The sequence below is a fragment of the Salinispora goodfellowii genome (genome assembly GCF_059570675.1).
Genome location: NZ_JCANTD010000013.1, coordinates 55,872 through 113,542, shown reverse-complemented (window position 1 = coordinate 113,542; position 57,671 = coordinate 55,872). Strand labels below are relative to the sequence as shown.

The 57,671-nt window shown below is 67.6% G+C and carries 41 protein-coding genes and 5 pseudogenes (1 of these 46 only partly in view); 16 read left to right on the top strand and 30 right to left on the bottom strand.

Annotated features, from left to right (window positions below):
- From T398_RS14780 to T398_RS14755, 6 genes and pseudogenes are all read left to right on the top strand, one after another.
- Positions 1 to 886, top strand: the 3' portion of a protein-coding gene (locus T398_RS14780) for a cysteine desulfurase family protein (RefSeq protein ID WP_496447484.1). Its footprint begins 335 nt before the window's first position; only the last 886 of its 1,221 coding nucleotides appear in the window; its start codon lies off the left edge, out of view; its stop codon occupies positions 884 to 886.
- Positions 879 to 1,988 (top strand): DUF4007 family protein, encoded by a 1,110-nt coding sequence (locus T398_RS14775; RefSeq protein ID WP_496447483.1) that lies wholly within the window; start codon positions 879 to 881, stop codon positions 1,986 to 1,988. The genes T398_RS14780 and T398_RS14775 overlap by 8 nt, the downstream gene beginning before the upstream one ends.
- Positions 1,985 to 5,560, top strand: coding sequence for a hypothetical protein (locus T398_RS14770; RefSeq protein WP_496447481.1), 3,576 nt, complete (start codon positions 1,985 to 1,987; stop codon positions 5,558 to 5,560). Before T398_RS14775 ends, T398_RS14770 begins: the two co-directional genes overlap by 4 nt.
- Complete coding sequence (locus T398_RS14765; RefSeq protein ID WP_028188781.1) at positions 5,557 to 6,396, top strand: phosphoadenosine phosphosulfate reductase domain-containing protein; 840 nt, start codon at positions 5,557 to 5,559, stop codon at positions 6,394 to 6,396. Before T398_RS14770 ends, T398_RS14765 begins: the two co-directional genes overlap by 4 nt.
- A gap of 86 nt (positions 6,397 to 6,482) precedes the next feature.
- On the top strand, positions 6,483 to 6,704 hold the full coding sequence (locus T398_RS14760; protein ID WP_496447479.1) for a hypothetical protein: 222 nt from the start codon (positions 6,483 to 6,485) through the stop codon (positions 6,702 to 6,704).
- A gap of 38 nt (positions 6,705 to 6,742) precedes the next feature.
- Positions 6,743 to 7,918, top strand: a pseudogene (locus tag T398_RS14755) (IS3 family transposase).
- A 30-nt stretch (positions 7,919 to 7,948) separates the two neighbouring features.
- Here T398_RS14755 and T398_RS14750 read toward each other — a convergent pair.
- Positions 7,949 to 8,734 (bottom strand): annotated as a pseudogene (locus tag T398_RS14750) (transposase family protein); the annotation flags it as partial.
- A gap of 640 nt (positions 8,735 to 9,374) precedes the next feature.
- Between T398_RS14750 and T398_RS14745 the strand changes: the two are divergent.
- Entirely contained in the window at positions 9,375 to 10,853 is a 1,479-nt protein-coding gene (locus tag T398_RS14745; protein WP_496447478.1) for a DNA phosphorothioation-associated putative methyltransferase, read from the top strand.
- 240 nt (positions 10,854 to 11,093) lie between these two features.
- On the opposite strand, the gene T398_RS14740 is transcribed toward T398_RS14745, so the two are convergent.
- A complete protein-coding gene (locus tag T398_RS14740; RefSeq protein WP_496447477.1) occupies positions 11,094 to 13,355 on the bottom strand; it encodes a DUF262 domain-containing protein in 2,262 nt (753 codons plus the stop codon).
- A 748-nt stretch (positions 13,356 to 14,103) separates the two neighbouring features.
- Between T398_RS14740 and T398_RS14735 the strand changes: the two genes are divergently transcribed.
- Entirely contained in the window at positions 14,104 to 14,613 is a 510-nt protein-coding gene (locus T398_RS14735) for a DEAD/DEAH box helicase (protein ID WP_496447476.1), read from the top strand.
- 411 nt (positions 14,614 to 15,024) lie between these two features.
- Here T398_RS14735 and T398_RS14730 read toward each other — a convergent pair whose 3' ends face one another.
- The 5 genes and pseudogenes from T398_RS14730 to T398_RS14710 form a co-directional block, all read right to left on the bottom strand.
- Positions 15,025 to 16,029 (bottom strand): isocitrate/isopropylmalate dehydrogenase family protein, encoded by a 1,005-nt coding sequence (locus T398_RS14730; RefSeq protein ID WP_496447474.1) that lies wholly within the window; start codon positions 16,027 to 16,029, stop codon positions 15,025 to 15,027.
- Positions 16,030 to 16,112: 83 nt separating this feature from the next.
- Positions 16,113 to 18,581: pseudogene (acnA, locus tag T398_RS14725) on the bottom strand (aconitate hydratase AcnA); the annotation flags it as partial.
- Positions 18,578 to 20,116 (bottom strand): alpha/beta hydrolase fold domain-containing protein, encoded by a 1,539-nt coding sequence (locus T398_RS14720; RefSeq protein ID WP_496447473.1) that lies wholly within the window; start codon positions 20,114 to 20,116, stop codon positions 18,578 to 18,580. The pseudogene acnA and the gene T398_RS14720, both read right to left, overlap by 4 nt.
- A complete protein-coding gene (locus tag T398_RS14715) occupies positions 20,113 to 20,667 on the bottom strand; it encodes a GNAT family N-acetyltransferase (protein ID WP_496447471.1) in 555 nt (184 codons plus the stop codon). The genes T398_RS14720 and T398_RS14715 overlap by 4 nt, the downstream gene beginning before the upstream one ends.
- Before the next feature lie 167 nt (positions 20,668 to 20,834).
- Entirely contained in the window at positions 20,835 to 22,457 is a 1,623-nt protein-coding gene (locus T398_RS14710) for a hypothetical protein (protein WP_496447469.1), read from the bottom strand.
- Positions 22,458 to 22,856: 399 nt separating this feature from the next.
- Here T398_RS14710 and T398_RS14705 point away from each other — a divergent pair, with 399 nt between their 5' ends.
- On the top strand, positions 22,857 to 23,753 hold the full coding sequence (locus T398_RS14705) for a transposase (RefSeq protein WP_496447468.1): 897 nt from the start codon (positions 22,857 to 22,859) through the stop codon (positions 23,751 to 23,753).
- An 85-nt stretch (positions 23,754 to 23,838) separates the two neighbouring features.
- On the opposite strand, the gene T398_RS14700 is transcribed toward T398_RS14705, so the two are convergent.
- Entirely contained in the window at positions 23,839 to 24,306 is a 468-nt protein-coding gene (locus tag T398_RS14700) for a hypothetical protein (protein WP_496447467.1), read from the bottom strand.
- Positions 24,307 to 24,436: 130 nt separating this feature from the next.
- A complete protein-coding gene (locus T398_RS14695) occupies positions 24,437 to 25,102 on the bottom strand; it encodes a hypothetical protein (protein WP_496447466.1) in 666 nt (221 codons plus the stop codon).
- 161 nt (positions 25,103 to 25,263) lie between these two features.
- Between T398_RS14695 and T398_RS14690 the strand changes: the two genes are divergently transcribed.
- A complete protein-coding gene (locus tag T398_RS14690; RefSeq protein ID WP_496447464.1) occupies positions 25,264 to 25,968 on the top strand; it encodes a hypothetical protein in 705 nt (234 codons plus the stop codon).
- 277 nt (positions 25,969 to 26,245) lie between these two features.
- Here T398_RS14690 and T398_RS14685 read toward each other — a convergent pair whose 3' ends face one another.
- The 7 genes from T398_RS14685 to fxlM form a co-directional block, all read right to left on the bottom strand.
- Entirely contained in the window at positions 26,246 to 26,815 is a 570-nt protein-coding gene (locus T398_RS14685) for a nucleotidyltransferase family protein (RefSeq protein WP_496447462.1), read from the bottom strand.
- 33 nt (positions 26,816 to 26,848) lie between these two features.
- Positions 26,849 to 27,283 carry an NUDIX hydrolase gene (locus T398_RS14680; protein WP_496447460.1) on the bottom strand — a complete coding sequence of 145 codons (435 nt, stop codon included), beginning with the start codon at positions 27,281 to 27,283 and terminating at the stop codon, positions 26,849 to 26,851.
- A gap of 33 nt (positions 27,284 to 27,316) precedes the next feature.
- Complete coding sequence (locus tag T398_RS14675) at positions 27,317 to 28,099, bottom strand: thiopeptide-type bacteriocin biosynthesis protein (protein ID WP_496447458.1); 783 nt, start codon at positions 28,097 to 28,099, stop codon at positions 27,317 to 27,319.
- Between the two features lie 14 nt (positions 28,100 to 28,113).
- On the bottom strand, positions 28,114 to 29,184 hold the full coding sequence (locus T398_RS14670; protein WP_496447457.1) for a lanthionine synthetase C family protein: 1,071 nt from the start codon (positions 29,182 to 29,184) through the stop codon (positions 28,114 to 28,116).
- Positions 29,181 to 31,916, bottom strand: a complete 2,736-nt coding sequence (locus tag T398_RS14665) for a lantibiotic dehydratase (RefSeq protein WP_496447456.1) — start codon at positions 31,914 to 31,916, stop codon at positions 29,181 to 29,183. The genes T398_RS14670 and T398_RS14665 overlap by 4 nt, the downstream gene beginning before the upstream one ends.
- Positions 31,917 to 31,985: 69 nt before the next feature.
- Entirely contained in the window at positions 31,986 to 32,141 is a 156-nt protein-coding gene (gene fxlA / locus T398_RS14660; RefSeq protein WP_496447455.1) for an FxLD family lanthipeptide, read from the bottom strand.
- Positions 32,142 to 32,153: 12 nt separating this feature from the next.
- Positions 32,154 to 33,395, bottom strand: a complete 1,242-nt coding sequence (fxlM, locus tag T398_RS14655; RefSeq protein ID WP_496447453.1) for a methyltransferase, FxLD system — start codon at positions 33,393 to 33,395, stop codon at positions 32,154 to 32,156.
- A gap of 534 nt (positions 33,396 to 33,929) precedes the next feature.
- Between fxlM and T398_RS14650 the strand changes: the two are divergent.
- Positions 33,930 to 35,144 (top strand): annotated as a pseudogene (locus T398_RS14650) (helix-turn-helix domain-containing protein); the annotation flags it as partial.
- A 20-nt stretch (positions 35,145 to 35,164) separates the two neighbouring features.
- Here T398_RS14650 and T398_RS14645 read toward each other — a convergent pair.
- Together T398_RS14645 and T398_RS14640 are read right to left on the bottom strand one after the other, a co-directional pair.
- Positions 35,165 to 37,075: pseudogene (locus T398_RS14645) on the bottom strand (non-ribosomal peptide synthetase); the annotation flags it as partial.
- A 740-nt stretch (positions 37,076 to 37,815) separates the two neighbouring features.
- On the bottom strand, positions 37,816 to 39,039 hold the full coding sequence (locus T398_RS14640) for an MFS transporter (protein WP_496447451.1): 1,224 nt from the start codon (positions 39,037 to 39,039) through the stop codon (positions 37,816 to 37,818).
- A gap of 759 nt (positions 39,040 to 39,798) precedes the next feature.
- Here T398_RS14640 and T398_RS14635 point away from each other — a divergent pair.
- A complete protein-coding gene (locus tag T398_RS14635; RefSeq protein ID WP_496447449.1) occupies positions 39,799 to 40,095 on the top strand; it encodes an Imm1 family immunity protein in 297 nt (98 codons plus the stop codon).
- An 875-nt stretch (positions 40,096 to 40,970) separates the two neighbouring features.
- On the opposite strand, the gene T398_RS14630 is transcribed toward T398_RS14635, so the two are convergent.
- A complete protein-coding gene (locus tag T398_RS14630) occupies positions 40,971 to 41,627 on the bottom strand; it encodes a hypothetical protein (protein WP_496447447.1) in 657 nt (218 codons plus the stop codon).
- Between the two features lie 238 nt (positions 41,628 to 41,865).
- Here T398_RS14630 and cutA point away from each other — a divergent pair, with 238 nt between their 5' ends.
- Positions 41,866 to 42,207, top strand: a complete 342-nt coding sequence (gene cutA, locus T398_RS14625) for a divalent-cation tolerance protein CutA (protein ID WP_496447445.1) — start codon at positions 41,866 to 41,868, stop codon at positions 42,205 to 42,207.
- Between the two features lie 9 nt (positions 42,208 to 42,216).
- Here the strand turns inward: cutA and T398_RS14620 are convergent, their stop codons facing one another.
- The 6 genes from T398_RS14620 to T398_RS14595 form a co-directional block, all read right to left on the bottom strand.
- Positions 42,217 to 43,506: a helix-turn-helix domain-containing protein gene (locus tag T398_RS14620; protein ID WP_496447444.1), complete on the bottom strand. Its 1,290-nt coding sequence runs from the start codon at positions 43,504 to 43,506 to the stop codon at positions 42,217 to 42,219.
- An 81-nt stretch (positions 43,507 to 43,587) separates the two neighbouring features.
- Positions 43,588 to 44,835 carry an MFS transporter gene (locus T398_RS14615; RefSeq protein ID WP_496447442.1) on the bottom strand — a complete coding sequence of 416 codons (1,248 nt, stop codon included), beginning with the start codon at positions 44,833 to 44,835 and terminating at the stop codon, positions 43,588 to 43,590.
- 23 nt (positions 44,836 to 44,858) lie between these two features.
- Entirely contained in the window at positions 44,859 to 45,194 is a 336-nt protein-coding gene (locus T398_RS14610; protein ID WP_496447440.1) for a hypothetical protein, read from the bottom strand.
- Complete coding sequence (locus T398_RS14605) at positions 45,191 to 45,757, bottom strand: kinase (RefSeq protein ID WP_496447438.1); 567 nt, start codon at positions 45,755 to 45,757, stop codon at positions 45,191 to 45,193. The genes T398_RS14610 and T398_RS14605 overlap by 4 nt, the downstream gene beginning before the upstream one ends.
- Positions 45,758 to 45,768: 11 nt before the next feature.
- Positions 45,769 to 47,775 (bottom strand): ABC transporter ATP-binding protein, encoded by a 2,007-nt coding sequence (locus T398_RS14600; protein ID WP_496447436.1) that lies wholly within the window; start codon positions 47,773 to 47,775, stop codon positions 45,769 to 45,771.
- A 115-nt stretch (positions 47,776 to 47,890) separates the two neighbouring features.
- Positions 47,891 to 48,373 (bottom strand): NUDIX domain-containing protein, encoded by a 483-nt coding sequence (locus T398_RS14595; protein WP_496447435.1) that lies wholly within the window; start codon positions 48,371 to 48,373, stop codon positions 47,891 to 47,893.
- Positions 48,374 to 48,629: 256 nt separating this feature from the next.
- Between T398_RS14595 and T398_RS14590 the strand changes: the two genes are divergently transcribed.
- Genes T398_RS14590 through T398_RS14580 form a run of 3 tightly spaced genes read left to right on the top strand, consistent with a single transcriptional unit; the run spans position 48,630 to position 51,185 of the window.
- The gene (locus T398_RS14590; RefSeq protein ID WP_496447501.1) at positions 48,630 to 49,940 is read left to right on the top strand and encodes a helix-turn-helix domain-containing protein; all 1,311 of its coding nucleotides are present in this window, start codon (positions 48,630 to 48,632) and stop codon (positions 49,938 to 49,940) included.
- Positions 49,937 to 50,647, top strand: coding sequence for a 2'-5' RNA ligase family protein (locus tag T398_RS14585; protein WP_496447433.1), 711 nt, complete (start codon positions 49,937 to 49,939; stop codon positions 50,645 to 50,647). Before T398_RS14590 ends, T398_RS14585 begins: the two co-directional genes overlap by 4 nt.
- Positions 50,634 to 51,185: an NUDIX hydrolase gene (locus tag T398_RS14580; protein WP_496447431.1), complete on the top strand. Its 552-nt coding sequence runs from the start codon at positions 50,634 to 50,636 to the stop codon at positions 51,183 to 51,185. Before T398_RS14585 ends, T398_RS14580 begins: the two co-directional genes overlap by 14 nt.
- A 131-nt stretch (positions 51,186 to 51,316) precedes the next feature.
- On the opposite strand, the gene T398_RS14575 is transcribed toward T398_RS14580, so the two are convergent.
- The 5 genes from T398_RS14575 to T398_RS14555 form a co-directional block, all read right to left on the bottom strand.
- Positions 51,317 to 52,708, bottom strand: coding sequence for a UDP-glucose dehydrogenase family protein (locus T398_RS14575; protein ID WP_278125685.1), 1,392 nt, complete (start codon positions 52,706 to 52,708; stop codon positions 51,317 to 51,319).
- A gap of 202 nt (positions 52,709 to 52,910) precedes the next feature.
- Positions 52,911 to 53,525 (bottom strand): GTP cyclohydrolase II, encoded by a 615-nt coding sequence (locus T398_RS14570; RefSeq protein ID WP_496447429.1) that lies wholly within the window; start codon positions 53,523 to 53,525, stop codon positions 52,911 to 52,913.
- Positions 53,522 to 54,400 (bottom strand): class I SAM-dependent methyltransferase, encoded by an 879-nt coding sequence (locus tag T398_RS14565; protein WP_496447427.1) that lies wholly within the window; start codon positions 54,398 to 54,400, stop codon positions 53,522 to 53,524. Before T398_RS14565 ends, T398_RS14570 begins: the two co-directional genes overlap by 4 nt.
- The gene (locus tag T398_RS14560) at positions 54,397 to 55,686 is read right to left on the bottom strand and encodes a hypothetical protein (RefSeq protein WP_496447425.1); all 1,290 of its coding nucleotides are present in this window, start codon (positions 55,684 to 55,686) and stop codon (positions 54,397 to 54,399) included. The genes T398_RS14565 and T398_RS14560 overlap by 4 nt, the downstream gene beginning before the upstream one ends.
- Positions 55,683 to 57,131 carry an FAD-dependent oxidoreductase gene (locus tag T398_RS14555; protein ID WP_496447423.1) on the bottom strand — a complete coding sequence of 483 codons (1,449 nt, stop codon included), beginning with the start codon at positions 57,129 to 57,131 and terminating at the stop codon, positions 55,683 to 55,685. The genes T398_RS14560 and T398_RS14555 overlap by 4 nt, the downstream gene beginning before the upstream one ends.
- Between the last annotated feature and the right edge of the window lie 540 nt (positions 57,132 to 57,671).

Below are 57,671 nucleotides of genomic sequence, written 5' to 3'. Positions count from 1 at the left end.
TGACGCTGTTGGGGGTGCGGTTCACACGGTCGGGGTCCATAGCGACGGCACGTTGCGTCTCGAGGAACTAGAGGAAGCTCTCGCAACCTCACCTGCTCTAGTTTCGATCATGGCTGCAAACAACGAGACCGGCGTCTTAAGTGATCTCGACCTAGTGGTGAAGCTCGCGCACGAAGCTGGGGCGCTAGTGCACTCGGACGCGACGCAGCTCGTTGGTCGGCTACCGGTCGATCTCCATGGGCTGGAGCTTGACCTGCTATCGATGTCCGGGCACAAATTCGGTGCTCCACAAGGGGTGGGCGCGCTGTTCGCGCGTCGCAGCACAGTGCCGGCGATTCGGCCGCTGGTGCACGGGGGAGGTCATGAGCGGGGACGGAGGCCGGGAACTCTGAATGTGCCCGGCATCGTCGGCCTGGGTGCCGCTGCTGAAGCTGTCGCCCGCAGCCTCGATCAAGAGGCGTCGCGCATCCGATTGCTGAGAGACCGCTTCGAAACCGCTGTCATGGCGGCTCTGCCCGGCACCTGCCGCAATGGTGATCCCGACCGACGGCTACCCGGTGTATCGAGTCTGACCTTCGACGGCCTTCCCGCCGACGCGATGCTCGCTGCCATGCCCGCCATCGCGGCTTCCGAGGGCAGTGCCTGCTCGGCCGGTGCCATTGAGCCGAGCCGAGTCCTGCTCGCCATGGGCCTGAGCCGGGATGAGGCCGAATGCACCATCCGCTTTTCTCTGGGCTACGCCACTACCGCCGATGACATTGGTAGAGCAATCCGCCGTGTGATCGATGCTGGGCGGCGGGTTCGCGCTGCCCTCTACCCCAACACCACCACGACTACCTCTAGGCTCACTGGAGGACAGGAAGGACCGCGGAGACACGATGCTTGAAACCAAGCTCAAGGACGTCGCCGAACCATCGTTCTCCCGCCATGAGACCTTCCACCCCCGCTTCGGTTGGCTGCATAAGGCGTACAGCGCCTTGACTGCTCCCAATAGCGGCAGTGACGTGTTTATTCGTGACAACGCGACGGTCACCTTGGGTGTGGGTAAGAACATGGTCAACGCGATCAGGTTTTGGTCGTACGCCTTCAAACTCACCGTCGAGTACCCGAAGGACCCAACATCCCGGGCGAACATCGCCTCGCCGACTTGGGAGGCACGGTGGCTGCTCGACGAGAACGGTGCTGATCCGTACCTTGAGGACACTGCGAGTCTGTGGCTGTTGCACTGGTGGCTCCTAGCTAAACCCTGCCACACCCCCACCTGGTGGGTGGCTTTCCACGCACAGTCGACGTCGCGATTCACCGCAAGTGAGCTCACCGAGACCACGCTTCGGCACGTACGGCTGGCTGGATGGGAGCCTCCGGCAGAGGCGTCCGTAGCCAAGGACGCAGATTGCCTTACCAAGATGTACGCACGCCGGCGTGAACCCACCGCCGGTTCCGGCGGAAGTTTCGAGGACCTGCTTGATTCCCCTTTCCGGGAACTTGGGTTACTGGAACCCACAGGGTTCGGTCGCAACAACGCTGCGAGCCGCTGGCACTTCACCAGCAACGCCCGCACCTCATTGCCGCCGGCCTTGGTTGCCTACGCATGTCTGGACTATGCGGCACGCAACGAGCCTCTGCAGAGCGGTTCAATCGCTCTGGCTCGTCTCACCAATGAGCCGGGTGGCCCCGGACGGGCCTTCCGTCTCAGAGAACCGGAGATCGCGCATGCCCTGGAGGAGGCTGCCGGCGAGTACCCGCAGATGTCACTAGTGGAGGGTATCGGACAACGCAGCTTGCGGTTTGAGGGCAATCCCAAGGACCTGGCCTGGGACGTGCTAGACGGCTATTACGGCAATATTCGTGCCCGCGCAAGCTTCCCGCACCGGGAAGCTTGGTACTCCACGCAACCACCCGGGATGCTGCGCGAGATGCGGCGACGTGGCCGCAGCGACCTGCTCGACCGGCCGACTCTCGATCGACTCGCAGGAGCCCTGGTATGACCGCCAATAGTGCACCGTCGGGAATGAGTGCGCAGACGCCGGCCGAGATTAGCATCGTCAGCAGCCGACTGCGGTCGACGAACATCGAACGGGACGTCCGCGACGAGCACCTTGGCCCGGTGCATATTGGCATCCGAGCGCAGGACATGTTGGAACGGGTCACCGCTGCGCTGGAGGACAAGGCAAATACCCGGGCCTGGTCCCTAACAGGGCCCTACGGCTCGGGCAAGTCGACGCTAGCCTTGGTCGTCGTGTCGTTGCTCGGCGGCACGGGGAACCGCCGGATGGAGGCCGAAGCACTACTCGCCGAGACGAGCCCGATCCTCGCCCATCGATTGACAACAGCGCGTGACCGCACCGCCCCGGACGGATTCATCACCTGCGTCGCCACGGCACGACGAGAGCCCCTGCTCGACAGCATCACGCGAGCACTGCTCGACGGTGCCGCCCGCGCCTGGCCAGACAACCAGATGCCCCCACCAGTACAGGAAGCGCTCGCGCCTCTCAAAGCTCCGGGTTTCAGTAACCGGGAGCTCGTGTCCGCCGTAGAGGTTCTCTGCGACCAGGCGCCGGTCATGCTGGTCGTTGACGAGTTCGGTAAGTCGCTGGAGCACCTCGCCTCCCACGGTGAGTTCAGCGATGCCGACAGCGACGTGTTCCTGTTGCAGGAACTCGCTGAGCTCGGTGCAGGCCCCCGCGGCGTGCCGCTCTATCTCCTTACGCTGCAGCACCTGTCGTTTGCTGACTATGCCTCCCGCGCGAGCGCGCTGCAAAGCCGGGAATGGGCCAAGGTTCAGGGCCGGTTCGAGGACATCCTGATGACGATCCACCTCGGTGACACCATCGAGCTCATCCGTCGAACCCTCGACCACGACGGTGTGTCGTCCAAGGGGCGCAAGCTCATAGCCCAGCATGCCGCCGCGTCCGCTCAGGCCTGGACAGAACGCGGTCTCCAAGGCATCCTCGCCGCAGACCGCGACACATTTGCCCACGTGTACCCCTTGCACCCGCTGACAGCGGTGGTCGCGCCGCTGCTCGCCACGCAGATCGGGCAGCATGATCGCAGCATGACCGGGTTCATCGCGAACGACGAACCGCACACGGTGCGACGTTTCCTGCAGAGCTACGCCTCGAATCGCCCCTCCTCGACGTCCACCGTCCGCATCGCCGACGCCTTCGACTACTTCTTCACCGCCGGCCGAACCACCATATTGGCCTCGGCGAATGCAAGCCGGTGGATGGAGATCGACAACCGCATCGCCGAAGCCAACGGTCTCCCTGAGCAAGACCAGGTCATTCTCAAGACCATCGGAATGCTCAACCTCGTCGACGCCTCTGGTGCCCTGCGCGCCAGCATGGACACGGTCTTGTTCGCCTTGAGTGACCCCATCACGCTCAACGACCCCACGGCTCGACAACTGTTCGCCGATCAAGTCACCAGCCTCGTCGACCGCGGCTTTCTGGTGTACCGACAGTTCAGCGACGAGTACCGGGTGTGGCGGGGCAGTGACGTAGATCTAACAAACCACATCGAGCAGCTGATCAACGCCTGTGACGATCATGCCGCGGTCAAGGTCATCTCGGCCTACCTGCCGACCGCCGTCGTTGCGGGTAAGCACAGCCAACGCACGGGTATGCTGCGCCACTTCGTCACCAAGGCCACCGATGCAGGCTCGCCCGAGCTCAACGGGCCGTCCGCCGTTGATGCCGAGGACGGACTCCTGCTGTTTCATTTCGGGGACGAATACACCATCCCCACGGTCCGAACCGACCGCCCTGTCATCGCCGGCGTGACCTCCCACGCCGAAAAAGTACTTAGTACCGCCCGCTACCTCCATGCTCTCCACGAGCTACCGGCCAACGTCGAACTTGACGCCGTGGCCAGTACTGAGGTGAGCGAACGTATCGCGCAGGCTAGCGCCGAACTGGCGACCCGGGTCGCAGAGGCCTTCCTGCCAAGCCAGCTAGCGCCCGCCTGGTACCTATTGCCGGCTAATGCCGGTGCCGCGGTCTTTACAGCTAGCGCCGAGACCATCAAGGGCCGAAGCCTCGCAGAGCTAGTCTCCAAGGCGTGCGAGAGCGTGTTCCCCCATGCTCCGCACATCCGCAATGAGATGCTGGGCCGGCACAAGCTGACTAGCCAAGCAGCCAAGGCGCGCCGTGAGCTGATTACCGCCATGATCACGACGCCCACCCAGCAATATCTCGGCATTGAGGGCTACGGGCCGGAACGCGCGATGTACAGCGGAGTCCTGGAGTACCTCGAGCTGCACCGCCCCACCGATCAGCGCAGCGACCACGACATCGAGCTGCTCCCGTTTGGCTTCTATGAACCGGAGCCCGGCAACTCGCTTTATCCAGCTTGGACCGCCATGCAACAGCAGATGCGGGCAGCCACCGCACAGCCGCTGCGGCTCGACGCTGTCTATCAGCTCCTTGAAGCGCCTCCTTTCGGGATCCGGCCGGGCGTGATCCCGGTCATCATGCTGTCCGGGCTCATTATTGGGAGCTCAGAACTCGCTCTCTTCGAAGAAGGCACCTACCAGACACGACTAACCGCTGCCCTCGCTGAGCGCATGATCAAGAGCCCAGAGCGGTTCGCCGTCAAAGCCATGGGCACTCAGGCAGGTCCACGCAAGACCGCAGTAGCTGAGGTCGCGCAGGTTATCGGTGCGCGGATGCCTGCAGCACCACCGATCAACGCCCGCAACGTCGCGCCTCTTACGCTTACGCGTGAGCTCCTCGACCGCGCCCGAAGCCTATCCGCGTACGCCGATCACACCAAACAACTCCCCAAGCAGGCACAGGCCGTACGTCAAGCGCTCAAAACCGCTCGCGAACCCGACACACTACTGTTCACCGACCTGCCCTCCGCCCTCAACCTCGAACCGATCCCAGTAAATGGTGAGATCGACGAGCAAGGAGCGCGCCGCTACGCCGAGTCACTAAGCAAGGCGCTTACCGAAATCGGCCGAGCCGACGAGCGTCTGCGCACACAAGTTGTCAAGGCCATCGCCGAGGCATTTCACATGCCCCCGAACCTCGGCAAGCTACGTCAGCGCCTTGCGGTCTACACTCGACACCTCGCCGACGTGAACCTTGTCGAGGCGAAGCTCCGTGGTGTCATTACTCTCGCTCAGGAGACCACACTCAGCGATGACGAATGGCTCGACCCGTTCGTCGTACGGATTGTTGGCCGTGGGCTCTCCGACTGGCGCGACGGCGATATCAGTACCTTCACCAACGAGGTCCGCGCAGTCGCCCGCGCTATCGACAGGTTGGCTAACCTGCACCAGCCAACCAAGGCCGAACCGGCTGACGCCACTTTCGTCTCCCAAGCGATTACCGTCACCCAGGCCGACGGACAAGAGCTCCATACCGTCGTCCACCTCTCCGACGAGGAACGCACCAGCGCGCAGGCCCTGCTGCCGGAAGTGATCACCCTAGCTCGCAAGAAGATCAGCGAGAACGGTGAACGGGCACTGCTCGCCCTGCTGGCCGAAAGTGTCATAGTCGTGAAGGAAGCTGGCAGCAACGGCGCACCATCCACCCGAAGGAAGTCGACCCGATGACTGCACCCCGGCAACGTACGCCCGGTGAGACCCGCCATGTTCTCGGCATCTCGGGAGGAAAGGATTCCTCAGCCCTCGCTATCTACATGCGCGCCAAGGTGCCGCAGATGGAGTACTTCTTTTGCGACACGGGCGCAGAGCTTCCCGAGACGTACGACTACCTCAACCAACTCGAAGCGGCCCTCGGTAAGCAGATCGTCCGCCTGAACGCCACCCGGGACTTTGACCACTGGCTGCAGGTCTACCAAGGTACGTTGCCGAGCGCGTCCATGCGGTGGTGCACCAAAAACCTCAAGATCAAGCCGCTAGAGGAGTGGCTTGGCGATAGCCCCGCCACCTCGTACGTCGCCATCCGCGCCGATGAGAACCGTCTCGGCTACGTCAGCACCAAGCCGAACATTAGGGCTGTATTCCCGTTCCGCGAAGACGGAATCGACCGTGACGGAGTCAACCGCATCTTGGAGGAGTCCGGGATCGGCTTGCCGGCCTACTACGAATGGCGCACCCGATCTGGTTGCTACTTCTGCTTCTTCCAGCGCAAACACGAATGGGTTGGCCTCGCCGACCGACACCCGGAGCTGTTCAAACGGGCGGTGGAATACGAGGACAAGGTCAACTACCAAGCCACGGCGATGCGCGGCCGTCAGTACACGTGGTCTCAGGGTGAGTCGCTGCGCGACCTTCTCGAACGGCGTGACGTGATCGAAGAGCGGCATGCCGCCGCTCTTGCTCGCGCCGCAGCTAAACCCCGCCCCAACCTGCCCCTCATCGAGGTACTCACTGATGCCCTCGACGAGGAAAGTGATGAGGCAGGCTGCGCCGTCTGCCACCTCTAGTGCCGTGACCACGAACGTTCACGGTGTTGGTTGACACGCCGTCCGGCCTGTCGGCCGGACGGCGTCGCGGCGGTCAGGCTGTGGCGGTGGCAGATCTTGTACGCGTGCGGCGGCTCAGTGATCAGGAAGGTCAGCAGCTGCTCAGAATCACTCGCCGGGGAACCGGTTCCCCGATCCGCCTGCGGCGGGCGATGGTCGTGCTCGCTTCGGCTGGTGGGAACACGGTGCCGGCGATCGCCCGGCTCGTCCAAGCTGACGAGGACACGATCCGGCAGGTCGGGTCTGCTGCACCAGTAGGTGACATCTGAGTTGGCTTGCCCTGTGGGCGGGCTGGAAGTATGTCGCTGTGCCCAAGCCTTACCCCCGAGAGTTCCGTGATGACGTCGTGCGGGTGGCCCGTGACCGCGAGCCGGGCGTGACGGTCGAGCAGATCGCGAAGGACTTCGGGGTTCACCCGATGACGTTGTTCAAGTGGCTGCGTCAGGCCGACATCGACGCTGGCGCGAAGCCCGGTACGCCCAGTGGCGAGTCAGCCGAGCTGCGCGAGGCCCGCAAGCGGATCCGGTTGTTGGAGCAGGAGAACGAGGTCCTGCGTCGGGCCGCTGCTTACTTGTCGCAGGCGCATCTGCCGGGAATAGGCTCTACCCGCTCGTGAGCGAGCTGGCCGCCGACGGGATCCCCGTCGCGGTTACGTGCCGGGTATTGAACATCGCTCGTCAGCCCTACTATCGGTGGCTCGGCCGGCGGCGTCGGTGACGCCGAACTCGTCGCCGCTGATCGCGCGAACGCCTTGGTCGATGCCCACCGCGATGACCCGGAGTTCGGGTACCGGTTCCTGGTCGATGAGGCCCGCGCCGCCGGCCAGGCGATGGCGGAGCGCACCGGGTGGAAGATCTGCTCGGACAATGGCTGGTGGAGCGCCTTCGGTAAGCGCAAGAAGCGCGGCAAGGGTGGCAAGGTCGGTCCACCGGTTCACGACGACCTCGTGCAACGGGACTTCACCGCCGACGGCCCGAACCGGTTGTGGCTGGCCGACATCACCGAACACCGCACTGGCGAGGGCAAGCTCTACCTGTGCGCGATCAAGGACGTGTGGTCGAGGCGGATCGTCGGCTACTCCATCGACTCACGGATGAAGTCCCGGCTGGCCGTCAACGCGTTGCACAACGCTGTAGCCCGACGCGGCCGGCTGGCCGGCTGCGTGCTGCACAACGACCGGTTGAACCCAGGCAGTTTCGCAGCCGAAAATTTCGTCCACGCCCTGCACCAGCATCACATGATCGGATCGATGGGCAGAGTCGGCGCCGCCGGCGACAACGCCGCCATGGAATCGTTCTTCGGGTTGCTGCAGAACAACGTCCTCGACCGGCGTAGCTGGGCCACCCGGCAGCAGGTCAGGACCGCGATCGTGACCTGGATCGAGCGGACCTACCGCCGCCGACGACGACAACACTCTCTGTCCCGGTTGACCTCTATCGAGTACGAGACCATCATGACCCCACCGGCCAGTCAGGCCGCTTGACTGAAACTGTCGCCAATCGGTGCAGCAGACCCCGGCGAGGATAATGTTGTGGAGGTGGGCGATGCCGGATGCGGTGTCGGTCAATGTGTGGGCGGCGCGGCGGTAGTCGCGCAGGATCGTGAAGGTCTTCATGCGGGCCAGGGCGTGTTCGACCTGGGCTCGGACGGTGCGGTGGTGCCTGTTCAGGTCCTTCTTCCAGTCGGGTAGTTCGCTGCCGTCGGCGGGTTTGCGGTACGGGATGATCACGTCAGGGTTGCCGCGGTAGGCGCCATCGGCCATGACCGGCCGCCCTGCCAGCTTCTGGTCGATGCCCGAGGTGCGGTAGACGATGGTGTCGTTGCGGTTGCCGGGTCGCGGGTCACCCAGGGCCACGACAAGGCGGGTGTGGGCGTCGATAGCGACCTGCAGATTCGTCGAGTAGCGGTAGTTCTTACTCGGGGCGGCCAGACGGTGATCGCGAGTCGGGACAAGGGTGCCGTCGACGATCGCGATCTGATCAACCCGGCGTCGTCGGACCGGCGCCAGGGCCAGCAGCGGGCCGAGGGTGTCGATGACCCGGTGCGCCGCGGAGTGCGACACCCCGAACAGCGGACCGATCTGGCGCATCGTCAGGTTCGTCCGCCAGTACACGGCCACCAGCAGCACCCGGTCGGCGAGGTCGAGTGACCACTGCCGGCCCGGCCGCCCGTCCGCGATCGCGTCACCGCCTCGCTCGGCGACCAGCCGGACCAGCCTGCGGAACTGGACGGGCTGCAATCCGGTGAACGGGAAGATCCACCCCGGGCGGGCTGACGTGATCACCTGCACCCCGAACATCCTGCACCACTGTCCCTAACAGACAGACACCAGGGCTACGAGACGTCTTAGGTATCTGCCTCTATCGTCACCGGCAGGAACATCACATCTGGGTCCCGCGCCAATCTGTTATACGGCTGCTGCCACCATGCCCTTGCCGCTGCCGTGTCCGCGAATGCTCCAACCGCAGCCCCGCGCCGACTTGCCGAATTCACGATTAGCGCTATCACCATGCCATCACCCTGAGGCTCCGAAGCACCGAACAGCGCGGACACCACCTTTGGTGGTAGTTCGACCAGCAAGTCTGGAGTGCGGAAGGTGCCGGTCGACCGCTGAACGCCCGGCGGCGGAATAACGGCTGCAACGAATTCATCCTCTCCGCCATCAGATTGCTTGACCAGGAAGGAAACGCGGTCTGTGTCAGTTGTGCGTGCTCTCAGAATCACTTCAACTCCAGTGGGCTGGCCCTCTCGCTGGACAGTGACCGCTGAATACGCGACTCAGTCAAGTCGGCCTAATCGGTGTTGGATGTTGAGCTAACGCTAAGTGAGCGTACCGAGCGCTACGGGTAGCGTGGCAGGGTCAGTGGAACAGGAGGCAGATGCTTCCTGCCGCGTGTACTCTTCGCGTCCTCGTCTCTAAACCGGGATAATCGTGAGCTATGGACAGCGCCCAGGTGATCCCCCGCCACCAGACAGCGATCGCCCGTCAGGACCTGTCCAAACCCATCGTGCTGGCAATGGCCGATGGCATCCTGAGCGCTAACTCCACGCTGTTCGACTATGGCTGCGGGCGCGGGGGAGACGTCGGGCGACTTCAGGCCATGGGCTATCTAGCCCACGGCTGGGACCCAGGGCACAGCCCCAACGCCGAACGGCGTACAGCGGACGTTGTCAACCTTGGGTACGTCATCAATGTCATCGAAGACCCAGCCGAACGAGCTCAAACGTTGGCATCAGCCTGGGCTCTGGCGCGGCTAGTGCTCGTCGTCGCGGCACGCACCGACTGGGAAGCACGAAGCGTCACCGGCCACCGTCACGGCGACGGGATCATCACCAAGCGCGGCACCTTTCAAAAATTCTACAGTCAGGAAGAGCTACGCAACTGGATCAACGTTCAGCTACGTACCGACTGCATCGCCGCCGCGCCTGGCGTGTTCTACGTCTTCCGACAGGACGCTGATGCCCAAGCCTTTCTGGCGTCGCGTACTCGGCACCGACCCGTACCCACAAGCCGGCCGGAACGGCAGCATGCCCTTCACGATGCCCACCGTGAAGACATGGACGTGTTAGCGGCCTTCATCGCCAGTCGTGGCCGACTCCCCGACCCGGAGGAGATCCCCGGGACAGCAAGCCGGCTCCTGAGCGTCTTCCCTTCGCTGAGACAGGCTGCAGCGCTGTTACGGGACGTTACCGGCAGCCAGGATTGGGACAGGGACCTCACGCAAGCTCGCCATCAAGCAGAACGAGATCTTTTGGTCTACCTCGCACTCGCCGCGTTCAGGGGACGACCCAAGGCATCGGACCTACCCAAGGCCGTAGCGCTCGACGTACGGACGCTATTCGGATCCTACCGAGCTGCCTGCTCGCAGGCGGACAAGTTGCTATTCGCAATCGCCGATCAAAAAGCGTTGAACAATGTATGTAGACGGTCTGGCATCGGAAAGCTGACGGCCGACGCCCTGTACGTACACGCCATAGCAATACCGTTGCTCGATCCGCTCCTCCGCGTTTATGAAGGATGCGCACGGGTTCTCACCGGGACGGTAGCGGAATGCACAATCATCAAGTTCTCCCGGATAGCAACCAAGGTATCGTATCTTTCGTATCCAGACTTCGATAAGATGCCACACCCTGCATTGGCGATATCCGTGAGGGTGGACCTAAGAAAGCTGGACGTCAAATACACTGACTTTCGGAGATCAACCAACCCGCCCGTTCTTCATCGGAAAGAGGCATTCGTTCCTTCTGACTACCCCGGCCGCGACAAGTTTTCCCGCCTGACCAAGCAGGAAGAGCGCGCCGGGCTGCTGCACGAAACCGCAACCATTGGGACTCAAGCTGGTTGGGAGCAGCGGCTACAGGGCCAGGGCTACCGGCTAGCCGGGCACCGCATTGTACGCACCGCCACGGAGGGCTGATCCTGGCATAAACCAGTAATGTTGTTCCGCATCCAGTTTGTCGAAAATTGACACCGACGGCGTTCGTCCTTTTGCGGAGGCTTCCCGTTTCGCCAGCAGGACAACGGTGGCGGCGAGGGCCGTCCTCCATTTGCTTCGGGGTCAATATTCATCGGATCTGCCACCTCGCGGCAGGGCTCACCGCGCTTTCGAGCCCGAGTTGGTCGAGTAGGTGGCGTGCTTCGCGTGGCTCGGAGATCTTCATGTCAACATTGGCCACAGTCGCTCGATCGCTAGCTCAGCCAGGCGCTGTCCCCTCTGCGCCGAATAGGTATAGGACAGAGGCGCATCCTCCTGTTTTTCGAGAAACTCACAGAACGGCAGGTAAGATGCCAACTGTAGAACGTCTTTCGTCTTATTTGCGAGCCCTGGTAGTTGCTGCTGCATGTGCATCAGCCGGGCCTCGGGATCAGTCTCGGACAGAACTGCATAGATGCATCTTTTGAATGGCCATGCCTTGTTCCCGATGAGCTCATTCAGATCGACTGGCATTAACGTGAGGTTCCCGAGGCGGTCGATCAGGCCTTGATCGTAGATTGCCTGGTCGTAGGAGGCATCACCCTGAGCAAGATTCTGTGGTGCGATGTGCTCGACCGAATAATGAGATTCCCATGCCTCGGCGGTTAGGGCTCGGAAGGACCCGGGAACGCCCCGCCGAACCAGGCCGGGTGCCGCATCATCTTCGATTCGGTCATCATGGGCACACAGCAAGACGAACTTCGCGAGTTGCTTGCTGGTCTGGTAGAGCGGCTGAACTGTTACCTTTGCGACCCAGTCCGCCTCGGCGGTTATGTTTCCTCGCGTCGACAGGAGGCTCCTCAATGCTGCCCGGACCTCCGTGGCCGCGGGCAGGGCCGCCGAAGCGCCGGCGCGCCTTGCCATAGCAGGCAGCCCTGTCGCGGGGTGGCCGTTGAGCATCAATTTGCGGTGAACATCGTCAATCCCCCTCGTCGTCGGTCGCGACGTCCGCCAGAGCACCCAGAAGGCAGTCACCGCTCGCAAGACGCTCATGAATTCACTTTGGGTTTCGGAACTCGGGCTAGCGGCCCACTCTGAGTAGTAGCGCGCAAGCAATGCATGGACGACTGTGTGGCTCGTCGATCGCAGTACCTCTAAGCACAAGCGGTCCAAGTCGGTGCCGTATGACATAAGCGGGGACTTGCCGTTCCGAGGCCAAACTTCGAACAGGAAGGCTGAAACGTCGGCAAGCTGACCTGCGAAAGCTCTCGCCCCCTCGATGCTCCCGTTCAGTGGCGCCACAGACTGGAACTGAAGGCGGAGGTACCGCCGTTGATCGAGAAGAGTCCGCGGCAATTTTCGCCCCGTGTCTGCCAGCGCGAACGCGGTGAGCATGTCGGCGGACGACTTCCAACGTTCATCCGCATTCATGGAAGTTGGAAAATAGGACTCAACGCGACTGAAGGCCGCCGCCGAAGGGGATGCGGTGTAGTTCGTGATTCCGCCTTCGCTGCGAACGACTAACGGCTTTAGCGTCTCTAGGGCGGTCAAGGGCTGTCCGGTCGTGTTGAGGGGTTCGAACAGTGCGAAAGCGTAGTCTTCATCAGGCGCCTTGACGTCGATGACTAGCACCCCGTTCAAGAGAAACGACGCAAGGACTAGGAGGCGTGCGGCAGATTTCCGATGCTCATCCATTGAGTCTGGGGTGACCACAGGTGTCGAGCTAGACCCGATGAGGCATTTTGACATACCGATGTCCGAGAGGAATGAAAGCTCTGTAAGGACATCACAATCAACCTCATCTGCACCCAATTTCAGATTATTGATGCGATCAGTGATTACTCGGAGTACCTGTTGTAGGTGCTCCCGATCACGGGGTGCCGATATTGGCTCATGGGGCTGCTGATTGATCCGGTTGCGTGCCGCCTTCATCAGCAGCCATGCGATATCGCTCTTATAGATAGAATGAATGGCGTCGTTGCCCCATACGTCACTCACTTGGCGAATTAGCCGCGGTTTCATAGTGAACTCGCCGGCACCTGAGTAGGTCTTAAAGGCGATTGCGTCGAGGAGTTCGTCGCGCCGCTCGCCCAATGTGTTTAGCAACCAGACGTCGAGCGGGTCCGTCGATCCGGTGTCGATCTGCCGCTGGAGCCATCGCATTTCGCTAGAGACGAACCTCGACAAGACCACGAATACGGTGAGTAGTGTCGAAAGTCGCTGCTGGCCATCTACAACCTGGAGGACCGTCGTCGGAAGCGCGTCCACATGTTTTGGCATCACGCTGTCTCGATCACTGACGAGGATCACCGAGCCCAGGAAGGTTGAGGGCGTCTTCCCCTGCGCTGCCCTTGTGATTCCTTGCTCAAGATCCTCGAAGAGCCGACTGATCTCGTGTGGACCCCAGGTGAAGTCGCGCTGGTAGGCAGGAACATAGAGTCCCTGCCCCGGCTGGAGGATCAGCTGGCGAAGCGTCGATGGGTCGGCGGTGAAGTTGCTTGGCATGCGAGAACCTACCTCGATGATGGACTGCGCATGACGCGGTCGTCGTCCTCGATCTTACGGATCAGGAGGTGAGGTGTACGAACCCCTTCGGGGACGAGAGATCTAGGGACCTGAGCTGCGAAAACGCCCATCAACCCTCTACGCTGGTCAGCCTCCGTGGATTGCCGGGGTAGCGTGAAGGCTTCCGGGCGCTCGTCCACTTGCGATGTAGATCGACTGGCCGGTCCTACGGATGGTGCGCGGATGCGCGGCCCGGGGTCCGCATGCGCGTTGGCAGCGACATCGCCATCAGGCGGGTGCCCGCCATGTCTATTAGCCCCGGCGCTTGGACGAGCGAAGACGGGAACCCGACACTTGGACAGCCTCCGCCAACGGATCCGGCGGTCCGAATCCGGATCCTCACCATGTCAGCAAAGCGCCTAGATGATCTTGAGCAAGCGACCACAGCAACACCCCGCTGCGACTAGTGCACGAGAGGTTGAGATAGGAAGACGGCAGGCCATGGGCCTGTGACGGAGAGCTGAGCGTCGGGTTAGGAAACCGATGCTCTATCCCCTGAGCTACGAGGGCGCGAGGGCCTAGTCTAGCGACCTGGGGGTTCACCTGGGGTGGCAGGGAGTGGCACGGGTTCACCCACGTTCCCCGGACCGCCGTTGTCGCAGTCCAGGAGCACACGCCGAGCACACGAACGCCGGTTTGCGACCGCCGGTCGCCCGGGGTGACCCGCGTTGGCACCGGTTCACCCCGGTTGGCATCCGCTGGAGAGCACACACCGCGCACATCAACGAAGATCACGGTCGGCGCACTTCTCGCCCACGACGATGGGATCCTGGTCGCCCCACCGGGCTCCGGCAAGACCGTCATGGCCTGCGCCGTGATCGCCGAACGCAACACCTCAACCCTCGTCCTCGTCGACCGCAAAGCCCTCGCTGACCAGTGGCGCACCCGGATCCAACAGTTCCTCGGATTGAGGCCGGGGCAACTCGGCGGCTGCAGACGCAAGCTCACCGGCACGGTGGACATCGCGCTGCTGCCCTCCCTCGCGCGGCGCGACGACGTCGCCACCCTGACCCAGGGGTACGGGCACGTCATCGTCGACGAATCAGGCGTCGCCTCGATCCCGGTCGTCGTGCTGAGCAGCCCGCTGCCCCGTCGACGATCTGCCCGTCGTGCAGGATGCCCCACGCCGCGGCCGGCACCTGGTGCTCGCGGAGCAGGCCGGGGAGGCGTGCCGCCACGACCTTCTGGATGTCTGTGATCGTCGTCATAGCGGGATCGTAGGAGCGCGAACGTGAATCGATGTTCGTCGACCAGCACGAAACGTGCCGCCGGGTTGGTCGATTCGCACAAGCGCGCCGATCACGGCGCGACTGATCGAACGCTCGAACCGGCCCGGTCCGCCGGACCACCGCAGGCGCTGGCCACCTTGACCGCCCTGCCGTGCCGGCCCGGCGGATCCTGGTCGCGGGCACCTGCTCGGTGACGTGTTGACCGCGGAGTACGACCGCATCGCCGACCTGGGCCACCAACACCGCCACCACCCGGCGCTACCGAGACGACGGCCTGACCGTCGAGACCGAGCGCTACGTCGTCCGAGACGTCTACACCGCCCTACGGGCCGGCTTCGCCGCCCTCACCCCTTGACCTCCCTAGGAGTATCGGGATGACGTCACCCGGTGCCGTGGTCGAACTCCCGGAGGGCGGCGACGATCGCTGCGGTGGCGGCCTCCGTGCCGCTGGCCGGGCTGCCCGCACCATGCAGCCTCACCGCCCCGGTCAGGTACACGTGTCGAACGGCCCCACGGACCGCCTCGGCTGCCCCGTGGTCGCCGAGATGGTCGAGCATCATGGCCGCCGCGAGAATCTGGCCGGTCGGGTTGGCCCGGTTCGTGCCGGCGATCGTCGGCGCGCTGCCGTGGACCGGCTCGAAGTAGGCGTGCCGGTCGCCGATGTTGGCGGCGGCGCACATGCCGAGGCCGCCGACCGTCGCGGCGCCGACGTCGCTGAGAATGTCGCCGATGAAGTTCTCCATGACCAGTACGTCGAACTGTTCCGGCCGGGCGACGAGGTCGTGGCCGGCGGCGTCGGCGTACCGGTGGTCGGCCTCGATGTCGGGGTACTGCCGGGCCACCTCGTCGAACACGCTGCGGAACAAGGCGTAGCTGCGCAGCACGTTGCTCTTGTCGACGCACGTCACCCGGCGTACCCCGTCGGTCGGCGCACCGCAGCGGGCGCGAGCCAGCCGGAAGGCGTGGTGGACGACGCGTTCGACGCCTTCACGGGTGACCAGCAGTTGGTCGACCCGGACCCGGTCGTTGCCGATGCCCAGGCCCCGGGAGGCGTACAGGCCCTCGGTGTTCTCCCGCACGATGACGTAGTCGATCCGCCGCTCGGCGGCGGTCAGCTGGGTCACGGGTCTCCGGTTGGCGTATGCGTCCAAGCCGTTACGCATGATGCCGCTGATCACGCCGGCCTCGGTGCCGTCGGGATGCCGGACGTCCGGCAGGCCGACCGGTCCCTTCAGCACCGCGTCGTAGCCGTTACGCAGGCGCTCCAGGGTTTCCGGGGACATCGCGGTACCGGTACGCCGAAAGTGGGCGGCGCCGGCATCCTCCGAGTGGATCTCCAGGTGGATGCCGGGAAGCGCCTCGAGCACCTGTACCGCCGCACGCACGATCTCTGGGCCGATGCCGTCGCCCGGGATGACCGCGATCCGGCGCCGGGTCCTGCGGGTCGCCCGGAATCGCCAAGCCACCGTCGGCGCAGCACGTACGGGATGATCCCGCCGTGCCGGTACTGTGCGGCTTCCTGGGCCGTCTCCAAGCGGACCAGCACGTCGAAGACCTGGGTGTCCGCCTCGACCCGTACGGTCGCCGGCCACCACTCGTCGGTGATCGCGTCGACACCACGGATGGTGATGGTCTCCGTGCCGATCAGGCCGAGAGCGTCGATGGAGTCACCCGGCCGGAACTGCAGGGGCAGCACGCCCGTGCCGATCAGGTTCGCCCGGTGGATGCGCTCGAAGCTGCCGGCCAGGACGGCGCGTACGCCGAGCAGCCGGGTTCCCTTGGCGGCCCAGTCCCGCGACGACCCGGTCCCGTAGTGCGTGCCGGCGAGGACTACAAGTGGCACGCCGGCTGCGGCGTAGCGTTCCGCGGCGTCGTGGATCGGCAGTATCTCCCCGCTGGTCAGCTCACGGGTCCAGCCACCGTCGCGGTCGGCCAGCCGGTTGCGCAGCCGTGGGTTCGCGAACGTCGCCCGTACGGCGACCTCGTGGTTGCCCCGCCGGGAGCCGTACGAGTTGAAGTCCCGCCCTGCGACGCCGTGGGCGCGCAGGTACCGGCCGGCGGGACTGTCGGGCGGAATCTGCCCGGACGGGGTGATGTGGTCGGTGGTGACCGTGTCGCCCAGTACGGCCAACACACGGGCGCCCACGATGTCCTGCGGACCGGTCGACGGCTGGCGCGCCTCTTCGGCGAACGGGGAACGGCGCACGTAGCGCGAGTCCGGATCCCAGGCGAACCGGTCGCCGTCGCTGCGCGGCAACTGCTGCCAGTGCGCGTCGCCGTCGCGGGCCGCAGTGGCGGCGGTGACGTAGTCCTGTGGGCGAACGGACTCCGCGACGACCCTGGCTACCTCGTGGGCGCTCGGCCAGAGGTCACGCAGGTAGATCGGCCTGCCGTCCCGGTCGGCACCGAGTGGCTCGTCGGTCAGGTCGATGTCCATCGTTCCGGCCAGCGCGTACGCCACCACCAGCGGCGGTGACGCGAGAAAGCTGTGGCTCACGTGCGGGTTGACCCGTCCTTCGAAGTTGCGGTTGCCGGACAGCACTGCGGTGAGCGGCTGCCCGCCCGGCTCGACACTCTCGGCCAGCGGCCCCGAGTTGCCGATGCACGTGGTGCATCCGAAGCCGACGAGGTGGAAGCCGAGCCGGTCGAGATGCTCGGTCAGCCCGGCCCGGTCGAGGTAGTCGACGACGACCGGGGAGCCGGGCGCCAGCGTCGTCTTCACCCAGGAGCGGGGTCGCAGGCCGTGGCGGTCGGCGTTGCGGGCGAGCAGACCCGCGGCGACCATCAGGCCGGGGTTGGCGGTGTTGGTGCAGGACGTGATGGCGGCGATCGCGACCGCACCGTGCGGCAACCGGTCACCGTCGCGGGCGGCGCTCAACGTCTCCCGGACCCGGGACAGGTCGACGCGGTCGTGCGGGCGGCTTGGTCCGGCGACCGACGGCCGTACGTCACCGAGGTCGACGACGAGGTCCTCGGCGTACGCCAGTCGCCGGTCCGGTGCCGACCAAAGGCCGGCGTGCAGCGCGTACGACTCGACCGTCCGCACGTGCCGCTCGGTGCGTCCGGTCAGCCGCAGGTAGCTCAGCGTCTGGTCGTCGATCGGGAAGTAGGCGCAGGTGGAGCCGAACTCGGGGCTCATGTTCGCGATGGTGGCGCGGTCCGGGACCGGCAGTCGGGCCAGTCCGGGACCATGGAACTCCACGAACGCGCCCACCGTGTCCCGGGTCCGCAGTAGTTGGGTTAGGGTGAGCACCAGGTCGGTGGCCGTGCAGCCCTCCCGCAGCGCGCCGGTGAGCCGGACGCCGATCACCCGGGGCAGGCGCAGGAACACCGGCTCGCCGAGCAGCGCTGACTCGGCCTCGATGCCGCCGACCCCCCAGCCCAGGACGCCGAGCGCGTTCACCATGGTGGTGTGCGAGTCGGCCCCGAGCACGGTGTCCGGGAAGATGACGCCGTCGCGGGTGGTGACCACCTCGGCCAGTTGCTCGATGTTGACCTGGTGCACGATCCCGCCGCCGGGTGGCACCACGACGGTGTTCCGGAAGGCCTGCTGCACCCAGCGGAGGAAGCGGTACCGCTCGCCGTTGCGCCGGTACTCCAGTTCCACGTTGCGCTGCCGGGCGCCGGGGTGGCCGAACTCCTCGACCACCAGCGAGTGGTCGACCACGACCTGCACCGGCACCAGGGGGTTGACCTGCTGCGGATCGCCGCTGGTCGCCGCCACCACGTCGCGCATCGCGGCCAGGTCCACGAACGCGGGAACCCCGGTGTAGTCCTGCAGCAGCACCCGGGCCGGGAAGAATGGGATCTCCAGCCCGGCCGTACCGGCGCGAGCCGCCTCGAGGTGCTGCGGTCTGACCGCTGGGTGGTTCGCGTGCCGGAGCACGTTCTCGCGCAGGATGCGCAGCGAGATCGGCACCAGGTCGTCGTCGCTCACCCGACCTCCTCCAGGTCCTCCAGCAAGGCGTCGAGCTCGTCCGCCGACATCGTCGCGACGCGGTCCAAGCGCTGCTCGTCGAGCGAACGGGCCGTCGGGAACGCGAATGTCTCCGCCCCGGCGATGGGCGTGCCGTTCACTGCCGCGGCCAGTTCCGCCAACGAGCCGGCCCCGATGATCCGGGCGACGGTGACCGGTCGCCCGAGTTCATGGGAGAGGCGAGCGGCGAGCACGGTGGCCAGCAGCGAGTTGCCGCCGCTGTCGAGGAACCGGTCCCGCCGGTCCGGGGCGGCGCACCCCAGTACCTGCGTCCACCGCGCGGCCACCTCGGCCTCGATGCCGGGGCGCGGGGGTTGGCGGTGCTCGCGCCCGGCCGGCGCCGGATCGGGCAGGGCCCGGCGGTCCACCTTTCCGGACGGGCTCAACGGGATCCGATCCACCACCACGAAGGCCGCCGGGACCATGTAGTCGGGCAGTCGTTCCCGCACGTGCGCGCGTACCGCCGCTACCACGAGGTCGCTGTCCTGTCCCGGGGTGGGCAGCAGATAGCCGACCAGGCGCTGGTCTGCCTCGCCGCGCGACTTGAGCGCGACGACGGCGCGGCCGACGGCGGGGTGGCTCTGCAGGCACGCCTCCACCTCGCCCAGCTCGATCCGCTGACCGCGCAGCTTCACCTGGTCGTCGAGCCGGCCCAGGTATTCGAAGGCGCCGTCCGGGCGGCGCAGCGCCCGGTCGCCGGTGCGGTACATCCGCTCCCCGGGAGGACCGTACGGATCGTCGAGGAACACCTGGGCGGTGAGCTCGGGGCGACCGAGGTATCCGCGTGCCACCGGAAGCCCGGCGATGACCAGCTCGCCTGGCTGACCGTCGGGCACCGGCCGCTGCCGGTCGTCGAGGACGTACAGCCGGGTTCCGGCGTGGTAGAGCGCCGCCATCCGGCGCAGGTCGGCGCTGTCGAGCACCGGGTCACGCGCCGCCCGGGTGCGGTGGCTGTCCGAACCGCAGGTCAGGTCCGCCCAGGGGGAGATGCAGAGGCCGGCCGCCGGCTGCGGCACACCGGCCTCGCGTAGCGCCAGCATGGTGGCGACGGTGACGCCGGCGCCGGCCGAGTCCCCGGCGAGTATGATCCGGTGACTCGGCACGCCCCGGTCGAGGAGGTACCGGTAGCACGCGACGGCGTCCGTGACGGCAGCCGGGAACGGTGCCTCGGGTGCCCGCCGGTAGTCCACCGAGAGGGCGGAGCCACCACAGACCTCGCCCAGCTCGCGCACCAGGTGCCGGTGCGAGGCGGCCGAACCCATCGTGTAGGACCCGCCGTGGAAGTACAGCAGCACCGGCCCACCGGGTCGGAACGGAAGCACCCACTCGGCCGAGCACTCCTGCACCACGACCGTTTCCCCCGGTGCGGCACCCGGCCCGCCGAAGGCCGCATCCGCCCGCTCGTAGTACTCGCGCCGCTGCGACAGCGGCTGCTCGCGCCAGATGGAGTGCATCTCGAAGAGCTCCCGCAGCAGCTCCAGTTCCTCGCCGCTCACGTCGACCACACCTCGGAAACCAGCAGCAGGTCACCCGGCGGCGTGTCGGCGTGGGCCACCCGACGCTGCCAGAACCCGATGTCGCACCAGCGCCCGTGCTTGTAACCGACCGACCGGAGGGTGCCGACGTGCTGGAAGCCGTACGCCTCGTGAAGCGCCACGCTGGCCTCGTTCGGCAGCGCGATCACGCCCATCGTGCTGCGGTACCCCTGCCGGTCCAAGCCGTCCAGCAGCCGCCCGTACAGCAGCCGACCGATGCCACGCCGGTGTTGGCCGTCCGCGACGTACACCGTGGCCTCGGCGCACCAGTCGTACGCGTTGCGCGCCTTCCACGGCACCGCGTACGCCAAGCCGACCGGTTCGTCCCCGTCGACGGCGAGAAGCCACGGATAGCGGTCGTGCGACGCCTGCCACTCCCGGTGCCATTCCTCCGGGCTCTGGGTGACCGTCCGGAAGTTGACCGTCGTCGTCTTGATGTAGTGGTTGACGATGTGGCTGAAGGCTGGCATGTCATCCGCCCGCGCCTGACGTACCACGATAGAACCGGTCATCGCCATGTGGTTTCCATCTTTCGGAACTCCCTCTCCGGTAACAGGGTCCACCACTGCGGTGGGCGCGGCCACGGTCCGGTTCGGACATCACTGCCGGCGGACCAAGTCGACACACTGTCGGATCCATTTACTGCCAGCAATGCGACACTTTAGCGTTCCGGCCGGCGTCACCACGGCAACCGCGCCGCCACGACCGCCGTCATCACCAGCCCTTCGCCGATGACCAGCCCGGAGGCGACCGTGCTGACCGTGGCGGCGCGTTCCGGGTGACGCCGTATCAAGAGCCAGCTGGCCACCCCGCCGACCGCCATGGCCACGGTGTACGCCGGTGGCAGCAGCACGCCCAGGCCGATCGAGGTCACCGGGGCGCTGGCGAAGGCGAGGACGAAGCCCAGGGCTGCGGCCACTCCCAGCGCCGGTGAGGTGCGGCCGTCCAGCGTGGATGTGGCGATGAAATCCACGGTCTGCACCACCGGCACCGGGAGGCTGGCGCTGCCCACCGCCCCGGAGCGGATCAGCAGGACCACGGCGAGCACGCCCACCGTGGCACCCAGGATGCCACCGACCGCCTGTGTCCAGGTGACGGTGCGCCGGGGCGGCTGCCGCACGTCCGGCGGTACCTGCGACCAGATCCGCGCCGCGTAGACGTAGTAGACCGAGGAGATCCCCGCACACGTCACGAAGGCCGCGAGTAGGACCGCGTCGGTGGACGGCAGTTCCACCAGCCGCAGCACGACCACGCCGAGGAACAGCACCGGGGCCATCGGCGCGATGCCGATCTCGGCGCCCGCGCGGACCAGGAAGAGCGCGAAGAGCAGCAGCATTGCGGCCAGCAGTCCGGCCAGCGCCACCCCACGCACCGGTCCGTATCGCAGGGTCAGCGGCACCGTACCGAGCACGACGACGCCGGCGAACAGCAACCGTGCTGTGCCGGACCGGGCCTCCCGGGGGCTGCGGGACCAGCCACCGGCCGTCCGGCTGCCGCGCAGCAGGATGGCCACCGAGTAGCCGAGGACGACGCCCACTCCAACCGGCAGGATCCACGCATCGGCGAGATGCTGCGAATAGCTGACCGGCCCCGCCGGCAGCACCAGCCACATCGTAACCGTGTAGCCGCAGCCGGCGAGGAGCCAGGTGGCCGAGCGGACGCCGATCAGCGCCCCCACCCCGACCAGCAGTGGCGACAGCGCAATGCTCAGGTACGGCGGCAGGCCCGGCAGATCGGGCGTGGCGTCCGGACCGGCGAAGGTGGCAGCCAGGCTGGCCGTGGCACCGGCCGCCACGGCCAGCAGCAGGACCCGGCCGGAGCGGGTCGCCTCGCCGGTCAGGGTACGCATCAGCGTGATCGCCGGCACCAGCGCCGGGAAGGGCAGCCCGTGGCGGACCGTCGAACCGCTGAGCAGGATGCCGAGCAGCACCCCGACGATGTTCGCGGCGACTGCCAGGCCGATGAGTACCGCCACCGGTGGAACCGCACCGCCGCGCAGGGCGATCGCCGCCACGCCGGTGTCCACGGCGGCGGTCGCCAGGTATCCGCTGGAGGCGATGGAGAAGGTGGTGAACAGCAGCGGCCAGGAGAGCTGGTCGCGGACGCGCAGCAGCGCCGCACCGAGTAGCACCACGAACGCGGAACCTCCGAACCCGATGCCGGTCTTGAAACTGACCAACAGGTTCAACACGCACATGACGCCACCGATACCGAGCCCGGCCAGCACCGTCCAACTCGTCGTCGTACGGTCGTGCAGGTCCCCGCGCGGGATCGGATCCGCACCGACCCTCTCCGCGCTCACGGCTGTGCCGTCAGCAGCCGCAGCCCATCGGGCGCCGCTCTCGCGGGTATCCCGGCCGGGGGTTTCCGTGACCGGGCCGACTCCGATACGGCGGTGGCCTTGCTCATGCTTCTGCCCCGTTCGATCGTCACCACCTCGGCCTGATCATCGAGCCGGGTGGCATGGCCTGGTTCCCACGGCGGCCACCGATCGAGGTGGGGTTCCTCCGGTGCGCCGAGGGTCGGTTAGCAGGCTAACGACCTCGTGTCCGGTTGCGGGTACCTGGGTATTGACGATCGTCGTTCGTGTCATGGTGCGGACTAACGACTTGGTGCGCGATAGCTGAGTGACCCGCGTCGGTCATGAAGGTGGCCGTGCGGGACGATCATGATTGTGACGTCAAGACCGGGCCGCACGGCCTTGTCCCATCGTATCTTCACCGGTATCCCGCGACGCAGACTGGCCACGCTGATCGCCGAACTGGCCGAGCCGTGGACCGCTCAGCAGGAGTCCCGGCTCCACGATCGGCGCGGCCGGGACCGGCTCCGAGCCGAAGGCGCCGGCCCGAACCACGACCTGCCGTTCACCGACCGGGTCATCGCCACCCTGGTGGTGCTGCGTTTCCAGCTACCGCACGCCTCGCTGGCCCTGCTCTACCAGGTGGACCGGTCCACGATCACCCGAGCCGTCGGCGAGATCCGTCCGCTGCTGGCCGCCCGCGGGTTCGCCGTGCCCGGCAAGCCCGGCGTACGACTGCGGACCCTGGCCGACGTGTTCGCCTACGCTGCCGCCGAGGGCGTCGAACTGCGTATCGACGGCACCGACGTCCAGGTCCGCCGCCCGAAAGCCGGCCGACCCGGCAGGCGCGCGTTCGTCTCCGGCAAGAAGAAGCAGAACACCGGTAAGGCCACCGTGATCAGCGACGACAAGGGCCGGCTGCTGTGGTGCGGCGCGGTCCGCCCCGGACGCATGCACGACGTCACCGCCCTGCGCACCGAGGGCATCGAAGACCTCCTGCAGCAGTACCCCCAGGTGAAAGCCCAGGTCGACTCCGGCTACCAAGGCCTGGCCCGCGACTACCCCGACCAGGTCACCGCCCCGCCGAAGAAACCCGGCAAGACCGCCGACGACATCCAGCGCGCCGCCTACGAGACCGCCCGACACGCTCAGTCATCCCAACGGATCTGTGTGGAACACGCCATCGCCGAACCCAAACAATGGCGACCACTACAGCGCTACATCGGACGCCGCGACCACTTCGAAGACACCACCCTCGCCATCGCGGGACTGGTGTCCGACCGCACCGCCGAGCGATAAACACTACCCGCGCACCCTTGATTGGTCGATCAGCCGTTAGTTGTACACACCCGATGTCCGGGCTCGGGGTTCGAGGCTGCTGCTCCTATCCTCTCTGTTCGCGAGTCCGCCACGGTAGGTAGGCGGCAGTCGTCCCCGCGAGGCTGCCGACGGACAGGGCGAAGACCAGCGGCAAGAATAAGTCCCACGGCGCCCGCAGCCCGTCCTCGAGAACGATGCCGACTACCAGGCACGCTGCAGTTGTGACCAGGAAAAAGAATGTCACTCGTAGTCGGTATCCCCGGCGGACTTGTGGTGTTCCAGTGGCGGCGAGGGCGGCTATGCCCGCGTGCTCCGCCCACCCGAAGCCGACCGCCGTCAGGCAGATCACCAGGCCGACGATGACGCCCAGCAGCGAGTCGCACGCGGTGCTACGCAACGCCCTAGAGAGCGGCGGATCAGGGATGCCTGACTCCCCAGTGAAGATGAGGCGCCCGGCTCGGCCGTACGTCCAGCCCTGCACTACCGAACCCGCAGGTTGCGACTCGCGTTGCCCGGCGGCGTCTGCTTCCATCCGACCAGTGTCAGCTGGCGATCAGCCGGTGTCGACCCCATGCCGACGAAACTGGCTCCCTTGTAGTTGGCGAGTCGTCCGCTCATCATGCCGCTGATCGCTTGGGCCGCGCAGCTGCTGGCTGACTTCATCAGCGGCAGTACACGGCGTGTAGTTCTGCGTAGGGATAGCGCTGGTCGGGGTGGTAGCGGCTTCTGCCCACGCCGATCTCGGCGCAGCAGTGCGTGTCTGGCGTCTGCGCGCGATGCGCCGGGCATTCCTCGGCCAGCGCGCGGACCTGGTCGGCCTGCAGCTCGAACGCTTCCCGGCTACCGGTCAGAACCAACGTGTCGGCGGCGACCTCCCATCGGATGAAGTCGCGGAACTCGCGGTGCCAGGACCGGCGGTGATCGGCGACTGGCCGCTTCGGCCAGGCGCTGGCGGGCAAGGTGACCGTGTGCGGCGCACCGGGGCCTAACCGGGCACGGACCGGTCTCCACCTTGAGGCTGGGAACGCGAGACGGTGGTGCAGCAACACCAGATCCAGTGGGCGCCCCCATGCGCACTCGTCCGGCCTGGTCGCCGCGCGCAACGGCAGGTAGACGATGCTGTGCGGCGATCGGGCGGCCAGGCCCCATGCCATCGCGAACATCGCCGCCGTACGCTTGTCCAGACAGAACTGCGCTCCCAGACGCCCCTCGTAGAGACCTGCGAAACCCGGCGCTCGAGCGGGACGGACAACGCGGTACTCGCGGCTCTGGTACCGGACCATGCTGGCCCGTACCGACCACCTGCGCTCGGCTAGGCGGAGAACCACCTCAGCGCCACCCCTCGATCATTCGTCGCAGCTCCATTCCCCGCCCGGGATCATCACCGCTTCCACAAACCCTGGGCAACCAGGTTCGCCGCTGGCAAGGGCGCGGGGTGCTCCGTGGAGGACTTGGGTACGGTGGGCGGGCACCTGCGAGGAGGCTGGGCGTGACCGACGTTGCCGTTGATGGTCGTCGCCGCACCCATACCGCCATCGTCGCCGCCGTCGCAGCCGTGTTGGGGCTGCTCGCGTTCGCCGCCGACTTTGCTGGGGGCGTCGTCGGTCAGGTCGTGGTCGCGCTCACCAGCAGTGGCTTCGCCTGGGGTTTGACCGCCTTCCTGGCCGGCTATTCCGCTGCGGGCGCCAGACGAGCCGTTGCCTGTGCTACCGGCCTGTTGGCGCTGGCCACGCTGGTCTACTACCTGCTTGTACTGTTGGTCAGCCGTCGGTGGAGCGGGGGGTACCTGGAAGACGGCACGTCGGCCGACCTGCAGGGTCTGGGCTCCATCGCCATCATGACGGCAGTCTGGCTGATCGGTTCCCTCGTCGCGGGGCCGATGCTCGGCCTGCTTGGCTGGCTCGTACGAGTGGGTGGAGTGCCGCGGGCGGCGCTGGCTGCCGGAGTCACGGCCGGGCTACTGTCCGGCGAGGGCTGGCATGCGATCGTGGTGGCACGGCCCTGGCACCTGCTGGCAACGGCCGACCCGTACCAGGCGGAGTTCCTCCGAGGCGTTGCCACCTCGAGCCTTGTCAGGATCGTGCTTCCGTTCGCCGTTCTCGCCTGGCTCGCAACAGCGCACCGGCTCTGGCGCGCATGGCCGACGCTGCTCGTCGCCACCATCACCAGTGGCGCCCTGAGCGCGCTGCGTTGAGTTCATGGGCAAGAAGAGTGATAACCCCAACTTCGAGTTGCCCTTCCTGCACGCTTTGATCGCCCACTACGCGACTGTATTTGGGCTCGCGTCAGAGGGGTTACCTCCGCATCACGGCTAGGCTTTGGCTGTCCACGTGACTAGCACGGTGGACAACAATAGACCGTCAGTGAATATAGAGGGGCGTCGGGTAGCATCAACAGCCTTACTCATCTGCCGCGACGATGGCGCCCTGCGATCAGCAGGTCGACTCGGGCAGCGGGCTTCGAACGCCGGGTCACATCACGACGCGGACACCGGGCCAGCGTTCGGTGGGGCGGTGGCGGGAGAGTCGCCGCCGGGAGATCTCCGCGCTGACCCTGGCCGGGTTGCGCCGCCACACCCCGTCGAGCAGATCGTCGAGGCCGTGCGGCGCGCATACCGTGATCTGGTCATGCGCGTCGAGGCGGACGGCCACGGCGGTGGCGTACTCGGGCCAGGTGGCAACGGCATCGGCGACGGTCCGCAGCGGCACCACCGGACCTCCGCCGAACTTGGCCGGGTACCAGGTATGCACCGCGGCCTGGTTCTTTGCCTCCCACGGCGGATTCGGCCAGGCCGCCACCAGTCGCCGGGTGGCCCGGTCGTCGTTGTCGCGGCTCAGGTCCGTCGGGTCGTGGAAGACGACGTCGACGTCCCGCACCGATGACGGGTCGAAGCCGTCGCCGTATCGCTCGCCCCAGACGAGGTCGCGGATGGCGCCGGCGCCGATCCAGGCGTCCGGCAGGCCGGAGTCCCGGACGACGCCCAGCGCCCGGATCATCCATGGGCTGCGCAGGACCAGGTCCCGCAGTTCGTCTTCTCGCATCGTTTCCCCCGATTGTCGCTGTTGGATTCCTGGTCAGTCGAACAACCGGCCCACAAGCGCGCCCTGGCCAGACTGCAGGACGTGCGCGGTCCGTAGCGGTATCCAGAAGCACTCGAACCGGGTGGGCTCCTGCTCGCCGGCGTGGTCTTCCTGGCTCGCCCATCGCTCGGGCGTCGGCCCGTGCAGCGCCAACTCGAAGACGTGCCGACGTTGGATCTCAAAGCGGAGCGGGCTGAGGTCGTACTCGATCTCCCCCAGCTTGCGCACGACGGTGAAGCCGGTCAGTCCGGTCTCTTCGCGGGCCTCGCGCAGCGCCGCGTCCGCCGGGTCCTCACCGGGGCGGACGCTGCCGCCGGGCACCTGGATGCCTACCTCCTCGTAGCTGAAGTCGGTGTGGCGGAAGACGAGCAGGTGCCCGTCCCGTACGACGTAGCAGAGAACCTTGTTGGTGATCACCTTCTCGGGCACGGCGCCTTCCTCCACTCCTTTCCTCTGGTGCGTCTACCCGGGGTCTGGCAGGTGTGTATCGGGCGGGCCGAAGATGGCTTCCTGGGCCGCTCGGGCGAGGGTGGCCTGGGTGGTGGCGGGTAGGCCGAGCCTGTTCCAGTGGAAGATCACGTGCAAGGCGATTACTGCCCGCAGGCCACGGGCGAGGGTGCCCGTTTCCCGTTGGCGGTGTAGGGCTGCGCCGGCGTGTGCGAATGCGGTGTGCCAGTCGCCGGTGGTGCGAGGTGCGCCGAGCAGCAGGCTTCGAACGTCTCCGGTGAACCTCTCCCACCTTGGGGCATCGGTTGGGGGTGCCTGGTTGAGGTGTGCTGCGCGGTGCTCGACGACTTGTGCCCAGACGTTGCCTTGCTCGTTGAGGTCGAGCCGTGCTGCGCGCATCAGGGCGGTGCACAAGATCAGGGAGTGTTCGCGCCGGGTGGTGGGGTGCTGGTGGAGGTAGGTGAGGAGGTGGCGGCTGTCGTGGTGGAACAGCGTGTGGGCGGTGGTCATGGCGTCGTGGCCGCCGAAGGCGTGGGTTTCGGGTTCGTAGATGTCACCGGCCCAGGTAACCCCTTCGGTGAGTAGCCCGCGGGCCTGATCCCCGCTCTCTGGGCTTCCTGTTGGGAGGTAACGGATGCGCCAAGCGCCTTTGCGGATGAACCACCAGGAGGTGATCAGGCCGGCGGTCTCGGCGGCGGGAAGCACTCGGCGCAGGTGGGCGACGGCCTGTTGCTCGCGCTCCTGGGCGGTCTGGCCGGGGTAGGTGATGTTGACCTGGTGCCAGGGGGTGTGGTCCACGGATGGCTCTTTCGTCAGGTGAGGAGGAGACAGGCGTCCCAGGCGGTGGCGACGGCGGTGACGAGGTCGGCGCCTGCCCTGCCATCGAGCAGCCCTTCGGGCTCGTTGGGGGTGGGGGCGGTCTGCCGGTGGAGATCTTCTACGGCAGCCAGGGGTATCAAGGTGAGGGCATCGGAAGCGACCCGGCGGGCGGTAGCCACCAGTCCGGCGGTGCCGTGGCACAGGCTTCGGTCGATGAGCCGTCGAAGTTGTTCGGGGTCGGCGACGCAGGTGGTGAAGGCGGTCTCGGCGAGGCGCTGCCGAGTGGTGTCGTGCAGGGCTTGTGCGGCGAGTTGCTGGGCGCGGGCGATGCCGGGGGTGCCGTAGCACCAGGACGGCCGCAGCGGGGTTCGCTGGGCCGTTGTTCCGCAGTGTAGGTCGGTGAGGGTGATGGTTTGCGGCCACCAGATCGTGCCGTCGGTGTGCTGCTGCCAGGCGTCCAGCCATCGGCTGATGCGGTTGATCGCCGTGGTGTGTCCGGCGACGGTGATGCCGTCGCGGAGGGTGAGGGCGAGCAGAGCCAAGGGACCGGTGATGCCGTGCGCCATACCGAAGTTCGCGTGACCACCCAAGGGCGGTGGCTGGCGGCGTTCGGACCCGTTCCAGCACCACCAGCCGGGCAGTTCGTCGCACGGTTCGGTGAGCCGGACGAGGTAGTCCAGGACCTGACGGAGCAGTTCGTGATCGCCGAGCCTGCGCAGGACGACGCCGAGCCCGGTCAGCCCGCGGATGAGGTCGTACTCGGCGTAGTGCGGCTGCTCGTGGCGGTCGATGCGGCGGTGGGCAGTGTCGAGTCGTCGTCGGGCCACGGTGGCGGTGCCGTCGGCGGTGACCGCTCGTGCCTGGGCGAGCCCCGGATGGTCGGTGATGGCGAGGACGAAGGCGAGTGCGGGAGCGCCGTAGAAGAGGCTGGCTCCGTCGCTGATGCTCACGCCACCGGCGGTGGCGTGGCGCAGTGCCTCGTACGCTGCCGGCCGGTTGCCGGTTTCCAGGTGCAGCAGGGCGATGCCGGCCGCACCGTCGGCGAGGGACTGTCCCGTGGTCACGGCTTGAGCCCGGCGAGGGTGGTGCGGGCGATGGTGCGGGCCATCCGCAGGCAGTGCCGTTCGGAGGCGGGGTCGACGCCGACCATGCGGGCGTGGTGCAGGTGCAGCAGGTCAGCCAACACGTCGTCGGGGTCGAGCCCGTCATCGGCGACCATGGAGCGGTAGGCGGCCAGCGCTGCCGCGAGTCGCTCGTCATGCACTGGACGTCGGGCTTGTTCGAGCTGGGCGGGGTCGAGGCGGGGGCCGGTTCGGTGAGGGACGTGGGTGGCGAGCCAGCGCGGCCCGTCGCCGGTGAAGCCGTCGGCGATGGCGATCATCCCGGCGGCGGCGGCGGCCTGTCGGTCGCCGGTGAGCCGGTGCAGGGCGGCGTGGGAGTCGGCGGCGAACACCCGCTCGGCGGCGGCGAGGGTCGCCGCAGCGCCGTGGCGGGTTTCGGGGCGGTACGGGTGCAGGCTGTAGTCGTGCAGGAGGGCGTCATCGTGCAGGTGCTGCACCCAGCCGGCGAGATGGCGGGCGGTGTCGGCGAACCGGTCAGTGTCCGGAAGCGGGATGCGTAGCCGCAGGTGCGGCTCGGGATGGGGATACCTCAGGAACCACCAGCCGGCTGGTAGGTGGCCGGCGAGGTCGGTCAAGATGTCATCGAGCCGACCGTGTAGGTGTGCCTCGATCCACCGTGACCGCCCTGGCCAGTGCTGAACAGTGGTGGCTGGTCGGGCTGGTCGGGCTGGTTGAGCGGCCGGCGCGGGGTGGGTGAGGGTGAGCAGGAGTTCGGCGGGGCGGTCGTCGATCCAGCCCGCTGGCCCTGGAGCCTCGGTGATCACGGTGCGGGGATGCCGTTCGAGGTGGTCGCGTAGGACCGCCAGGTGGGCGGGGTTGTCCAGGTCAAGGCGTAGGCGTATGTCGTCATCGCCGACCAGGACCTGCTGCGGGATGTGCCGTTGGAGGCGGTGTCGTCGCCAGGCGTCACGCCACTGCGCCCATGCTGTCCCCTGAGCGGGAAGCGCGGTGTGGTCGACGATCCAGCGGGCGGGGTGCAAGATGGTGCGTCCCCGTCGCAGGCGGGGTAGGAACGGCAGGCCGCTGGCGTGTCCCCAGTCGAACCGGCTGCACGGTGCCGTCCAGGCGGTCCAGATCTCGGCCAGGAACCGCATCAGCGGCTGCTGCAGCGTAGGCAGCAGGACGCTGTTGAACAGCAGCGGCTCGACGGGCTGACCGGTGGTCAGCGATACCAGCCACAACCAGCGTCCGTCGCCGACCACCGCCAGGTCTTCGATCGTGTACGGCGGTGCCGGGTGGAAGTCGCCGATAGGAAGGACGGGCAGCAGCTCGGGCGTCCGGGCTACTGCGGTGAGGCGGGCGTCAAGGGGTGGTCCGGACAGCTGCAGCGGGGTTGCGCCGGGCAGGGCGGTCGGCAGATGCCGGTAGACCTGTTGGAATCCGGCGAGTTCGGCGGGGGTGAGCAGGTGCAGGAACCGGGCGGCGGCGACCCCGGCGTGGCGGGACCCGCTGAGTACCGTCAGGGTGAACGCGCCGCGGTCCAGATCGTGCGGAGTGTCGGCGGCGAGGGTGAACCGCAGTTCGGTGTGCGGGATCGGCGGCCGGTCGTCGCTCCCGCGGAGCCGGTCGATCAGCGCGTCGTCGAGCACCACTTCGGCGCAGCCGTCGAGTGCGGCCTGCTGCGCGAGCTGTCCGAGCAGCCGGTCGCGGGCGGTGAACAGCGCTGGAGCGCGACGAGTGGATCCCCGGTAGCCGGCCGGAAACCCGAGCACGTTCAGCACCTCACGGATGGGAGCAGCCGCTCCTGGACCCCATCGCTCGATGAACGCGTTGTGGTACTCGGCCCATCCGGGGGTAGGTGGTGGCGCTACCGCCACGAGGGTCGACGCGGCCCGCTCCGCCTCGTACAGGACCGGCGGGGGCAGGGTCACGGCGATGTCGGCGCGTAGATCGACGGCGGTCCGGCTGCCCGGCGTCGGAATGACGTCGTGGCGGGCAGCGTGTGCGGCCGGGTCGGTAGCGGTCATGGGTGGGCGGAGGGCCGACAGCAGCACCCCGGTGTGGACCAGTTCCGCCAGCAGCCGTTCGGCGTCGGCGATGCTGGCGGGCCCGGCGACCGTCGCGGCGAGGTCGGCGAACCTGACCGGTGAGCGCGCCGCCTGGATCGCCGCCCGGATTGGGCTGGTCAGGCGGATCTCGACGTCCCACCGCCGATCGTCGCTGGCGTGGGCGCAGGGCAGAATCCACCTGTCGCCGCGCCGGTATCCCAACGAGTTCGTCACCACCGCGAAGGCGCGCAGGGTTGCCAGGTCCTGCTCGGCCCGCGCGACGCGCTCGGCGATGAACTGGCCGTCGGGGCGGGAGACCGCGCGATGAGCGTCGCCCAAGCGGACCGCCGCGCGAGCGCCGAACTGGACCGGGGCGACACCGGCGAACGTGCCGAACGGGGTCGCACGGGTGGTCCAGCGCAGCAGGTACCGGACCACTGACTGCACCAGGCGCCGCAGTCGCTGCCGAGGCACCGGCTCCCCGCTCAGCGCGCGTTGGATCTGGTCGGCCAGCTGCGGCGCCGCGCCGGTAACGGCTGCCGCGAACCCGGGCAGCGTCCACGTCGTGTCCAGCCACTCGCGCCACTGATCCGGATGACCGTGGGCCATGTCGGGCCAGGGCGGCAGAACGAGGCCCTTGGGGTAGGCGGCGATTCTGATCAGCGCCGCGCCAGATGCGGGAACCATGATGCACCACCGAATCGACGGGCCCGGCGTGCGCGACGCCGGGCCCGATCGTGAGAGGAACGGAAGGGGTCAGTCGCCGCCGTCGCACCTGGTCGTGCAGGCGTTGGAGCCGGTGTTGCCGGAGCCGCACCCGTCGTCGGTGGCGGTGGCGTAGCCGCCCGCGGTGGGGCCGGCGTCGACCAGGCTGACGTCCAGGGCGAACTCCGAGGCTTCGGTGTCGTTCACTCGCGTTCCCTTCTATGCGGGGATGAAGGTGAGGACGAAGCGGCTGTGCCGCTTGTCCAACACCGTCCCGGCCGGCAGGTCGCCGTCGGGAGTACCAGTGGGCAGGACGTGCAGCACCGGCGAAGGACTACCCGAATCCAGCCACGCGCGCATCTGTCCGACCATCCGACCGGCCGCCGACGCGGCGTCGGGCCCATGTGCACAGGCGCCGAGGTCAAACATGTCGTCGTCGTTCCAGCGCAGCGTCGAGCGGTAGCAGAACGCGCCGTTGTTGAGGGCGGCCGGTGTGCCGAAGCGCCACGCCGGGGCGACGACGCCGGAATCCACTGCCTCCTGCTGAGCCGTAAGAACAACGAAAAGCTGTCCCGCATCGGTGATGCGGGACGCCAACCACAGGTCGAGGTCAGCCAGGACGGTACGAGGGGGCAGACTCACCCCGGCCCACGCCTGCGTCTGCGGCTGCGCCAACAGCTCACCAACAGCGCGGCGATCGACCTGCTGGTCCTCGTCCAGCCGCAGATGAACCCCGTCAGCGATGTCGACGTACCGCACCTCATGCGCCCCAGCGCCCTGCATCGACACGAACCCGCACAACCGCTGGCTGTGACTGACCAGCCGATCGCCGGTCCGACGCATCGCCCACGATCGCGTCATCCCGAACGTCCGCAGCGGCACGACCAGCGTTCCGTTCTCGGCCAGCTGCGCGGTCCAAGCCGGGGAAATGTCCCACGCGCCGACCGTGACGATGATCAGGTCGTATGTGCGGCCCGGGTTGACCGGTTGCTCGGCGTCCGCGCACACCACGGCCACGTCGTCGTAACCCGCCGCAGTGAGGCAGGCGGTGGCCCGGTCGGTCACCTCACGATCGATGTCAACGGTCGTGACCGAGCCCGACGGGCCGACCAGCTCGCGCAGCAGCGCGGCGTTGTATCCGCCGGAACCGATCTCCAGGACGTGCCGACCGGCCAACCCGCCGTCGACGGCGTCGGCTGCCTGACCGAGCATCTCCGCGATGAGCCACGGCGCCGACACCGAACTGACCGCCTCGTCGCCGATCCGCTTGGTCACCACGGCCTGGTCGGCCCGATACGCCTCCGTAAGCGCGGCATCCGGCGTGAACAGATGACGTGGCACGGACCGTAGTGCCGCCTCCACCTCGGGCCGCATGACCAGCCCTTTCTCCATGTGATCAGCGACGAGCTGATCGACCATTGCGGCGTGGAGGTCCTCGCCGCTCGCCGTGTCGACACTCATTCGGGTGCTCTCCCTCTCCATCAGGACCTCCCGATCGGGTGGTCCGCCGTACCGCTCTTCTCGGGCCCAACAGAGCGTCAAGCCGCTGGACTCGCCAAGTCACACGGGTATCTCAAGTCGGTGTGGTGCCGGTCGAAGGTCGCGTCCTGCTGGCGGTCATGGGTGCCCGGGTAAGCGCCCAATGCCCATGGGCATGATCGTTCGTGCGTCGGGAAAGCCGGGGCGCAGCCGTTGTACCAAGATCGCGGCGCGGAGCGGACTCCTGCTGCACTGCAGCCTCCCGTGCTAAGTCGGTGGCGGATCTGACGAGCAGCCAACGGCACGTCTCCACAATCGCCCGGCGAGTCGGTGGAGTGAATGCCGAGCATGCGGACGAAGCGGCTGTCCGCATGTGCGCCACCGGTGAGCGTCTCCCGTACCTACGCACCTCGGTGTTCGTGGTTGCGCCGCGCTGAACACCGAGTGACCCTATGTGCGCGATAGTCACGCTGATCATCGTCATAGTGGTGCGAACAGTCACGAGGAGGCGGTGCTATGGGCCAGACCCCGCGGATGCTCCAGCCGTCCCTGTCCGAGCGCCACTTCTTCGGTGCCGAGCTGCGTCGGCTGCGGGAGAGGGCCAACCTCTCCCAGGCGCGACTCGGCGCGATGATCCGCTTCAGCGCCGACCTGGTGCGTCGGATCGAGACAGCGGACCGTTTCCCATCCCGGGAATTCGTCGAGGCCTGCGACAGGGCGTTGGAAGCCGGAGGGGCCTTGACCCGCCTGCTACCTCTTCTCGAGGAAAGTCGCAACAGCGAGAACATGCGGGCAACTTCCCCGAGCGGTTCTGGCAACGCAGACACCCTGCTGCCCACCCAATTGAAGGAGAAGCCCGGGGTGGCGGGCATGGTCGTCCGTGTTCCCTTCCAGCCCGGTGTCCTCGATCGCGCCGCCCTTGACTGGCTGAACGCTGCGGCGGACCCCCGGCCGCCCGTGGTCGGACGACCCGGCTCGCCTGACCAGGTTGACGAAGAGGATCTTCATGCGGCGGAGACCGCTCTGGCGATGTTCCGGCAGTTGGACCACACCCACGGCGCCGGACGAGTCCACGCGCAGGTGCAGCGGTACGTCGAAGGCGAGCTGAACCGGCTGTTGGCGAACACTCCCACCTCCGAGGCTGTCGGCCGGCACCTGTACACGCTGGCGGCGGGATTCTTCGAGCTCTGCGGGTACCAGGCGGTCGACACCGGTGCCCATGGCCTCGCCCAGCGCCGCTACCTTCGCGCTCTACGTCTGACGGAAGCCGCCGACGACCGCCCGTACGGCAGCTACCTGCTCGCAGTGAACATCGGCCACCTCGCACTGCACTGCGGCCATCCCGAGCCGGCACGCAGGATGGCGCTGACGGCGGTGAGAGGAAGCGAGACCCAGGCGACGCCCGCCGTGGCAGCCGCGCTGCACGCGGTGGTGGCGCGCACGCACGCCCGCCTTGGACGCGAAGACGACTGCCTGACCCACCTCGACATCGCGGAAAGGCAACTGGCCCGTGCCAAGCCCGAGGACGAGCCGGCGTGGATCGGGTACTTCGACGCGGCGTACCTCGCCGACGAAATCGCCCACTGCTTCCACGACCTGGGCCGACCGCAGCACACCCAACGGCACCTGGGCGACGCCCTCACCGCCCTGAGCCCCACCCACGTCCGGGCCGCGGCGGCCAGGCGCTGGGCCGCGTCGTCGCCGGTGGTCGTAGAGGGCGCCTGGGCACGGCCTCGTCGGATCATGGCGATTTGCTCGGCGAGCGTGCGGTTCTCGTAGATGTCGGATACCCGCACCACCGTGCCGGAGCGCTCGGCCAGACGCGCGGCCAGCAGGTTGGCCAGTAGGGAGTGCCCACCGACGGAGAAGAAATCCAGGTCTGGGCGTACCTCGGCCAGGCCGAGCAGGTCCGTCCACGCCCCGGCGACGGCTTGGCCGTCCTCGTCGAACCGCGCGGCTGCAGCCTCGGCCGCGCCGCACTCCCCCGGCGTACCGGCGTCGGCGTCCAAGGCCGCGCCGATGCCGGCGCTCCAGTCGATCTCCTGGGCAGCGAGGGCCTTGCGGTCGACCTTACCGTTGGGCAGCAGCGGAAGCTGCGCGGTGAGGATGATCCGGGCCGGCTGCATGTAGTTGGGCAGTGTGGCCCGCAGGTGCGCGGCGACCTGCTCCACGCTCACGCCGTCGGCCTCATCGACGCCGAGCCAGCAGACCAGGCGGGCGTCGCCGTGGTGGCGCACCGCCAGCGCGGCGACGTCGCGCAGCCCGACCACCTCACGCAGCCCTGCCTCGATCTCGCCGAGCTCGATGCGGTAGCCGCGCACCTTCACCTGGTTGTCGCGGCGGCCTAGGAAGTCGAGTTCCCCATCGGCCGTCCAGCGGGCCAGGTCGCCGGTGCGGTAGAGCCGGGTGCCGGCGGGCAGGCCCAGCCCGGCCGGCGCCTCGACGAACACGGCCGCCGTACGCTGCGGGTCGTTGATGTACCCGCCGGCCACTCCGGCGCCGCCCAAGTACAGCTCACCCGGTACGCCGTGGGGTACCAGCCGTCCGGCCGCGTCGAGCAGGTACGCGACGGTGTTGTCGACCGGCACCCCGATCGTTGGGGGGTCCTCGGTGGGTCCGGTAAAGCACTTCCAGGTCGAGTACGTGGTGTCCTCACTCGGCCCGTACAGGTTGTACAGCCGCCGTACACACGTGTCAGCGAAGGCGGCGTTGACCAGTTCCCGGGCGAGCGGCTCACCGGCGACGTTGAGCACGACCGTGCTGCTCGGTACGGCGTGGCGCTGCAGCAGTACGTTCAGCGCGCTCGGCACGGTGTTGATCAGCGACGGGCGCAGCGCGTTCGGCTCGGTCAGGGCGAGGACGTTGTCGACCACGACGACGCAGCCGCCGACGGTGAGCGGGCACCACAGCTCGAACACGGACAGGTCGAAGTTGAGCGAGGTGCCGAACAGCACCCGGGACACGTCGTCGGGCGAGTATGTGCGCCACGCCCAAGCGAGCAGGGCGGCGACGTTGTGATGGCTGACCACCACGCCCTTGGGCAGCCCGGTCGAGCCGGACGTGTAGATCAGGTGGGTCGGGTCGGTCGGCGCGACGACGAGGTCGAGGTTGTCGGCGGGCTGCTCGGCGGCCTGCTTGACCAGGTCGTCGACGACCAGCGGCAGGGCATCGAGGACGGCGAGCCAGCCGGGCGTCTCGGGGGCGTCGAACACGACCGCGGCCATGTTGGCGGTGGTGGCGATCGCGGCCAGCCGCTCCGCCGGGTACGCCGGGTCCAGCGGGACGTATGCGCAGCCCAGCTTGTGTACGGCGAGCAGCAGGCTGACGGTGCGCTGAGAGCGATCGACGCACACGCCGACCCGCCCGCCCGGGGCGACCCCGGCGGAGCGTAATGCCCGGGCCAGCCGGTTGGCGGATGAGTTGAGGTCCCGGTAGCTCAGTATCCGGCCCCGCCACTCGACGGCGGGTGCCTCCGGTGTGCGCTGCGCCTGCGCCTCGACCAGCCCGTGCACGGTAGCGTCGTGCGGGAACGGCCGTGCGGTGTCGTTGACCTCCCGCAGCAGGTAGTCCGCCTCCGGCGGGGACACCAGGATCAGCTCGTGGACCGGTACGGTAGGCCGCCGGCAGGCATCGGCGAGCAGTGTGCGATAGTTGGCCGCCATCCGGTCGGCGAACTCTCGGGTGAACAGGCCGGTGTCGTAGCGCAGGGTGAACCGCGTTTCGGCGCCGCTGCCCACCACGTGCAGCCACAGGGCGTCCCCGGCCGGATCCGGTGCCTCGCCCACCCCTGTGCCGGCCACTTTCGTGTGGACGAACGTGACACGCGCCCCCTCAGTGGCCGCCGGTGGCGGGCTGGCAGGGATAGCGAGCTGCGACACCAGCGAGGCGAACGAGGTGCCGGCGCCGAGCGTCGAGCGGACCGGGCGGCGGTCGGGCGTACCGTCCGGGGCGAACCCACCGGCTCGGCCGAGCAGGATGTCGTCCTGCCCGCTGTACCCGTGTACCAGCAGCGCGAAGGCGGCGAACAGTACGTTTGCCTCGGTGCCGGGGTGCGCCTGCGCGACCGCGGCGTCAACGTCACCGGTCCATAAAATGTCCTCATGGACACCGATGGCGGCGGCACCCGTTCCTGTCACGGGAAGTTGCAGTGTCTCCGTCGGCCCGGCTCCGGGCTGCGGCGTGGTGGTGGCTCGCGGTTGTTCGTCTGTCATTGTCTCCCCTGTTCGCGGCGCGTAAACCGCGCATGCAGGTGCCGAGGGCACGCGTGTGCAGACTTCGGTCTCGTCGATAGCGGTTGCCGGCGCTCGGCCGTGGGGTGGCAGGTGCGACGGTGGAGCGGGCTCAGGCCTCGCGTCGGGGTGTCGACCTCACGGTGTGGCCGATCCGGAAACCGTCAGCGCCCTCACCCGGTCGCTGGTGCGAGCTGTGGCACACGTCGGTGCCGATTCGCCCACGCCACCACGAACGGCACAGCGGAGCCGACCACCGCGAAGCCGACCGCCATGGCCAGCCACCCGGCCGTCCCGTGCTGGATCGCCAGCCAGGTCAGCACCGCCGGGGCGACCATCTTCCCCAGGTCGGTGCCCATCGCATAGGTGCCCTGGTACTGCCCCTGGGCGTGCTCGGAGGCGAGGCCGAAGGAGATCCCCCAACTGCCGGCAGCTTGCCGGATCTCCCCCATTACGTGCACCAACGCGCCGGCCGCCAGCAGCAGGGATGCGAACAGCGCCGAGACGTGCGCGCTGGAGGCGAAGACGACGCAGGCGACGGCGAGAAACAGCGCACCGAATCGCACCGCCCGCGCTGCGGCGACCGGCTCGTCAGTACCGCGCGCCGCCCGGACTTGGAACAGCACCACACCGACGGTGTTGATCAGCAAGATCGCGGCGACCATCCAGCGCGGCGCCTGTGTGTGGCGCACCACCCACAGCGGCAGGACCACGTCGAGCATCAGGTAGTGCATGCTCAGCAGACCGTCCAGCACCACGAAGCCGAGGTACGGGCGGTCACGCAGCACCTCCAGCTTCGGGCCGGGCCTGGGCGGCTGGGGTGCCACCGCCGGCAGCAGGACGGTGAGCAGCCCGGCGACGGTGTAGGCGACGGCGTTGACCAGTACCGCGCTGCGGTACGCCATCGGGGTGTCGACGGTCAGCAGCACGCCGGCGATGAGGGCCCCGACCGAGACGCTGACGTTGCTGGTGGCCCGCAGGTACGCCCGCACGCGCACCCGATCGGCCGGGGGGATCAGGCCGGCGACCATCGCCATCCGGGCGCTGCGGCTGGCGCTGTAGGCGACGGCCTGCACCGACAGGACGGCGATGTAGGCGCCGACGTCGTGGACGAAAAGCAGTGCCGCGGTCAGTGGTCCAAGCAGGACGAAGGACCAGATCTGCACCACGCGGGGGCCGATGCGGTCGGCGAGGTGCCCGGTGGGGGTGCTCAGCGCCAGCGCGACGACGGCGGCCACCACCAAGCCGCTGCTGAACTCAGCAACCGACAGACCCACCACGGAGGTGGCGAAGATGGCGCTGATGGCCATCCACAGCCCCTGCCCGACTGTGTGCACCAGCGTTATGACGGTGAGGGTGCGACTGGAACCGGAGGGTGGGAGCAGGCGGCTCAGCACGACAGGGCCGCAGCTCCATCGCGCCGGAGGGTGGGCGCGACGACGGCATGATCCTCAGGCGGGCCTGTTTGTCGCTCGGTCACCGTCGTTCTCATCGCCCCGTGCCTCCTGCATAGCGTCGTTGCTTGCGGAAGTTCCGCGACACGACGGTCGTTTCGACCGTCCCACCGTTCGGAACCCGACTCATGCAACTCTCAGTAGGCGGCAAAGTCCATACAGTGCTTCGGTGGCTTATCTCACAGCGACAGCTTGAACGGTTCGTCCGCTATGGTGTTGCCACTGCTCGTCCTTTGGGCATGGGCTTCCACTTAACGCCCGCTTGCCTCAATCCGACCTGAGAGGAATCCGCCCGGGCCCACCTCCCTCCACGGCAGCAAATGCCGTGACGGCAGGCAGTTTCCATCTATGAGTGAAACTTCGAAACGCTTTTGCCGTCTTAGGTACCGCTGAAATTCACTGGCAACGACGTTCACACGGGGAAACAGCAATTGGGCGTCTTGGTTTGCGGAACCAACCGACCCTGCCACCAACGCCTGGCTGACGACGGGCACGAGCTCGTTTTGCTCATCCAGAAGAGCAAGGCCCTGGCGACGGACCTCGCTGGACCCTATAAGCACGTGGCTCTTATAGCTGACGATGCGGGTCCATCGCTGTGGGCTGACATGGCTGCGGCCCTGCACCGCAGCGCACCCTTCAGCGCCGTCGCGGCGTTCAACGAGGGCACCTATCTCGCCGCCCGAACAGGCCGGCGAGCCCGTCGTGCTGACCATCTTCAGCGACACCGACGACGACCCTGACGACCTGCCACCCGGCATCCAGATCGGCCTTGGTCACCCCACCCACGCCTTCGCGGTACACATCGCCGACGACGGCGACTACCTCAACGACCCCACAGCGGAAGCCCTGACCAAGGGACTCCACTTCGACTTCGGCGGAGTGCCCACCGAGTATCCGGCCGAGCACCTACAACTGCGGCCCGAAACGGCAATACAACTGGCAGTCACCTTCCTTAAGACCGGCGGCGAACCGCCGCACCTGACGGCTGTCACCGAGTGATCGCGTGGCGAGGGGCCGACCGCCGCTGTAGCACGGCGATGGCGCCCGCTGGCGACGGTGACCTGCTGTGATGGTGCTCCGATGGTGCTCGGATGTCCGGCGCATGGCCAGCACGCTTGGAACAGAACCGGCACAGCCCGTCCTGTAGGGCCGACCGCGGTACCGCAGGGTGCCGCATACCGCTCGCGACACGGGCCTGACCAGCAGATACTCAGCCACTCTTTTCGGCACGCAGCAGCACTCAGCGACACGCCGGACGTGACGGCTACACGGCGTAGAGAGCATCTGATGGGTTCGGACTACGGATCAGAAGGTTAGGGGTTCGAGTCCCTTCGGGCGCACAAACGATCAAGGCCGTGACCTGCTAGAACAGGGGTCACGGTCTTTTTCATTCCCATTGCGTGGCCGCCGCTCCCGTCTGCTGGGACGCTGGTGCTCCGTTGGTGCTCGTTTGTTTCGGCGGCGGTTTGTTCTGGACCGCGTCGGAACCGTCGGTGAGTGTGCGGTGCGTGCTGGCTGGTCCGAGAGTACCGATGGATCGGGTTAGTGCCCGGGCACGTCAGGCGGGTTGGAGCGCTTCTGATTCGAGGGCGGTCGGGCCCGTTGGCTGGGATGACGATGGGCGGTGCATCGCGAGGGCTCGGCGATGGCGCTACGTAGCGACGTCGGCGAGCCTGTTGCAACTCCCAGCGGCGGTCTGACCTGGGTGCGTCGCCGGCGCCGTGCTGCGGTGGGCCCGGTGTGCACGTCGTTGGGATCGCATAGGAAGGGCGAGTGACCAGCGGCGTGAGCGTTCGGGGATGGCCGGCGAAGCCGCGACGCCGAAACGATCGCCGGACGCGCGTAGCGAGGCCCGATGCCCGGAGTGCTGGTTCCTACCGCGTCAGCGCGTACGGGGGCGGAGGCGGGTTCGCGCTGACACCGGTGCGCGGTGGCACCGGCCAGTCGGGGATGAGCGTGGTGTCGTTGGTCAGTTCCAGCGCGGTGATTGTCGCCAGGTCCTGTGTCGCCTGCACGAAGCCCTCGACCCACATCAGCGTGATAGAGGTCTTGCCGTCCTTTCGGTCGTACAGGGTGCCGGACGTGTTCGGTGCGGTGTGGGGGTCGTCGCCGTGGGCGAGCCGGTTGCGGACTGCCTTGGCGTCGCGAAGGTAGTCACCCAGCCGTTGGGTCTGGATGGTGGTCCAGAGCCACCGTCCGCCACGGCCGGGTAGGGGCTGTGTCCGAACGCGTGCCTGCCAATGGCGGGTCGCGTTCGGGATCTGCAGGTGCTGGGCGATGCGCTCGCGTATCCGGTCCATGGTCGCTGGTGTGCCCTGGCGGGGACCTCCGTGTGCGCCGATTAACTCGTTGAAGAACATCTCGAACGGCCCGTATGCGTGGAGGAAAGAGCCGTACCTCATGCTGCGGTAGCGAGGATTTCGCTTCGCCTCGTCCTTGTTGGCGCGGTGGATGTTGATGAAGTCCACCGGGGTTGCCAGCCGCGTCGCCAGGTTGGCCAGTGCCTGCTGCACTGCTGCCGTGTCCACCACGGCCGCGAGCGTACTGGCGGACGCCGAGTCCGACAGCCCCGAACGCACGTACCGGGGCGGGACGACTTTGGCCGGATGAGTTACGAGGGCCCGGTCCTACTGTGCCCGGGCACGCCGGTGCCGCTGGCCGATACCCGACGCCCGCCGAGGAGCGAGCGCGGTGAAGGCGTTGTCAGAGCAAGCCCTCGCAAGAGATCCCATCCTGACTCGCGGTGTCTGGATGCGTAGTGTCAGTTTCATGAGCGAGGTGCTGTACGTGTACACGGCGGCCGGGAGTCGGGAGGTCGCACGGCGGCTGATGCAGGGCGCGGTGCGGGAGCGGCTGGCCGCTGGCGGTCAGGTTGCGGGGCCGGTCGAGTCGGCCTTTTGGCATGAAGGGTCGTTCGGCACCGGCGAGGAGTGGCAGGTGCTACTCAGGTCCAGCGTCGGAGCATATTCGCGATTGGAGAGTTACCTTAAGGATCATCATGAGTGGTCCAACCCCGAGATCGTCGCGATTCCGGTAGCCGCTGGCTCTCCGTCCTACCTGCAGTGGGTGGACAGCGTCACGGATTCCGCTGACGGCCAAGATTGCCGATGACGGACCTGGCTATGCGAGTACCGCTGCGACCGCAGCGACTTGCCGGTAGGGAGTGAGGCGTTCCCGGACGGCGTCGATGCGAGCGGCGGGTCGTGGGGAGGCGATCCCGTCGCACAGCCGCTTCGACTGGATCAGGACCTCGGCGGCTTGTTCGCATTCTCCTGCGTCGAGGTAGGCGTCAGCGAGCCAGGTGGAGTAGAGGGCCTTGTCCCGTGCGTACGTGTCATCGAACCGGCGCAGGGTTTCTTCCAACTCTGGTAAGGCACGCAGTGGCCGGCGCAGTTCGGACCAGACGCGACCAGTCATGATCCGAATCTCGTCGCGGTCGACCCATGTTGCCCAGTCGGGTGCGTGCCCGGAGGTGGGTCGGTCGAGAGCATCTTGTGCCGCATCGAGAGCGTGACCAGCCTGCCGCTCGAGGCCAGCGACGGCGTAGGTGAACGCCAGACGCTCAAGCAGCAGTGCCCGGACGACGGGGCTGTGTCCTGCGTTTGCAGGCAGCTGCGATGCTTCAGCAGCGGCGACGTCAGGTTGGGCGAGGCTCGCACGTTGATAGGCCAGGAGGGCCAGTGCGTTGGCGGCCAAGAGTTGGTCGCTGGTTTCCAAGGCGATCGATCGGCTCCTGGCAAACAGAGTGGCCGCGTGCTGCGTGCTCCCTGCGTCGAAGGCTGCCCAGCCCGCGAGTTGGGTTTGTTCGGCCAGCAAAGACAGCATCGCCTTGCCGGTTGCTCCGCCGAAGATGCCCGTGCGGACCAAGGTGATGGTCCTGTGGATTTCGCTTTCGTAGAGCGGCAGGGTGTCGGCGCCGCCGAGGTAGTTGTCGAGTCGCCGTAGCCGTGCTGTGCGGCTGGCGAGCTCTGCGACATCCCCAAGTCCTATGCGACGCCTTGGGCTGGAAGGTGCGGCAATGGCACCAGAGGATGCGATCGCCGCGATGGCGGTGAGGAGATCTCGACGATGCATGTCTGGCTCCTGCGAGGGCTCGATGTCGAAGTGCCCAGCTGACGTTGCTCCACGGGCAGGCTCCACTCGATCGGCACGACGGGACGGATGCCGGAGCGTTTGAAGCCGATCGTAGGCTGCTGTCAGTTGCCCGTCCGCTGCAAGGAACTGATCGCAGCGCTCCCAGAAGGTCCTTGGCGCCTGCTGGCGGCCGACCTCAACATTCGCGATAGTGCTGCGTCCGTAGTTGACTCTCGGAGCAAGCGAGTGTTGGGTGTGGCCGGCCGCTTTGCGGAACTCGGCCAGTTGCTGTCCGAGCGCTCGCCAGGCCTCACTCACCTCGTGTGGGTCTACCATCGCCGTCTCCTAGATCAACGCGCCGTTGGCCAGCGTGAAGGAGAGATAGAACTGGGCCAGAGGCATGAATCGATGCAGCCGTCACCCTACCGTGCAGTTCTGGCTACGCGGGGTTTCGCGATCGTGCTGCGGCCGGTGAGGATCCTCGGTGCCAGTGAGTGCTGGGTGTGGCCAGCCGCCATGCGATACGCGGCCAACTGCTGGCCAAGCGCGCGCCACGCGTCGCATACCTCGTGCGGATCTGCCACCGCCACCTCCCCGGGGCCATCGCGCCTCGGCCGGCTGAGCGAGATGACCGGGCGCCAGCCAGAGGCGGCCTTCGATGCGAATCGCTACCCCTACCGTCCGGTCGCGCCTGCATAGGTCGTTCACCCGCCGTTGCTGGTAGAAGCTGAGACCCATCCAGAGGGTGCGGCCCACTCCGGTGGTGAGCAGTACCGCGTGGAGGCCGTAGCGGTTGGTGAGGGGGCCAGCGGTCAGGGAGCCGAGGAATCCGCCGAGGCAGGGCAGTCCGAGGGCTAGGCCGTACTGCCATGGCGCGAGGTGTAGGTCGCGGAGCATGAGCACCGTGACGACGGGCGTGGCGGCCATGATGGCGCCGCCGAAGATGACCGCGTTGATCAGCAACGCCCGCAGGCTGGCGTGGTGGAGGATGTACCGCCAGCCCTCGACGATTTCCATGCCTCTGCGGGGCGCGGGGTGTCGTGGGGGCGGTGGTGGCTCAGGGCTGCGCAGGCGGCGGATTCCGAGTGCGGACAGCAGAAAGCTAACGGCGTCAACGGTGACGGACGCGGTGGTGCCGAGCCAGGAGACGAGGATCCCGCCGATGGGTGACCCGATGCTGTTCGCCGTCCACTGGGAGGTGTCGAGCCTGCCGATGGCGGTGACGCGTTGCTCGGTCGTGACCAGGTTCTTCAGGTGTGCGCCGCTGGCAGCGCCGAACGCGATACCGCCGGCGGTCTGGACGATAGCCACGACGCACAGCTGCGCATAGGTCAGCTCGTGCAGCGCGGCGGCGACGGGGATGCTGGCGAGGGCCGCACAGCGCAGCAGGTCGGCGCCGCACATGACGGGTCGCTTACGGCGGAACTCGATCCAGGGTCCCAGAGGCAGGACGATGACCGCTGAGGCGATGCCGGAGATCACCGCGAGCAGGGAGACCTGCAAACTCGATGAGTCCAGCAGCAGGATCGCGACCAGTGGCAGCGCGCCGGCCCCAACAGACGATCCCAGTTCGCTGACCGAGTAGGCGCCCCACAGGCGGTAGAAGTCACGGCTCAGAGGCGACGATGGCCCACCAGCGGCCGGTGGCCGATGGTGGGCCGGCACGCTAGCGGTCGTCCTGCTTCTGGTCACCGCGTCAGTGCCCGAGGGTCACGACGTGCCTGCCGCAGCGTCTGGCGCAACTGCGCGAGTCGAGACCTGGGCAGGCCGGCGGCCGTTAGGCGGGTGCGGATGCGGAGCTGGCGCCGGCCCACCCAGTAAGGATTATTCATGGGACGTTTCGCTGCTACTGGCTGGCCGTCCTGGCGCTCGATGGCGACGAGGGCCTTGTCCGAGCGGTGTACGACCCGCTCGATGCCCACCCCGGCGGGCGCGGCACCGGCGACGAGCGCCGCGCACAGGATGCCCGCCGCGCCCCTCGGGACGCCCGCCCGGTCCGGGGTTGTCACGTGAGGCGTGGTCACGGGACGGCTGGTAGTAGGTCGTTGTCGCGACCAGTCAACGGTAGGCCGGCGGCAGTGGTGATGAGGCCGATCGCTTCTTCCATTGAGGTGCTCTCGGGCAAGACGAGTTCGCCCGGCCAGCCGAGAAGGTCGCGCGGGGCGTACCAGTTGCGCATGATGTCGGGGGTGAACTCCGTCGCCTCCGGGCGCGTTTCGTGTCGCCGCAGTGTCTCGGGTAGCGACACGTCGAGATAGACGAACAACGTCCGCCCGCGATGGGCTTCGCGCAGTTCCGTGAGCATGGTGCGGTACCGGGCGGCGTGCATGATCCCTTCCAGGATCACGTGGTAGCCGTGGTCGAGGCAGAAACGGACGTTCTGCGCGATGAGCGCGGGTGCCAGGCCACCTGGCTTGTCGCGTTCTCTGAGCAGGATCCGGCGTAGATGGTCTTGCTCGACGAGGGCGCAGCCGCGGCCGTGCCGGCGCCGCAACACGCGGGCGATGGTGCTCTTCCCGGAACCGGAGTTGCCGCGGATGCAGACGAGGATCGTCTCGGGGCTGCCGGTGTGAGTCAGGTCGTCCATCGCGACGCTCCTCATGACGAGACAGGCTGGTGCTGGTGCGGAACCCGACCCTCCGCATGGGCATCGGCGACCTCGTCCAGGCAGTCGACCCCGCTTCCATAGCCGGCCGCTTGGAGGTTGAACAGTTCGGCGTACCGCCCGTCGGGGGTCATGAGCTGGTCGTGGGTGCCGGCCTCGATAAGACGGCCGTGGTGCAGGACGTAGATGCGGTCGGCGTGGCGGACATTGGCGAGCCGGTGGGTGATCAAGATGGTGATGCCGCGTCCCTGCCGGTCGCGGATGGCCTGGAACAGGGCGTCCTCGGCGCGGGGGTCGAGGGCGGAGGACGGCTCCTCCATGATGAGCACGTCGGCGTCTCTCAGGAACCCACGGGCGGCGGTGATGCGTTGCCACTGGCCGCCGGAGAGGTCCTGGCCGCCGGCGAAGGTCCGGTCGAGCAGTGTCTCGTACCCGTGCGGCAGGTCGGTGATCATGTCGTGGGCGACCGCCCGGGTGGCGGCGGCCTCGATCCGGTCCTGCTCGGTCGTGGTGGTGATGTCGCCGATGGCGATGTTGGTGGCGGCGGTGAAGGGCCACTTGTGGTACTCCTGCGTGACGACGCCGATCCGGGCACGCAGCGCGTCGGGGCCCCAGTCGTCGCCGGGCCGTCCGTTGTAGCGGATGGTGCCGCTGGTGGGGGTGCGGAGGGTGGCGATCATGGTGGCGAGGGTGGACTTGCCGGAGCCGTTCTCCCCGACGAACGCCACGGTCTGCCCGGCGGAGACGGTCAGGGTGACGTGGTCGACGGCCGGGTTGTCGCGGTCGGGGTAGCGCAGGCTCACCGCGTCGACGGCGATCTCCCGCAGCCGCTCGGTTGCCGGCACACCGGCGGCCCGGTCGGTGGGCGGCGGCAGGTAGTCGGCGGCGCGGGTCATGAAGCCGGTGTAGTCGCGGAAGTGCTGCCCCTCGGTGTAGACGCGGTCGACCTGGAACGTGACTACGGCCAGCGAGCGTTGCGCGGATTGGACGGCGATCACGCAGGTCGCGGCGGCGGCGAGGGGGATCTGACCGTCGACGAGCAGCAGGCCGAGCAGGACGTAGACCACGGCGGTGGCGATCCCGCCGATCATCGCGCCGACGGTGGTGGTCGTGGTGACCCGGCGGGCCAGGGCGAGTTGGATCCGGGTCTCGACGTCCATGACCCGGTCGTACTGGTCGAGCAGGAAGTCTCGGAGCCCGTAGGAGCGCAGTTCGGGGGCGGAGTCGCGTTCGGCCATCAGCCGGTGCAGCAGCCACAGCCGGCGGCGGCGGACCGACCCGGCGGCGTAGGTCTGGTAGCGCAGGTGCCCGGCGCGCAGTGCCGCCCACCCGTTCGGCACGGTGGCCACCAGCAGGGCGAGCAGCAGCAGCGGGTGGACCACCACCACGGCGACGGCGACGGCGAGGACGCCGGCCAGGCCGGCGAGCAGGTTCATCGACGCCTGGACCAGGGCGGTGGTGGAGTTCGCGCCGCGGGATGCGCGTTCCATGTCGTCGGCGAACGCGTCGGCGTCGAACGCCTCCAGCCGTACGGCGGTGGTCACCTCGAACAGGCCCCGTTCGACCTCCCGGTCGACCTTCGGGGTGAGGCCGTTCTGCGCGTACCCCATGCCGGTGGCCATGCCGGAGCGCAGCGCGGTGGCCGCCGCGAGCGCGGCCAGGGCGGGCAGCGCGGCGGTTACCTTGTCGGCGGTCGGTCCACCGGCGAACAGCTCCACCAGTACCCGCTGTGCGGCGAGGAGCCCGAACGCGGACATCACTCCCGCGATCACCGTCGTCGCTGCTACTACCAGTGTCCGTGTCCGGTCGGCGCGCCAACTCACCGCCAGCGCGGCCCAGACCAGGCGGGGCAGTTCGGAGAAGACGGCGAACAGGCCGGCTTGCGCTCGCGCCCGGACACCGGTCTCCCACCACACTTCCCGCAGCTCCGGCAGCACCGAGTCCCGCTGGGGTGGTGCGGGACGGGCGGGCGTGCGGTCGGGGTGGTCGGTTTTCGGCATGGCGGTACCTCCCGAAGGTGAGCACGGTGGGCGGTGGTGGTGTCTCGATGCAGACGGCGGCAGCGGCGGTGTCCCGTCGGCGATCCCGGCTGGCTTCCGAGCGGCGGATCTCTGGTCAGGTGACTCGGACGCCGTCTTCGAGGTAGTAGCTGCACCCGTCCGCACGGGCGTTGAGCGCCTCGGTGATCCGGCGGGTCAGCAACGGCGGTAGCCGCTGGGCGGCCTTTGGCGGGTCGCAGAAGGCCCAGCCCTTCAACTCGCCGGGCGGCACCACGATCCGTTCGTGCACGCGGGGTTCGAGGGTGCCGCCGTCGTAGACGGCCATGATGCCCTCGGTGCGCCCGGCGCGGGCCGGCACCCAGTCCATGACGAGTAACCGACCGGGTGCCAGGTCAAGGCCGAGTTCCTCCCGGCACTCCCGGATCGCGGCCTGGTAGGGCGACTCGTCAGCCTCGACACAACCGCCGGGAATCTCCCAGCCGGCCTTGTAGGCCGGCTCGACCAGCAGAACCCGGTCGTCTGGGTCGGTGATCAGCAGCCCGGCGGCCATCCGCTTGCGGGGCAGACCAGCGGTGATGTCGCGGCGTTCGGAGGGCATGCAGGGACCGTAGGACGCTGGCCGGTCGACACGCCCGCAGCGCCGTGCGCCGACATTGTCGGCAGATGCCGACACAACTCCGACACCATCCCGACCATGTCCGCGTCGCAGCCCTGCCTCGTTAATGCCAGCACCGTGACCTGGGTTTTCATGACCCGGCGGTAGCCGCAGCGGGGAGTTCGCAGGGGCCAGGAAGTGTCACCGGGAGCAGCTACGGTGTCGGCTCATCGTGACTACGGCGACCGGGGGTGGAGCGATGGTCGACCTCGACGAGATCACCGCAGCTCGCCGTGCGCTCGGCCGCCATCTGGCCCGCCTGCGTAAGGACGCCGGCCACACCCAGTATGGTTTGGCCCGGCTCGTGCAGTACGGACGCAGTTCGGTGGCGAACACCGAAACCGGCCGCCAGCATCCCGAACGATCCTTCTGGTCCCGCTGCGACACGGTGCTGCGCACTGGTGGCGTGCTGACCGCGGAATTCGACCGCATCGCCGATCTGGACCACCAACACCGCCACCGTCCGGCGCCCCCACCCGCTGACCCCGGCCCTGCTGTCGACGCGGCAGCCGTGTGGTGGGAGCACGAGCGGCGCATCACCGCCCGCCGGTCCGCGCTGACCGTGACGGCCGATGACGACGCACGGCTGGCGCACCTGGAGCGCGAAGTGCAGCAGGCGATCGGTGACAACGAGCGGCTCCCGCCGGCCACGCTCGTGGCCCGGTTGCGTCCGCTGCGGGTCAGCGTCGACCAGCTGATGGCCGCCCGGCAGCACCCACCGCAACGCGCCCGGCTCTACACCGCCGCCGCCCACCTGTCCGGGCTCCTCGCCGCCCTCGCCCTGGACCTGCGCGCCTTGACGGTCGCCCACGCCTATGCCGCCGAAGCCTTCGACCTCGCCCACGCTGCTGGGCAACCCGACATGCAGGCCTGGGCCCGCGCCACCCAAAGCCTGGTCGCCTACTACACCGGCAAGCACCGCGACGCACTCGCCTACGCCGAAGACGGCCTGCGCCACGCTGGCACCGGCCCGCACCGCATTCGCCTCACGATCAACGGGCAGGCACGAGCGCTCGCCCACCTCGGTGACCGCCGGGGTGTCCACCAAGCCGTGGACCGTGCGTTCGCCCTGCTACCCGAGCACGCAACGGGCGGGCAGGTCAGCACCAGCCTCACCCTCGGCCCGTACTGCCCGACCCGGGCCGCCGCCAACGCGGCGACGGCCTACCTGGTTCTCGGCGACTCCACCGGCGTCGTTGACCAGCTCACCGCCGCTGTCGCGGCGTTCGACGCGGCGCAGCTGCGCGGTCCGCAGGCGCTCTGCCGCCTCGATCTGGCCACGGCCCACGCGTGGGCGGGCGACCTCGACCACGCCGCTGGGCTGGCGCTGGAAGCACTCAGCCTCACCGCCAAGTACCGCTTCGAATCGGTCTACCAACGCGCTCGTCAATTCCTCGCCGCCGCCCACCCCTTCGGCCGTCACTCGCGACTACAGGATGTCGCAGACCTGTTCACCGAATTGACGCATCCCGGCAGCCCGCCACCACCGGGCCTACGATCGCCGACATGAGCAGCCGGGAATTGGCCAGCTTGCGGCAGCGGTGGACCGCCTACCGGGACCTGGCCGCACTCACCGAGCACTGGTACTGGCGTCCCGGCTGGCGCGCTGGCCGCCACTTTTACACCTGGCACCTCACCTTCCAGGAACAGCCCGACCTCCACCGCCTCGTCACCGACCTTCAACACCAGCTCCAGTTCCCCGGACTGGACCTGGTGCCGATCGACGGCCTGCACCTGACTATGCAGGGCGTCGGCTTCACCGACGAGGTGTCCGACGGCGACATGGAAGCGATCGTCACCGAAGCCCGGCAACGGTGCGCCGGCCTGCCGCCGCTGGACCTGTCCCTCGGCCCAGTCGACCCCGACGCCGAAGGAATCGGTCTGCTCGTCCGACCCTGGAGCTCCGTCGAACGGGTTCGCGCCGCGATCCGGGCCGCGATCGCCGCCGTGTGGCCGACCGTCCCCGAACCAGCTGACGGGTTCCGGCCCCACGTCACGATCGCCTACAGCGGTGCGCCCGCAACCACCGCCCCCATCCGCGCTCGGCTGGCCGAGCTGCGTGACCTGGCGGCAGTGACAGCGACGATCAGCGAGGTGTCACTGATCGCCGTGCACCGGGAACACCGCACCTACCGATGGTCGACGCAGGCAACAGCACCCCTGAACGGACGAGGCCCCCGCCACGCTGAAGCGCAGGCTGCTCGTGGCGATCAGTGACTTGGACATCTCAAGGGAGCTTTTGGCCTACCTCGAGTGCTATCCGGACGACGCCGTGGCGCTGTCCGAGCCGGTAGAGCTGCTGACTGAGGGAGAGGGTTTCGCTTCCCGGCGAAACTTCTCGATGCATGTAACTGTCGGTGCTCTCCTGGTCCGCGGCGGCACCGAAGTGCTGCTTATCGATCACCTGGCCTACGGGATTCTCTTGCAGCCCGGAGGACACCTTGAGCCGACCGACTCCACGTTGATCAGCGCGGCGGTGCGTGAGCTGGTAGAGGAAACCGGTGTTGATCCCAGCGGACTCGTCCCAGCATCGCCGATGCCGGTCTACGTCGAGTACGGCAGAGTTCCGGCGCGGCCGGCGAAGGACGAGCCGGAACACTTCCATCTCGACTTTGGCTACTCGTTCTTGACGACGCAGGCGGACGTGGGGCGTATCCAAGAGTCGGAGGTGGGAGGTGCGATGTGGTATTCCCTCTCCGTGGCTGAGCGGCTTGTCGGCCCTCGCATCGCGCGGGCGATGACCGCATTGACATGAAGCGGATGACGGCCCAGCGGCCGTCACGTTTACTCATCGCCGCTCATGCTGAGGCCGGCGGTTGCCCGACCGCGACAGGCAGACCGCCGGCAGAGTCGTAATCCGTCAACTTTGCCAATAGGCGAGGACAATCAGGTCTGGGAGCGCGGGGGGATGGCGGGCGCGGTCATGGTCAGGTATCGGTAGCCGATTTCGGTGAGCCTGTCGGCGTCGAGGCAGTGTCGCCCGTCGAGGACGAGCGGTGAGCGCATGGTGGGGGCGAACTTGGCCCAGTCGAGGTCGCGGTAGTGCGACCACTCGGTGGCGACCACGATGGCGTCGGCGTCGTCGAACACGTCTTCGACGCGGTCGGCGAGGTGCTCGGCCAGGGTGGGCTGTTCGCGGCGGAAGCGATCAGCGGCGACGGGGTCGTGCAGGGTGATCCGGGCACCGCGTTCGAGGAGCAGATTCGCGATGTCGATAGCGGGTGAGTCACGCAGGTCGTCGGTGTCCGGCTTGAACGCGAGGCCGAGGATGCCGATCTTGCGGCCCTTGATGATGTGGAGTTCGTCGAGCAGCCGGTCGACGACCTTGGTGCGCTGGCGGTGGTTGACGTCGCGGGCGGCGGTGACGATCGGCATGGCGAGGTGGTACTCGCTGGCGGTAGCGATGAGCGCTGCGGTGTCCTTGCCGAAGCAGGATCCGCCCCAGCCGATGCCGGGGTTCAGGAAGCGGGGGCCGATGCGGGCGTCGAGGCCGGTGCCGCGGGCGACTTCGCGGACGTCGGCGCCGACCTTGCCGGCGATCGCGGCGATCTCGTTGATGTAGCTGATCTTGAGGGCGAGGAAGGCGTTCGCCGCGTACTTGATCAGCTCGGCCGAGGCCAGGTCGGTGGAGACCAGCGGCACGGCGCTCATGCCGGCAGGGCGGGGCAGCACGGTGGGCGGGGTGAAGGACTGGTTGAGAATGGGTCGGTAGAGCTGGTTGAGGAGATCCAGGCTCTTCTGGTTGTCGGAGCCGATGACGATGCGGTCCGGGTAGAGGGTGTCGGCGAGCGCGGTGCCCTCGCGGAGGAACTCGGGGTTCGAGGCGACGGCGAATCGACCGTCGGGGCGGTGGCCGTGGTGGCGTTCGTACGCTTCGCGCAGGATCGCGTCGACCCAGTTGCCGGAGCCGATCGGGACGGTGCTCTTGTTGACCACGACGGTGAAGTCGCCACGCAGGTGTTGGGCGACGCTCTCGGCAGCGGATCGCAGGTACTGCAGGTCGGGGTTGCCGTTGTCGAGTTGCGGGGTCTGCACGGCGATGAACACGACGTCGGCGTCGGGTACGCCGACGGCGTATTCGGTGGTGAAGGTCAGGTGGGAGGACGCCTGCTCGAGGAGCGCTTCCAGATGTGGCTCGTAGATCGGGCAGTGGCCCCCGCGAAGGGTGTCGATCTTCTGCTTGTCGAGGTCGATGCAGGTGGTGTCGTGGCCCAGGAAGGCCAGGCTGACGCTGGTGGTGAGACCGACGTATCCGGTGCCGACAACACAGACCTTCATTGAGCGTTTCCTCTCGCCATGAACGATACCGACGCGTGGTGATCCGGATTGAGACGTCAGCCGTGCCGCTGACCAGCGACTTCGGCGCGCCACCATTCTGCTGCGGTGGTCGGCCGGCCTGAAGGCCGTGGCCCGCCTGCTGCCCGCCGGAATGATACCGACCGAAGGCGGGCGGCGGGTCGTGTCGGACTGGACATTCGGGTCAAGAAGCGGAAGCGGCTCCGCTGCTGTTCAGATGTCCGAGCAGGGCGTCCTTCTGCCCGAGATAGTCCCGGTTATCGGGGGTGACGAAACCGGAGAGTGGGACACGGTCGACGGTGATTCCTGCGGTACGGAGGGCGTCGATCTTGTGAGGATTGTTGGTGGCGAGTCGGGCTGAAGTGACGCCGAGCCAGGCCAGGACGCTTGCGGCGGGCCAGTAGTCGCGGGCATCGGTGGGTGCGCCAACGGCGGCGTTTGCGGCAACGGTGTCATAGCCCTGGTCCATGAAGGTGTAAGCGCGGATCTTGGTAGCAAGCCCGATGCCGCGGCCTTCGTGGCACAGCATGTAGAGCAGGATCCCGTAGTCGGATGCCCCGATCATGCGCAGCGATGTGGCCAGCTGGGGGCCGCAGTCACATTTGAGGGATCCGAGCAGGTCACCCGTGGCGCAGGCGCTGTGAATGCGTACCAGCGGATGCTGTTGGGCGGCGGGCTGAGGGCGGTGGACGGCGGCGAGGACCTCCTCAGGGCCGGTCTCGGGGCCGAAGGCGTGCAGTTGGAAGTGTCCGTACGCGGTGGGGAGGTCACAGCCGGCGAGCCGAACGGTGGTGGTCATCTCGTCTCCTTCGCAGCGGTGTTGTCGGGTGTGGGCTTGTGGGCAATGAGCAGGACGTGTTCGGACATGCCGAGGAGGGAGGGTTCTGCCTCGACCCGGCGGATCGCCCGCAGGAGGAGGTCGCGGCGGTGTGGGTCGCGGAGGCGGTCGGCGAGGTCGGGCAGCAGTTTGGCGGCGCCTTCGACCGCGAGCAGGGCGTGTGGGAGTAGGCCCGCAGTGGTGGCTTCTGCCGCGAGGTCATTCGGGTTGTGGAAGTAGCCGGTGGTAAACAGCCGTCGATCACCGGTCGGGTTGCGGTGTTGGCCGTCGCGAAGATGCCGAGCCAGGATCGCCTCCACCGCCGGGTCGTCGTAGAGGTTCTTGGCGAGGTACTCCCAGGTGGTGTAGTAGCGGGACGTCGCTGCGGCGGCGACCACGCCGCCTGGGACGAGTACGCGGTACGCCTCGCCCCAGGCGCGGGCGCGGTCAGCGGCGTTGGTGAGGTGATACAGCGGGCCGAGCAGAAGAACGGCGTCGCAGCTGGCGGAGTCGAGCGGCACCTGGCGCGCGTCCCCGCGCGAGATCGAGGCCAGCGGCGACTCGGCGCTGGTGGACGTGGTGGCGGCTTGCTCCAGGTGCAGCGGGACAGGGTCCACGAGGTGGACGCGGTAGCCGTCCCCGGCCAGCTGAAACGCGTACGCGCCAGGTCCTCCGCCGACGTCGGCAACCGTTCCGGCTGGGGGAAGGTGGCGGGCCAGGATGTCGCGGGTGCGCAGGTACTCGATGTGGCGGCGCGGGTCGTTCAGGCGTCCCTGCTCGGCCCCGTGGGCGTAGAAGGCGAGGACCTCCGGAGTGATGCTGGGCGCTGCGGTCACGTCGGGCGGGTGGAGATTCACGCTGCTGCCTCCGGTGCGCCATGCTCCAGGTCCGCGAGGAAGCCGTCCTGGAACTGTCGACGCAGGCGGGTCTGCTGTGCCGACATGATCGGGCCGCGGAAGCGGTCGAGGATCGATGCGACGCTGCCGCCGATCGCCGGGCTGCTGCCGATGGCGCTGAGCAGCTTGAACTGCATTACGAGGTAGACCGGCGGACATTCACGCGAGCTGCCGAGTCGCGCTGGGGACCAGAATCCGAGGTGGTAGTCCAAGCCTGCCAAGGTCAGGCACCGGTTCGCGAGATCCATGTTCGTTCGCAACAGGGCCATCTCGTGGGCGGTGATGTCCCGGAGTAACGCCCTCAGCCTGAGGAGACCTTGCCGGCCGGGTTCGGATAGCCAGGTGAGGTTGTTCAGGTTCGCCGCGACCTGGCCGGGCGGCAGCAGTCCCGGCCGAGTCCACGGAAGCGACGCCGCCGGGCTGCCGGTGAAGCACTCCCGCAGCTGCGCGTACGCGCCGGCGGCCACCTCATGAAGTTGGACGAGAAGGCGCGCGCAGGCGGTATCGAGGAGGAAGTCCCAGTCCGGAAGAGCGATCTTAAATCCGACTGGGCCACCAGCAGCGGACAGATCTGCGTCACCCGCCAGATGGCAGCCGGCGGGCAGCGGCTGCGTACGGGATGCGTCACGCATGAGCTGGGCGGCCAGGTGCGCGATGGGGTCTACCAGCGCCCGTCGTCGGTTGAGGTCGTCTACCTCGCCCAGCGGCACGATCGAGGCGTCGCGGTAGGCGGCGGCGGGCCAGCAGTTGAGGTGCCAGTGCATCCGCTTGTCCCACCACTGCCCGTTGTCGCGGTCGACCGTGTACGGGTCGTGGTTCGTGCCGATCATGAGCTGCGCCCCGTCGAGGTCGAACCGGCGCCGAGTCGAGGAGGCGTCGACGTAGCCGACGAACTGCCTACAGAACTTGAGTAGCGCCGTCAGCATGGCCTCGGGGACATCGCTGACGGACGACGCGATTACTCTGTCGTCGCCGACTGTGGCAAGCAGCATCATGTCGTAGACGCTGTGCGGGAATGCCTTGTCGATGAACGCGAGCCGGTCCCCGGATCGTCCGGCGGGATATTCGCGCAGGATGTTGGCGCCGTAATGGTCGCGGTAGTGCGGGCTGAGGTTGCGCACGTCCGGTGGCGGCGCGGCGAATCTCGGCATGGGAAGGCTGGGAATGACCGGCAACGTCATCGCCGACGCCGGGTAGAGCGGCCCGAACCGGTCCGCGACCGGGTGACGAGTCGTGACGGCGGTCATGCCGGCATGCCGGTCGCGATGGCGTCGCCGGCGGCAACGCCCATCATGGCAGCCTGCACGATGCCCTGGGCGATCCCTGCGGCGTCTCCGACCACGTAGATCGGCAGGCCCCGCACCTTGCAGTCCTCGTCGACCGGGACCCGGTCCCACAAGAACTCGACCTCAGGCCCGATCACGAGAACATCGTCGACAAGGTCATCCACGGACAAGCCTGCGTCGGCGTGGTCCAGGATCGAGCCCATGACCCGGCGGAGGCTCTCGATAAGGCTGACGTGCTCGGCGCCGGTGAACAAGCTGTCAAGCCGGGCCGTAGTCAAGTCCTTGACGGACGGCTCGAACGTCACTGCCGCAGCCAACTCCGGCCAACTACGCGGCTCGGCAGCCTTGTTCATGAACGCGCGCAGACTCTGCGCCACCGGCCGGCCTCCGCTGAGCCGCCAGTAATCGGACAGGATCTCGCCCCGGACTTCGGTGCTGGTGCCGGGTCTGGCGAGCTGGCACAACAGCCCGAAGTTGGCTGCCAGTGAACGCCCCCCGGGACGGCGTTCACTGGTTTCGTGCCCGTCGAGAGTGATCACCTCCCGCCCGAAGGAGCGCTGGTAGTTGGTGAACTTGATCCGACCACCGTTCGGGCCGCCGCAGAAACAGAACGTCTTCGTCTTACGGTCCACTCGCTCTAACTGGGTGATCTTCAGGTCGGGGTGCTCGACGCCGATCGCGGCCAGCACCTCGGCCCTTGTTTCGAGACGCACGCCGAGCGACATGTCCGGCGCGATCGTCTGGACCCCGAACGCCGTCAGGAGGTTGTGAGTGCTGGTCACCCCGTGCCGGCCCGTGGCCAGCACCAGACGTGCCGTCTCGACGGTGACAAGGCCACCGTGGGTCGCTACCGCCAGCGTCAGGCGGTCCCCCTCCAGGGCGACGGTGACAAGTTCCGACTTCTCCCAGACGGCCAGAGCGTCGTGGCGGAAGCCGTGCAGCGCCGTGAGCATGTCCCGGACCTGCGTCTCCCCCAAGACCGCGACCGGGTACTCCCGGATGGCCAGGCCGTTCCCGGCAAACGCCTTGATAACTGGCGCGCCAAGCCTCGTGCCACTCAGAATGGGTGGCTCTGGCAGTGGAGCGGTCAGGAACTGGAACGCGCGCTCGCACAGTTCGTCGGCGCGGTCCTCACCGAAGTGATCGATCAGGCGGCGGCCGGATGGCAGCAAGCTCAACTTCACCCCGTCGCCGTAGTGCACACAGCCGCCAAAGCCACTGATCACATTGCAGATCCCGGCGCACCCCGTGCAACGCAGCCCTCGGTCGACCGGGCACGGCCGATTCCGCATCCCCCGCCCGGCCTCCAACAACAGCACCCGTAGGTCCTGGGCCTGGCGCACGACCTCGTGGGCACAAGCCAGACCACCCGGGCCGGCGCCGACGACGACGACATCGAAGAACATGGCAGACATTCCTTCCAACAGTCGCAGGGGATCGGAAGCGAACAGCCACCCCCGCGACCGGACGCGCTGCATGTCCACGGCTGGCCCAGCAAATCGACAACAGCTGCGGCCAGCGCGATGATCACCATGCAGGGCAGCAAAGGTGCCCGTCCGGACAGCTATCTCCCAAGACTGCGCGGACGATCCGCCCCGGCCTTTCGGGGAAGGCTCACTTACAGTCGCCGACGTCGGGTGTTGTCGGACAGGCATGTCATCGGACTATGACAATCCACCGACACCCGCTGCCGCGACCGCGCCCGGCCGTCTCGGTCGGCCGCGACCCCGGCGATGCTCGACAGGGTTAGCTGCCCGTACGCGTGCGACGATGCTTCTATGAACCACAGCAGCGCCGGCTTGGTCATCTGGGACGTTGACGGGACGCTTATCCCTGCGGACTTGCGCTGGCTGACGCGCGCGATCGCTCGTGCGTACGGCATCGCGCAGTCCGAGGTTGTCTTCCCTGACAAGAAGGTGCATGGGTATACGGACGAGTCGATCGCC

Excerpts from the sequence above, each read along its gene's own strand:
- T398_RS14560 (WP_496447425.1), bottom strand. The coding sequence starts at position 55,686 with ATGACCGCCGTCACGACTCGTCACCCGGTCGCGGACCGGTTCGGGCCG.
- T398_RS14685 (WP_496447462.1), bottom strand. The coding sequence starts at position 26,815 with ATGCGAGAAGACGAACTGCGGGACCTGGTCCTGCGCAGCCCATGGATG.
- T398_RS14600 (WP_496447436.1), bottom strand. The coding sequence starts at position 47,775 with ATGCCGAAAACCGACCACCCCGACCGCACGCCCGCCCGTCCCGCACCA.
- T398_RS14775 (WP_496447483.1), top strand. The coding sequence starts at position 879 with ATGCTTGAAACCAAGCTCAAGGACGTCGCCGAACCATCGTTCTCCCGC.
- T398_RS14770 (WP_496447481.1), top strand. The coding sequence starts at position 1,985 with ATGACCGCCAATAGTGCACCGTCGGGAATGAGTGCGCAGACGCCGGCC.
- T398_RS14590 (WP_496447501.1), top strand. The coding sequence starts at position 48,630 with ATGGTCGACCTCGACGAGATCACCGCAGCTCGCCGTGCGCTCGGCCGC.
- T398_RS14745 (WP_496447478.1), top strand. The coding sequence starts at position 9,375 with ATGGACAGCGCCCAGGTGATCCCCCGCCACCAGACAGCGATCGCCCGT.
- T398_RS14605 (WP_496447438.1), bottom strand. The coding sequence starts at position 45,757 with ATGGACGACCTGACTCACACCGGCAGCCCCGAGACGATCCTCGTCTGC.
- T398_RS14715 (WP_496447471.1), bottom strand. The coding sequence starts at position 20,667 with ATGACCGGTTCTATCGTGGTACGTCAGGCGCGGGCGGATGACATGCCA.
- T398_RS14700 (WP_496447467.1), bottom strand. The coding sequence starts at position 24,306 with ATGGAAGCAGACGCCGCCGGGCAACGCGAGTCGCAACCTGCGGGTTCG.
- T398_RS14570 (WP_496447429.1), bottom strand. The coding sequence starts at position 53,525 with ATGACCACCACCGTTCGGCTCGCCGGCTGTGACCTCCCCACCGCGTAC.
- T398_RS14575 (WP_278125685.1), bottom strand. The coding sequence starts at position 52,708 with ATGAAGGTCTGTGTTGTCGGCACCGGATACGTCGGTCTCACCACCAGC.
- T398_RS14555 (WP_496447423.1), bottom strand. The coding sequence starts at position 57,131 with ATGTTCTTCGATGTCGTCGTCGTCGGCGCCGGCCCGGGTGGTCTGGCT.
- T398_RS14740 (WP_496447477.1), bottom strand. The coding sequence starts at position 13,355 with ATGCCAAGCAACTTCACCGCCGACCCATCGACGCTTCGCCAGCTGATC.
- T398_RS14665 (WP_496447456.1), bottom strand. The coding sequence starts at position 31,916 with ATGGTTCCCGCATCTGGCGCGGCGCTGATCAGAATCGCCGCCTACCCC.
- fxlM (WP_496447453.1), bottom strand. The coding sequence starts at position 33,395 with ATGAGTGTCGACACGGCGAGCGGCGAGGACCTCCACGCCGCAATGGTC.
- T398_RS14620 (WP_496447444.1), bottom strand. The coding sequence starts at position 43,506 with ATGGTAGACCCACACGAGGTGAGTGAGGCCTGGCGAGCGCTCGGACAG.
- T398_RS14585 (WP_496447433.1), top strand. The coding sequence starts at position 49,937 with ATGAGCAGCCGGGAATTGGCCAGCTTGCGGCAGCGGTGGACCGCCTAC.
- T398_RS14765 (WP_028188781.1), top strand. The coding sequence starts at position 5,557 with ATGACTGCACCCCGGCAACGTACGCCCGGTGAGACCCGCCATGTTCTC.
- cutA (WP_496447445.1), top strand. The coding sequence starts at position 41,866 with ATGAGCGAGGTGCTGTACGTGTACACGGCGGCCGGGAGTCGGGAGGTC.
- T398_RS14595 (WP_496447435.1), bottom strand. The coding sequence starts at position 48,373 with ATGCCCTCCGAACGCCGCGACATCACCGCTGGTCTGCCCCGCAAGCGG.